Below are 45,991 nucleotides of genomic sequence, written 5' to 3'. Positions count from 1 at the left end.
CGCGGCGAAGATCCAGGGTCTGATGGTGCGAGCCATGAAGTGATCGTCGGGTCGTTCGAACGGCGAGGGTCCGGCCGAGCAGGCCGGACCCCTTGAAGCGCCGCTGGTGCTCAGCGCGGCGTCAGGAGCAGGTGCCTTCCTGCAGCGAAGCCTCCAGGCGCCCCGGAATGGTCGCCGCGAAGCCGGCCTCTTCCACCCCGGCGGCCCGCGCGTAATCCCGCCGCGTGACGGAGTAGGAGCGCGCGCTGTTCGTCGTCAGGCGCCGCGGGGCGGCCGCCTGGTAGGTGAACGCCGTCTGCTGCGGAAGGAGGAGCTCCGCCGCGATCGCGTTCGGGTTGTCCGCGTCGTTGTAGAAGCGCAGCGTCACCGCGTCGGCGCCGTACTCGATCGCGCCCACGATCTCGCGGGTGAAGGCGTCGCTCCGCCGCGTGTAGCTGAGCTGGAAGGCGCCCTCGGGGCTCAGCGTGACCGTCGGCTCCGGCTTCCCGGCCGGCGGCGTCACGTGGACCACGCGCTCCAGGAGGTTGGCCGCCGGGAAGGCCGAGTTGTCGGGAACGAAGCGCAGCGTGCAGACGCGGTAGACCCCCGCGACTTCCACGGGGGTGAGGCGGTTGCCGCCGGTGCCGTCGCCGTCGCACGCCGCGGCGGCAAAGAGGGTGGAGAGCGCCAGGAGCCGGACAACGGAAGAACGCATCGGAGTACCTCCAGAGATCAGTCGAGTGTCAGGTGAGATCGCATGTACCCTCACGGGGTGCGCGGGGTTTCACCGGACCCGAAACATAAGGCGCGGTCACCCGTCCCGCAGCACCACCAGGAACACGTCGTACAGCGCGTGTGTCCATGCCGCGATGCCGAAGCCGCGCAGCAAAAAGAGCGCGCTGAACGCCAGCCCCGCCACGAAGCGGAAGACGAAGCTCTGCAGCTCCAGCGGGTAGGCGTACGGGCCGATGTAGTGGAAGGCGGAGAAGAGGAAGGCCGCCAGCAGCGCCGCCGCGATCCCCGCGTTCTTTTTCCTCATCCCGATGCCGGCGAACAGCAGCGCCAGCCCGCCCACCAGCAGCACGCGGAAGAGAAGCTCCTCGTACAGCCCCGCGCCCAGCGAGAGGACGATCTGGTCGCGCAGCGGGAGCGTGTCTATCCCGCCGTCGGCAGCCATGCGCACGCCGCCCAGCATCCACTGCGTCAGCGTACCCACCACCACGCCGAAGAGGAGGGCGTACCCCGCGCTCTCCGCCAGCATCCCCGCGAAGACGGGCGCGCGCAGCGGCACCCGCTCCCTCCGCCGCTCCAGCGCGATGAGGGCGGCGCCCACCACCAGGATGACGGCCGCGAAAGCCGCCGTCCCCTGCACCCCGCCCGCGGAGAAGGCGGCGCGCAGCAGGACGTCGGCCCCGTTCCTCATCCCCGAGGTGGGCCCGGCGATGCTCCACGCCCCCACCTCGTACAGCAGCAGGAGGGGGAGTACGAAGAGCAGCGAGTAGCTGTGCTTGCGGGTGATCCGAAAGTAGTCGCGCATGGCCCGTACAAGGTAGCGTGGCGAGCGGAACGGCGCATGGCCCTTCCCTTGCGACCCGCGCGGAGCTTATCGTGCCACGCGGCGCCTGTACCTTAACGGCGCGGAGGGGCGATGGGTTTCCCGCGACACGGAGCGATGGGCGTGAGCCGACCGAACAAGATGTGGATGGGGATGGCACTGGTGCCGCTGGTGGCGGGGTGCAGCCTCTTCGGCGGCGGCGATCCGGGGCCGACGCCGCAGGACGTCGCCCGCCTGGCCGCCGAGGACGTGCGCATCCGCCGCGAGGTGGAGGCCCGCCTGGCCGCCGAGCCCTCGGTGGGCCCCGGCCGAGTGCGCGTGACGGTGACGGGCGGCGAGGTGCAGCTGCACGGCTCGGTGGCCGGCTACGGCGCCCTCCGCTGCGCCGTCTCCAACGCCGAGCTCACCACGGGCGTGGTGCTGGTGATCGACTTCCTCGTCCTCCAGCCGGGGGCCTCCACCGCCCGCTGCCTCGCCCCGCGCGTCTTTGCCGCGCCGGCCTAGCCGACGCAAAGCGTGACGCGGCACGCTGTACCGATTACATTGGTGGCTCCCCCGCACAACCCGGAGAGCCCCCAGTGCCCCGCCGTTCCCCCATCAAGCCAGCAATCAAGAAGAACGCCCCTTCGCGCAAGCGCCGCGGCGCCTCCGCCAAGCGCCGCCCCGCGCGGCGCTCGCGCGTGCTCTGGTCGTGGCTGCTGATCGCCGCCGTCGTCTTCGTGGCCGCGAACCCCACGGCGCGGACCATCGCGTGGGAAGCGCTCCTCGCCTCGCGCGCCGTGCTGGAGTCGGCCCAGGCCGCCAAGGCGACGGAGCGTCAGGCCGACGAGTACGCCCGCCGCTACGGCATCGACCCCACGCTGGCCTCGGCGATCCTGAAGGCGGCGCACGCGGAAGGGGTGAAGCCCGACCTCGCCTTCCGCCTGGTGCGCGTGGAGAGCGCCTTTCGGCCGCGCGCGGTGAGCCCGGTCGGCGCGCTGGGCCTCACGCAGCTCATGCCCGCCACCGCGGACGAGATGCAGCCCGGCGTCACGCGAGAGCAGATCTTCGACCGCGACACCAACCTGCGCCTGGGCTTCCGCTACTTCAACCGCCTCCTGCGCGCCTACGACGACGACGTGGAGGCCGCGCTGCACGCCTACAACCGCGGCCCCGGCACCGTCAACCGCATCCGCCGCGCCGGCGGCGACCCCGCCAACGGCTACGCGAAGGCGGTCCTGGGCAGCACGGGAGCCTCCCCCGTCGGCCCCCCGCCCGTGCAGGTCGACACCACCCCCGCCTCCGCCCCCCTCCCGAGCATCGACGGCATCGCGCCCGTCCCCATGCCGAACGGGACGTGAACCGGTAAGCTCCCACGGCTTTGCCCAACGGCGAGAGGACATGCGCCGACTACCGCGCTACCGCTGTGGCAACCAGGGCCCGCCTGGCGCCCAGACGCGGGCGAAGACTTCGCCGACCCGAAGCGTTTCGGTAGGCGAAGCCAGGAACTCGCGGAGGCGGAGGATCACGGGCTCGAGAACCTGCGGCGTCCCATCCAGCTTCCCCTTTCGTACGAACGCAGACCATTGTGCCTGCTTGGCGCGGTCCTGAGCGAACAGGTCGGAGAGCCCGGTCGGAATCCCACCCGGGAGTGCCGTCCCTCGTCTGCCGAACGTGGCCCGGATCGCCTCAGCGAGTGTGAGGCCGTCGAAGGGAAACCGGTCGCTCAGCAGATAGAGGTCGAAGAAGTCCTTGAGCCGAGTATTCGCGATCCCGAGCTCGACGAGCGCCTGGTATTTCTCGGAAACAACGGATTCGCGAGAGTACGCGGCCAGCACCGGCGCCGGCAGCTCGAGCAGGGTAGGGAACTCGATTTCCACCGGCCCCGCGGTAACCACGTCCCCAAATCCGATGTCGACCTGGAGCGGGATCCGGGCGCCGGCAAGATGGGCCGTGAAGGTGACCCGGACACCACCGTATTCCCGGTTCTCACGAATTTCGGTCGCTCGCACCGAATCAACGTCGAAGATCAGCCCGTCTTCTACGTCGACCACGTGCGCGCAGAGCTCACGGAAGACGCTCGCCAAGTGTTCGACGGTTTCGTCTCCGCACCCCAGCAGGTCGAGGTCCCGGGTAGGCCGATTCGGGAGTTCGGTCCATGCCTGAAAGAGCATCGCGCCTTTGAGCACGAACTCGTGCTTGTGTGCGGACCGGCTGAGCCGGTAGAGAAGCCGTTCGAGACCGTAGCGCGTTAGCACCAGGTCGAACGACCGCCCCTGAGCATGCGCGTGGTTGAGCAGCCGCTGCCGAACGGACGCCGCGACATTCCTCCCCTCCCTCTCCGTCAAGCGACCATCTCCAGGTACGGACGCATCACGTTCTTCATCCGCGTCGCGTCGGCCGCGCGCCATAGGTCGTCCATCGTGACGACACGTTTGGCCCATGCATCTCGAAGCGCCTCCAGGGCAACATCGAGACCGATCCTGTTTCGGAACTTGAAGCAATCGGCGACCGTCTTTGCCGGGGAGTAGATCCGCACGCTTACCCTCTCCACATCGTGCTTCTCTACCCCGAATTCCAGCGCCTTCCCTGAGACGCGCACGGTCCGGATCCGAGGATGGTCCACACGCGGCTGCCACGCCTTCTCTGGAATGGCCATCCAGACCTCGAACGGAGCCTGCGTCGTGAGTTCGTGGTAGCGCAGCGCGGAGAGGAGGGACACAATCCCGTTCGGGATCCGCCGAGCGGCTTCAGCGAGCGAGTGGTGCTCGGATGGGCTGTGACCAGCAAGCAGGTACAGGCCGCGCCCGACCCGCTGCAGCGTCCCCTGCTGCACGAGAATCGAGAGGTAGCCCGAATCAAAGCCGTGCTCGGCGAGATCCTTCGGCCGGAGCACCCCTTTGTGTCGGACAAGGTCGAGGACCTGCTGGCGTCGAGTAATCATCGGCAGGGGGTTCGGGAAACCTCGGTAAATGTATACAAGTACCGATGGTTTGCGAAGGGACGCTGACGGTGTCGAAGCGTGACGGCCCGGCTTGATCTCTGCAAATAGCCGCCGTTCAGCAGCATAGGTCATCTGAACCATGCCATGCCCCGCGTGCCCGCCTACCTTCCCCCTCGATCAATGGACACATCAACCGGGAGCGAAACCATGCAACACCTTATCCTTGGCGGAACGGGCACGGTGGGCGGGGCGGTCGCCCGTGAGCTCCTGGCTCGCGGCGAGGACGTAAAGGTCCTCACCCGGTCGGCGGCGAAGGCGGGCTCCCTTCCCGAGGGCGCCGCCGCGGTGGTGGGCGACCTGCGGGACCCGGGGTGCTACCACACCGTCTTCTCCCGCTTCGACACCCTCTTCCTCCTCAACGCCGTCGCGGAAACGGAGCTGCAGGAAGGGCTCGCCGCCGTGAACGAGGCGCGCCGCGCCGGCGCCGCGCGAATCGTCTACCTCTCGGTGCACGACGCGGAGAAGGGGCCGCACATCCCGCACATCGCCGCGAAGATGGCGATCGAGGAAGCGATCCGGCGCAGCGGCATCGCGTACACCATCCTGCGCCCCAACAACTTCTACCAGAACGACTACTGGTTCCGCGAGGCGATCCAGGAGCACGGGATTTACCCGCAGCCCATCGGCGACACCGGGATCTCGCGCGTGGACGTGCGCGACATCGCCGATGCGGCCGCCAACGCGCTCACCCGCTCCGGCTTCGAGAACCGCTGCTACGCGCTGGTCGGCCCTGAGCCGCTCACGGGCACGGAGTGCGCGCGGGCGTACGGCGAGGTCTTCGGCCGCGAGGTGCGCTACGCCGGCAACGACCTCCAGGCCTGGGCGCGCGAAGCCGGTAAGATGCTCCCCGGCTGGATGGTGTACGATTTCGCGCTGATGTACGCGCTCTTCCAGGATCGGGGCCTGCACGCCACCGCCGAGCAGGTCGCCGAAACGGAGCGCATCGTCGGCCACCTCCCGCGCACCTTCGGCGACTTCGTCCAGGAGACCGCCACCCTCTGGACCCGCGAAGCCGTTAGCGTCTGACCGTAGGCCGACGTAGAAAGAAGCCAGCCGGGATCTCCCGGCTGGCTTCTTTCGTTCGCTTCAACCAAAGGCGCGGGAGCCAGGCATCCAAGCTCGCATGGACTCCCCAAAGCCAACCACCCCTCGCCAGGATGCACGACGATCAACGACGAACCGCGGCCCTGCATCGTTCGGTTCGGCGGCTGCAGGCTGCACTCGCGGCTCTGGTGCTCGCGTTCGGCGGGGCCGCGCTCACCGCCTTTCGCCCGTCCCACAACGAGCAGGACGTGATCTGGACGCGCGGCATCATCATCGTGGACAACCCCCTACCGCGCCTGGCTCTTTCCGGACGCCGGCGGCCGCGATCAGCCTCGTCGGCGGCGACGCGACCGGCAATCGCGGCATCCTCACCGGCGGAGACTCGCCGCGCGTCTTCGTGGGCCACACGGCGCGCGGGGCGGCCTGGCAGGTCCCGGCTGGCCCCAGCGGCCTGCGCGTCACCGCCGGCGCGAACTCACGGTCGGTCACCGCCGCCAGCCGTAGTCTCGAACGGGCGTGGCGGCCGCCGGGGGCCCATGCTCCCGGCGGCCTCTTCGTGTTCATCCGATCCAGCCGGGGCAGGCGAGTCGGCCGCCGAGCTCGCGGTCCGCATTGGACCACCGGAGCGACCCGTTCGTGCCCTCATCCAATCCTCTGCAAAAACGCACCGCGCTCACTGGCGCATACCTCCGGCAGGACGTTAAATAGACGAATGCTTGCTGGCAGGCGTCCGGCCTCGCTCCCTCCTGCATTTCCCGCCCCTTCCGCTTCCGCCGTTTCCCGGCGCTGCGTCTTCTTGCCCGTGGAGTGCCGAATGTCGCAGGACGACGCAAGCCGCCTCCTACTCACCCGCCTGGATGCGGCCCTCGCGGCGCGCTACTCGGTGCGGCGCGAGCTGGGCCGCGGAGGGATGGGGACGGTGTTCCAGGCCGAGGACCTGAAGTACGGCCGCCCGGTCGCGCTCAAGGTGCTGCATCCCGAGCTGGCCCACTCCATCGGCGCGCAACGCTTCCTCGCCGAGATCCAGTTGGCCGCGAAGCTGACCCATCCCCACATCGTTACCGTGTACGACAGTGGCGAGGCGGACGGCCTGCTGTACTACGTGATGCCATACGTGGAGGGCGAGTCGCTCCGCGAGCGGCTGGATCGTAGCGGCCCGCTGCCGCCGGACGAGGCCGTGCACATCGCCCTGGAGGCGGCCGACGCGCTCGACTTCGCGCATGCCCGGGGCGTGGTGCATCGCGACATCAAGCCCGAGAACATCCTGCTGGCCCACGGGCACGCCAGCGTTGCGGACTTCGGCGTGGCGCGCGCCGTGTCGACGGCGGCCGAACAGCGCCTGACCGCCACGGGGCTGATCGTGGGCTCCCCGCCGTACATGAGCCCCGAGCAGACCGACCCGGGGGCGCCGGTGGACGGCCGCGCGGACGTCTACAGCCTCGGGTGCGTGCTCCACGAAATGTTGTCCGGAACGCCGCCGTTCGGCAGCAACGGCGTGCAGGCCACCGTCTACCGGCACCTCACCCAGGCGCCGCCGCCGCTGCGCACGCTCCGCGGCGACGTGCCGCCGGCGCTGGAATCGATAGTCCTGCGGGCGCTGGAGAAACAGCCGGCCGACCGCTTCGCCACCGCAGGCGAGATGAGGCGCGCGCTGATCGATCCGGAGGCGGCCGCTTCGAGCCGGCCGTTGCGGGACGAGGCGCCGAGCGTTCCACGGCGGCGGAGCCGGGGCGCCGCGCGGCGGTGGCGAGTGGCCCTGGCGGCGCTGGTGCTGGGGGCGCTTGCCGCCATGGGCGCGGCCGTGTGGCGTGGGACGCGCGCCGAGCGCGTGGATGGCCCCACGGGGATCGCCGTGCTCCCCTTCCAGGGCAGCCCCACCGGAAGCGAAGCGGTGCCCCCCGACCGGTGGCTGGCTAGCTCGCTGGGGCTGCTGCGGGGGCTGCGGGTGGTGGACGGCCGGTCGCTGCTGGGCGGGCAGGACTGGCGGGCGGTTCCCCTGGACGCGGTGCTGGAGAAGGCGGCGAAGGGCGGCGCGCGCTATCTGATTGCCGGCTCGCTGCTGACGGATGGGCGCGAGCGGCGGCTCACGGTGGAGGTGTACGCCAGCGGGGGAGGCGGGCAGATCTACAGCGGCGCCGCCATGGCCGGGGAATCGACCCCGCAGGCGCTCGACCGGATGGCGCTGGAGGTGGTGCGCGTTGTGGCCGAGGCGGAGGACCGCGATCTGGGCGCCTTCGGGGACGCCGCCTCGGAGACGACTTCGCTGGCCGCGCTTACGGAGCTCATCCAGGGACAACGCCACTTCCGGCGAGGCGAGACGGACCAGGCGGTGGCCTCGTTCCGCCGCGCGATCCGGGCGGACTCGTCGTTCGGCCCCGCGTACTACCGCCTGAGCGTCGCGGAGACGTCGGCGCCGCGCTGGAACTACCCGGCCGCGCTGCTGGCGGTGGAGGCGGGGCTGCGCAGGCCCGCCGAAATGGCCCCGCGCTGGGTGGAGCTGCTGAAGGCGCAGCGGCACCTGGTGCGGCGCAGTGTGGACAGCGCGTCCGTCCAGTTCCAGAAGGTAGCGGCCGAGAACCCCGGGCTTCCCGACGCCCTGCTCGGGCTGGGCGAGGTCCTCTTCCACTCCGGCGGCCTGCTGGGGGAACGGGCCACTGTGGCGCTCCCCGTGTTCCTGCGGCTGGACGCCACCGACTCGGCTTACGCGCCGGTCGCGAGCCACATCGTGGACCTGGCCCTTCACACCGGCGACGAGGCGCTCGCGCGGAGGCACCTGCCGCGGGTGAGCGACCCGCACCGCATGCGCGAGACCGCCCTGGCGCTGCGCTTCGGCGGGCCACGCGCGCGGGCCGCGGCGTTCGCCACCCTCCGCGGTGCCGAGGTCCGCACGCTGGCCACCCTGGCCGCCCTGTTCGTGCAGGGCGGCCTCGACCTCCCGCTAGCCGACTCGGTCGCGTCGCTGCTCACGGCCGCGGGACGGCCGCAGGACGAACGGCTCCGCGGCGCGCGCTTCCGGCTGGCGGCGCTGGCGGGGCAGGGGAGATGGCCCGAGGCTGCCGCGATGTGGGACTCGGCATCCGGCCGTCCACCCTTCGACGCGTGGATGGTGAGCGCCTACCTGGCCGGCCTGCCGGCGCGGGACCGCGCCGAGCCCATGTTCCGCTGGGCGTGGGCGGTGGTGGAGCGGGAGCCCCCCAGCTTCGCCCCGCTCACCGGGGGGGAGGCGAAGCGGCTGGAGGGGCAGGACGCGCTGCGGGCGCTGGTGCACCGGGCCACGATCGAAGGCGATTCGGCCGAGGCGGCGCGGCTGCTGCGGATCGTGCGCCGCGCCGCGCCCACCGCCGACGCATCAGACCCGGAGCCGGACGGCCTGGAAGCCTCGCTGCACGCCCGTCTGGCGCTGCTGGCGGGCGACACGGCGCGCGCCGTCGTGAACCTGGAACGGGCGGTGGCGCGCGCCCCCTGGTCCACTTCGTGGTACATGCCGCTGGCCGACCAGGGCCTCCAGCGGCTGCTGCTGGCGCGGCTGCTGGCGGCGCGGGGCGACCGGCGCGGAGCCGAACGGCGCCTGCGGTCGTTTGGCCAGCTGTGGCTGATGGGCGACGCCCTGTACTTCCCCGCGGCCACCCGCGCGCGTGCCGCACTGGAGCGCGGCGTGGCTCGTCCGCGATCGTGAACGCGGGCCCGGCCGGCGGCGAGCGCATGGGCGCCGCCGCCCACGCCCGGCGCGCTGTGCGCCTCCACCTTTCACAGCCGGTGGCGAACCGCGGAGCCTTCCGCATTCGCGTGCCGTATGAGCGTGCCCTCACGAGGGGGGTGCGGGAACCATCAATCTTTGCTGGAGCAGGCACTCATGGCAGATCCAATGATCGAGGTCGAGAGCACCCTGGGCGGGTTCGCGCTGGCGGTGAACGAGTCGAGCTGGCCCCCACTCGCCGGTGACGTGCAGAGGCGCATCGACAGCCTGGCCGTGGACGACGCTACCAAGGAGGTCCTGAGCTTTATGGCGTGCGGGATCACGGAGACGCAGGTACGCATGGAGTGCATGTACCTGTCCGCCATGCCCCACCAGCGGAAGGTGGACCCCGAGCTGGGCGCCCTGATCCAGGAGATCAAGAGGAAGACGCCCTGCATGAACGCTTCCGGGGCGGCGAAGTCGTACGCGGTGGTGGCGAGCCTCTACGCCGTGATCGCCCGCGCGTACGAGGCCGGACTGCGAGGCGAGGGGCTGGTGCCCGCGGACGTTTTCGCGGAAGTCAGGGGAGTGCTGGAGGCGGACGGCGCGTAACGCACCCGGGTACCGGCGGGCGGGCGCGGCGACGCCCGCCGCTGCCCGCGTCCTCCGCGCGCCGCAACCCTCAACACGCCTCTGACGATGCAGCAGGAATTCGAGATCCGGAACCCGCTCGACGCCGCCACGGGCGTGCGCCTCTTCCTGGCGCTTCGCCGCAACACGATCACGGAGTGCGAGATCCGCGGCCTTCCCCCCGAGGCCGCCATCGAGTCGACCGAGATCGGCGCGCACGGCGTGGAGGTCCGCTGGACGGGCGGGCTCCCGGCCGGCTCCCCGCTCAGCGTGGTGCTCGATGTCACCGGCGAGCCCACCTCCGTGGCGCAGGAGCTGTGGCGCGACGCCGAGGGCACGCTGGTGCCCATGCCCGGCCCGCTCGGCGGGCGCGCGGGCCTGCAGCTGGCCAGCGCGGGGTCGGTGCACGACTTCCAGGCGTACGCGATGGCTCTGTTCACGGCGCGCTGCGAGATCGTGGAAGCGAGTCCGGACTGTCGAATGCGCAAATATGGCAAGTTCTTCTGCGACCTGGACCTGAACACCAACCGCGCGCTGATCCAGTCCGCCGGGCTCCCCCAGATCGAGGCGGCCCGCCGCACGGCCATCATCCGGCTGATGGAGCGAATGTTCGGCGCGCGCCTCGACGAGCGCAGGTTGAGCTCGCCGGACGGCCCCGCCACCCTCGGCACGGCGTCGGAGCCGGAGGACGTCCGCCTCGTCTCCAGGGTGATGCTGGACATCTACCGGAAGCACCTCTCCACCCCGGGCGGCGAGCTTGACCCGGAGGAGGTGTGGACGGCGTTCGAGATGTTCGCCAACGGCGAGCTCCGGGTGGAGGTCCAGCGCGGCTTTCCGTGGAATGGCGAGCCGGACGGAGGGCAGATGTTCTGCTTCGCGGAGTTTGCCTTCATGGCCATCGAGATGGGCGTGGACGAGGCGGAATGGCGGCTGGCGCTGCCGAGCCACGTGGCCATCCAGCGGATCTACGCCGCGCGCTACCGCCCCAGGAATGGGCCCTACGACTACGGCGCGTACAAGTCCGGGAACTATCCACACGGGGAGCACGTGGGGCCCAGGCGTAAGGCGGAGCTGCGCGCGCGCTTCCGGGACATGCCGGTGGAGGAGCTGGCGCTCGCGGCGCGCTCCCACCTGGTGTCCACCTTCCCAGACCAGGAGCCGCGCTCGCCCTACCCGCCCTGAGCCGAGCGCAAAATTGGGCTGCCGGGCCCATTCGGGGTGCGCGGGCGGGGAGTAACGTGAAGGCGGATCCGCCACCCCGGCGGACCGCCTTCAACGTTCAGCGCGGGAGCGCCCCTTCGTGATCCGCCGTGCCGGACGTACAGCTGCCGTCGCGCTCGCCGCGGCGTTGGGGGTGGCGGGGTGGTGGGGGATGCGCGCGGAGCCGGATGCGGCCCCCGTGGGGGCGGAGGCGCATGCGGCTCCGTGGGCGGGCGCGCGGATGATGCGGGGCGTGGTGGGCGGCCGCTCGACGGATATCTGGACGCTGCGCTTCGAGGCCGGGGCACCCGGCCGCGTGCGGGTGCTGGGCGAAGGAGGGCGGCGCCTGGCGTGCCAGGTGGAAGACGCGGGCGGCGTGCTGCAGGACACCGCGGAGGGCGCCACCTGCTCGCTACGCTGGAGCCCCGTTCGCGGCGGCAACTACCGCGTGGTGGTCCGCAACCCCAGCCGCGCCGGCGCCGCGTACCGGCTGTCGGTGGAATGAAGGCGCCGCGGCGCGTTCCGCGCTCAGGCCGACCCCGCCAGCTCCTCCGCCACGTCTGCTGCGGACGGCCGCTCCTGGGGCCGGGTGGCCAGGCACCGCTCCACAAGCGCGTCAAGCCCGCTCCCCGCGGCAGCGTAGACCGCGGAGACAGTGGGCGGGGTGGCCGTGGCGCGGATGCGCATCAACGCCGCGCCCGTCGCTTCCCCGTACGGCAGCCGGCCGGTGAGCATCTGGAAGGCGACCACGCCCAGGCTGTAGACATCTGATCGATCGGTGAGCTCCGGATCGCCCCAGAGCTGCTCCGGGCTCACGTAGGCCGGCGAGCCGAGGCGCTCGCCGGGCCGCGTGAGCCGCGGGTCGGCGGCGTCGCGGACCGCCGCGATCCCGAAGTCGATCAGCACCATGCGGTGCGTGTCGCGGTCGTACAGGATGTTGGCGGGCCGCACGTCGCGGTGCACGGTGCCCATGGCATGGGCCGCAGCCAGCCCCGCGGCGATCTGCCCCAGGTACCGCCGCGCCTCGGCCGGATCGAACGCCCCCGCCTGGAGCCGGCTCTCCAGGGAGCCACCGTGGAAGTAGGGCATCACCAGGTAAGGCGCGCCGCACGCCAGGCGGCCGGTGCGGTACACGGGGGCCACGTGAGGGTGGTGGATGGCGGCCGCCGCGATCGCCTCGCGCTCGAAGCGGGCGCGCGCCGTCTCGTCGCGCGCCAGGTGGGGCAGGAGCACCTTGACGGCCACCGCGCGGCGGAGCGCCCGCTCGCGGGCCAGGTACACGCGGGCGACACTCCCCTCGCCGATCGGGCCGCTCACCTCGAAGTCGGCACCCAGCCCCTCCAGCTCGCCCCCGCCAGCCGCGGTGCGTTCCGGACCGGCGGGGGGCGGGGCGTCGTGGGCGGAGGCGCCTGCGCCGGCGCGGGCCCGCGCGTGGCCGAGCACGGAGCGCTCCGGCTCCACGCCCAGCTCCCGGCGCACGCGCTCGGTGAAGTCGGCGGCGAAGCGCACGGCCAGCACCGGCTCGCCGGCATCCGCGAGGGCGTCCACGCAGGCGAGGGCCACGCGCACGCTGTACGCGTCGTGGCGCGCCCGCCGCCGCCACCACTCCGCGCACCCGGCCAGGTCGCCCGCCGCGGCCCGTTCCCCTGCGAGCGCCTCCATGGCGCGGCCCGCCTCCCGCTCGCGGTGGTCGCGCGCCTCCGCCGCCCAGCGTTCGAACTCCGGCGCGTCGCGCACGTAGAAGCCGTCCACGAAGGGCCCGGCGTACAGCTCCACCGCTTGGGCGAAGCGCCCCTCCGCCATCGCCGCGTCGAACGCCGCCACGTCGGCCCACGCCACGCCGGGGTCCAGGTGAAGGGAATCGCCGGCCGTCACGATGGCGTCCTTGCCCAGCGTCCCGCGCAGCACGAACACCGATTCGTTGAGCAGGGCATTCGAGCTGTGCCTGGGCCAGAGGAGCCCGGCGAGCTTTTCGCGCGCCATCCCCCGCGGGCCCGCGGCCGCCAGCGCCGCCAGCAGGGCCAGCCGTCGGGGCTGTGCCGCCACGCTGCGCACCGGCGCCCCCTCGCGCTCCAGCGAAAGGCGTCCCAGGGTGTAGATGCGGACGGTCATCTGCGGGGCTCTTACGGAAAATTGATCGCCGCACCTATCGGCGGACGGAAAGGAGGTTGACCGGCCGGGACCATAGTAGCGCCATCGCGAAAGCCACAGCAATGGAGCCACAATGGTCACCTTTCCCACGCAACAGGCGCCGCCGCCCGCCACCCTTCCCCTTCTCCTGGCGCTCGACGCTCTGGAGCACGGGTTCGCCCTGCTGGACCGCGCCGGAAACGTTCTGCACGCGTCGCCGGCGTTCACCCGCGCGCTGGGCCGGCCGGAGCTGGCGGGGCTCGGCCACGAGGTGGGCCGCTTCAACGCGGCGCTGTGGGGCCACGCCAACGTCCGCGGGCTGGGCGAGCGCGTGGAGCCGCTGGAGATACGCTCGGTGCGCACGGCGGCGGGGGAGTGCCGCCTGCAGGGCGCCTACGTGGGTGCGGATCTGTTCGGCGCCGGGCCCAGCGTGCTGGTGGGCGTCCAGACCCCGCCCGACGATCCGTCCTCGCCCGAGCGCCTGAGCGAGCGCTTCGGGCTCACACGCAGCCAGACGCGGGTGGCGCGGCTTCTGGCCGAGGGGCTGCGAAACGACGAGATCGCCCGGCGGCTCTTCATCAGCGCCCACACCGCCCGGCACCACGTGGAGCAGGTGAAGCGCAAGGTCGGCGGCCACACCCGCGCCGCGCTCGCCGCCCGCATCCTGCAGCCGGACGGCTAGGCGTTCCGGAGCTCGTGCCGGGAAGCGCGAAGGGGCCGCGGACGCACACTGCGTCCGCGGCCTTCGCGCTTCCGCGGGCTCAGGTCCGTGCGGCCCGCTTCCGCCGCGGGGCGGTCGTGCGCGTGGCGGCCAGCGCCTCGCCCTTGGGTGGCGCCAGCGTTACCTGCAGCTTCTCGAGCACGCTGCGGGCATTGCAGGCCAGCGCGTGCTCCTCGGTGGGGTTCGGATCGGTCTCGCCGGCGAAGTGCAGGCCCACCATCACGTCGCGCTCGGCGCCGCCCGCGTCCACCATCCACGCGCTCCCCGAATCGCCGCCGCTGCTGATCTCCCCGTCCGAGGCGGGCTTCTTGGCGTTGGGCTCGATCTCGAAGCCGCCCACCTCCACGTTCCCTGCACCGTAGTCCATGTTCGCCACCACGCCGGTGCGGTGGACCACGCCGTACGTGACGCCGGTGGTGCGGCCGGACTTCACCACGCGGTCGCCGATCTCGGGCTCGGCGATGCGGCGGGGGACCACGCCCAGCTCCAGGATGCGCGGATCTACCTTGCGTCCCACGATGCTGCTGATGGCACAGTCGCCGGCCAGGCCCACGTGGCTGCGAACCAGGCGCCCGGCCGCGTTGGCGCTGGTGTTGGCGTCATCAAAGGGGCCGGGCTGCACCACCAGGTCCCCCACCTTGCCGCCCACTCCGTTCAGCACGTGCCAGTTGCTCAGGATGTAGGGGGTGCCGTTCGCCACATCGTACACGATGGCGCCCAGTGTGCCGGCGGTGCCGCCGATGTGGGAGACGCTGATCCCCGGCTGTACCGGGTCCAGCCGCCGCCGGCGCGTCTGGGCGGGCGTGAGCTGCTCCGCGGCCAGCAGCGCCACCGGTGTGGGCTCCACGATGCGGAACGACGGGGCGTACGAACGCTCCACCACGTCTACCCGCACCTCCGTCCCGTCCTCGGCGGTGATCGTCTCGGGAAGCATGGTGAGCCCCTCGGCCGCCACCATCTCGGGCGCGAGCTTCTTCCCCACGGTGAACTGGATCACCAGCTCTCCGGTGCTCTGGCCGTCCACCTTCCGGTGGCCCACCCCCACCGAGGTGACGTTGGGAAGCTTGAGGTACGCCCGGGCCCGGGTGCGCACCAGCTCGATCAGCTCCTGCTCGCTCTTCGTCTGCATTGCCGTGCTCCTCCAGGTGGACGTTGGCGCCGCGATCTACTTCCCTCCGCCGCCTACCCAGCCCAGTGCCTTGTCCAGGTTCAGGCTCACTCCCCAGATGAAGTTGCCGCGGCCGTAGCGCCGGTCCTCGGCCTCGTTACCGTCGGCGTCCACGCGGTCGTCTTTGGTCCACACCACCCCCGCGAAGGGCGACACGGTCTCGAAGCTCAGCAGGCTGTTCAGGTAAGGGATCGGGTTGTAGCGCAGCCCGGCTGTGGCGCCGACCTGGTCGAAGGGCCGGCGGCTCGCCTGAAGGGTGCCGCCCACCGTAAGGCCGTGCAGCAGCCGCGTCACGACCCCGCCGCTCAGGTCGGCCGGATCGGTGAGGATGTCGCCGAAGCTGTAGTTGAACGCGACAGAAAACGCGGTCGGCGTCTTGCGCGGCTGCAGCGTGTTCGACGCCTCGTCGAACTTGAGCTGGTTGACGTCGGTCGCACTCGCGTGCGCGGCCAGGAAGAGGTGCTCCGCGCCGCCGGTCACCAGCGTCGTCTGCACCGAGTCCGTCTTTGCCCGCTCCGCCGCGGCTGCTCCGGCCGCGGGGCGCTCGAGCGTGGTGGTCACCAGAAGGTTCGCGCGCCGCCGGGTCAGCGTGTAGCTGGCCGTGGTGAGCTGAATCTCTGGGACGAGGGCCTCAGGCGCGGTGGCGATGGCGAGGCCGAGCTTCGCGAGCGTCGCGAAGTCGGCTGACAGCCGGGTGGACCGGGCGTTCTCCTTGAAGTGGATCCGCGCCGTGGTTCGAAGTTCGTGGAACACGAAGACGCGCAGCACCCCGCCGGCGCCCACGGGCCAGCGCGTCGACTTTTCTTCGCCGGCCGCCGCCGCGGCCGCGATAACCGCCTGACGCGCCCCTTCGGCGTTGGCCGACTTCGCATTCTCCAGCGTCTGGAGCAGGCTCGCATTGCGCTTGAACATGTACGTTGCAGCATGGGGATCCTCGGCCCCGGCGGTGGTGAGGTCGACCACGAGGATTCGGGTCGAGTCGCCCCCGGGCGCGGCCTCGCGGGCCTGCTGCGCAGGGTCCTGCGCGGCGGCCGCGACCGGGGCGTAGATGGCGAGGCCCAGCGTCAACCAGATTTTCCATCGCATGGCAGTTCTCCCGGAGGGTAGGAACGGATGATCGCCGGGAGTCTAAGAGACTTGGTGAAAGACCGAATGGGCGGGTTCGCCTATCTTGGCTGGAAGGTGGGTGGGTGCGGACGCGAAGAGGGGATTGGCCGGCCCCGCACCACTCCCCCTAGACTTCAGCACCCGCGCGTGGAGCGGGTCACATCAGAACGCCCCCTCCCGCACGATGCCCTTGCCGAGCGGGACGATGTGGCCCGGCTCGACGGAGGAGTTCTCGGGAAGCGGGACGTCGCCCTTTTCCTTGCCGAGCTTGAAGATGCTCTTCAGGGCTCGGAGTGGCCCGCCTCCCGGGAGCGCGGGCTGCTCGCCGTACCACGCGAACCAGGGGAGGCCGGCGCGGGTGTACTCGGCGGCGGTGGGCGGGACGGTGGGCGGGTTGTCGCCCGTGATCTGCCGCCAGACCAGCGAGTTGGCGATGTGCACGAAGCAGCGGCTCGATGCGCCGAGCTCCCAGTCCGCGGCGCTGTACGGGTCCTCGTAGATCTCCTGGCGCATCCGGCCGCCGGGGGCCAGGCCCATGTCGAAGCTCGGCGCTGCTGACGCAGACACGTAATCCATCATAGCGGGCATCGCGCGTTCGTACTCGGCGCGGCGCCGCTTCACCTGCTCGTACACCGACGCTTTCACGGGATGGGCGGCGAGCTGCAGGCCACCGTGCGCGGCCTCGCCGGTGATCTGCTCCTCGGCGGTGTAGCCGGCGCCGAGCGGCATGGCGACGAACTGGCGGATGATGCCGCGCTCGATGCAGTACCCGTCCAGCCAGGGCTGCGACGGGATGCTGAGGTAGTCCTGGGGGTCGCGGGTGAGGCCGTCCGCCCAGGCCTCGCCGGTGGCCGCGTTGATCTTGCCGGTCGCCACCTTGACCGCGAACGGGTAGCCGTTCGAGGAGTTGAAGCTGAGCCACATCGCCTCGGACTGGTACATGGGGAGCATGACGCCGCCGTGCTCGGCCCACTTGGCGGGGACGCGGCCGGTGAAGTCGTCCACGTGGGCGAGCGGAAAGCGGCCCAGTCCCGGCGGGAGCGGATAGTCGCGGTCGTCGTCGGGGATGCGCAGCGTGCGCTGGAACTCGATGCGCAGCACCGCGTCCTCGTGCACGTCCGGGAAGCGGAAGAGCAGCGCGTCGTTCTGCAGCTCGATCATACGGTCCTCTCAGGCCGGGGTGGACGACTACCAGTCACCGTCGCGGACTTCGCGCACCAGGCGCAGCACGGCGTGGTCGGGCAGATCCCGCAACTCGCGCAGCAGCTCCCCAAAGAGCAGCGGCCGCTTGCGGATGGTGTCCAGCAGGTCGCGCGACACCTTGCCCGCCAGGGCGAGCAGGAGGTCGGGAAGGACGTCGAGCTCGCGCGCCAGGCGGACGATGGTGTCCTCGGAGGGCGGCGCGACCTCGCCCCGCTCCACCTTGCTCAGGTACGACGGCTCCACGCCGATCCGCTCCGCCACCTGGCGGACCGAGTAGCGCCGGTCCGCCTGCCGGAGGGTCTCACGGCGGTCCCGCACGAATGCGCCAAAGCTATCCACGTCACCTCACGAGAATGTGCTCGCATATAGTGTGTACCATTTGGTACACGTTAGTCAAGGGGCATCGCTCGTGCGGAGGGATGCCGCGGCCGACCGCGCGGGTGAGCGGCGCTCATAAATTCCAGTATTTTCAAGGGCTTTGCGCCCCGCTACATTGTCCGCCGAGCCGACCTCGACCACCCGTCCGGAGCCGCCGATGCGAAGCCTTGCCGAGCTGTTCGACCTACGCGGGCGCGTGGCGCTGGTCACGGGCGGCGGGCGCGGGCTGGGCGAGCAGATCGCGACGGGGCTGGCGCAGGCGGGGGCATCGGTGGCGCTGGCGTCGCGCAAGCGGGAGGCGTGCGAGGACGTGGCCCGCGAGCTTGCCGAGACCCACGGCGTGCGCACCATGGCGCTGCGGCTGGACGTGACCTCGGAGGAGGAGGTGCGGGCGGCGGTCGATGAGGCGGAGGTGGAGCTGGGGCTGGTGGACATCCTGGTCAACAACGCGGGGACCTCGTGGGGTTCGCCCGCGGCCGAGATGCCGCTGGAGGCGTGGCACAAGGTGATGGAGACCAACGCCACCGGCGCCTTCCTCTGCTCGCGCGAGGTGGGGCGCCGGCTGATCGAGCGGGCCGCGCCGGGCGCCATCCTCAACATCGCCTCGGTGACGGGGCTGCGCGGCTCGCAGCCCGAGCTGCTGGACGCCGCCGGCTACGCCGCGTCCAAGGGCGCCGTCATCGCCCTCACGCGCGACCTCGCCGTGAAGTGGGCGCGCCACGGCATCCGCGTCAACGCGCTCGCCCCCGGCTTCTTCCCCACGAAGATGACCGCCGGTGTGCTGGAGCAGGCGGGCAAACAGATCTCGCGCGCCGTCCCCCTCGGCCGCGTCGGCGGCGACGACGAGCTGATGGGCGCGGCGCTGTTCTTGTTGTCGGCGGCGGGCGGGTACGTGACGGGGCAGGTGCTGGCGGTGGATGGCGGGATGACGGCATGAAAAGGAAAGTGCTGAGTCCTAAGTGCTAAGTCCTGAGTGAATCGCGGTACCGGACCAGGCACCAGGCACTAGGCACTTAGCACTTAGCACTTAGCACTTAGCACTTAGCACTTCCCCAGGAGCGACTCATGGCCACGATGGTGAACGAGGAGACGGGCGTGCCCGTGCACATGGATGTGGAGGACGGCATCGCCATCATCCGGCTGGACCAGCCGGGGAAGCCGGTCAACGTCATCTCCGCCGCGCTCGTGGAGGCGATGGACGACATCCTCCGCCGCCTGGAAGAGGGGGAGGCGGACGCAAGCGTGAGGGCCGCCGTCATCCTCTCCGAGAAGAGGGGGACGTGGATCGCCGGGGCGGACATCGAGCAGTTCAAGGACTTCCGCACCCCCGCCGCCGCCGAGGCCGCCTCCCGCGCCGGGCAGCGGCTCCTGGACCGGCTGGAGAACCTGCGCGTCCCCGTCGTCGCGGCCATCGACGGGGTGGCGCTGGGGGGCGGGCTGGAGGTGGCGCTCGCCTGCACTTACCGCATCGCCAGCGACTCGCCCAAGACGAAGCTGGGGCTCCCCGAGGTGAACCTGGGGATCGTTCCCGGCGCCGGGGGCACGCAGCGGCTGCCGAGGCTGATCGGGGTGCGCGCCGCGCTCGACCTGATGCTCACGGGCAAGCAGCTCGACGGGCGCCGCGCCCGCAGCGCCGGCATCGTGGACGAGGTGGTCCCCGCCGCCATCCTCCCCGTCGTCGCGCGCCAGGTGGCGAACGACCTCGCCGAAGGCCACAAGGAGCCGCGCGGCGCCGCCCGCCGCAGGTCGCCGCAGTGGCTGGAGAATATTCCCGGGATGCGCCAGCTCATCTTCAGCAAGGCGCGCCAGGGGGTGATGTCCAAGACCAAGGGGCTCTACCCCGCGCCGCTCCGCCTCCTCGAAGTCGTCGAAAAGGGGCTGGACCGCGAGCTGGCGGAGGGGCTGGAGCTGGAGGCGCGCGCGTTCGGCGAGCTGGCGGTGACGCCTGAGGCGCGCTCCCTGGTGCACCTCTTCTTCGCCACCACCGCGGCCAAGAACGATCCGGCGCTGGGCGAGACGGTGAAGCCGAAGAAGGTGGAGCGCATCGCCGTGGTCGGCGCGGGGTTCATGGGCGCGGGGATCGCCGCCGCCTCGGCCGAGAGCGGGATCACGGTGCGCCTCAAGGACGTCAAGCCGGAGGCCGCGGCCAGGGGGCTCAAGACGGCGCGCGACACCCTCATCAAGCGGGCCAAGCGCAAGAAGGCGCGCGGCTTCGAGATCACCGCGCTCACCGACCGCGTGGAGGCGACCACCGAGTATACCGGCTTCCACTCCGCCAACGTGATCGTGGAAGCGGTGTTCGAGGACGTGTCGCTCAAGCACACCGTCGTCCGCGACATCGAGGCGAAGATCGGCGCGGGGACGGTGCTGGGCTCCAACACCTCCACCATCCCGATCGCCACGCTGGCCGAGGCGGCGTCGCGGCCGGAGAACGTGATCGGGCTGCACTTCTTCTCCCCGGTCGAGAAGATGCCGCTGCTGGAGATCATCACCCACAAAGGCACCGCCACCTGGGTGACGGCGACGTCGCACGCCTTCGGCAAGCAGATCGGCAAGACGCCCATCATCGTCAACGACGCGCCGGGCTTCTACGCCAACCGCATCCTCTCGCCCTACATGGCCGAGGCGGCGCTGCTGCTGGAGGAAGGGGTGCGGATGGAGGAGATCGACGCCGCGATGACCACGTGGGGGTACCCCGTGGGCCCCATCACCCTGTACGACGAGGTGGGACTGGACGTGGCGCAGAAGGCGGGGACGATCCTCGCCGCCGCCTTCGCGGACCGCATGCAGACGAGCTCCGTCCTGGACCGCATGGTGGCGGACGGGCGGCAGGGGCGGAAGAACGGCCGCGGCTTCTTCACCTACGGCGAGGACGGCAGGAAGGGTGAGCCGGACGAGTCGGTGTACGCCGTGATCGGCAACCCGGCCGCGAAGACGATCGCGCGCGCCGAGATCCAGGAGCGGCTGGGGCTGATGATGGTGAACGAGGCGTTGCGCACGCTGGAGGAGGGCGTCCTGCGCTCCGCCCGCGACGGCGACGTGGGCGCGGTGCTGGGGATCGGGTTCCCGCCCTTCCGCGGGGGACCGTTCTGGTACGTGGACCAGACCGGCGCGGCGGCCGTGCTGGAGCGGATGCGCGCCCTGGAGGCGAAGCACGGCCACCGGTTCGCTCCGGCGGCGCTGCTGGTGGAGCGGGCGGCCTCGGGCGAGCGCTTCTTCCCCGACGAGAGCTGAGCGCGGTGCCGGCCGCCGCCCCGCTGCAGGTGGCGCCCGGCGTCCACCGCGTATCCGTTCCGCTCCCCTTTCCGCCGCACGAGGTGGCGGCTTGGCTGCTGGAAGACGACGCGGGGCACACGCTGGTGGACACCGGGATCGACACCCCGCCCGCCCGCGGCGCCCTGCGCGCCGGCGCCGACCGGCTGGGCGTAACCCCGGCCACGCTGCGCCACGTGGTGCTCACCCACGCGCACATCGACCACTACGGGCTGGCGGGTCCGGTGCGCGCCTGGAGCGGCGCCCGCGTGTGCATGCACGAGCGCGAGGAGGCCCTCATCCGCGCCTTCGTGGACGACTGGCCGGCCGAACGGGAACGCGCCGCCGAGGAGTTCCTCGCGCACGGCGTCCCGGCCGAGGTGGTCCCCGAGCTGATCGCCGCCACCGGCCGCATCCACGCGCAGTACGAGGACTTCCGCCCGGACGACCTGCTGGCCGGCGAACGCGGCGCGCTTCCCGGTGGCGGCGGGTGGGAGTGGATGCTGACGCCGGGGCACTCGCCGGGGCACGTGAGCGTCTACCATCCCGAGCGGCGCATCCTGATCGCGGGCGACCACGTCCTGCCGCGCATCTCCCCCAACATCGGCGCGGACCGCTACGTCCCCGATCCGCTCTCGGAGTACCTCGCCTCGCTCGCCCGCCTCCGCGACCTGCCGGTCGATCTCGTCCTCCCCTCGCATGGAGAGCCGTTCGCGGAGCTCGCGGCGCGCGTGGGCGACATCATCGCGCATCACCACGCGCGCAACGATCAACTGCTGGCGCTGCTGGATCGCCCCCGCAGCGCCTACGAGCTCTCGCTCCTCCTCTTTCCCGACCTTCCCGCGGACACGCGCCTGCACGCCCTGCGCGAGACGCTGGCGCACCTGGCGTACCTGGAGCGCGCGGCCCGCGTGGTGCGTGAGGGGGAGAATTGGGCCAGCGGTGTGGGCGGCCAGGGTTGGTGACGGGGAGAGGGGCGGGCGCGATAAATCGCGCCCCTACAGAATCTGTGGGACCGGCGAGGAACGAGCGGGGAGAGGGCCAACGGACCGAACACCAAGGAGATCCCATGGAAGACTGGCGCAGCAACCTGCTGGAGTCGTCAGCCGACATCGCGCAGCTCTGGCGCGAGACGCGGCGCATCGCGGTGCTGGGGATCAAGACGGAGGCGCAGTCGGGGCAGCCCGCCTACTACGTCCCCGAGTACCTGCAGCGCGCCGGACTGGAGATCGTCCCGGTGCCGGTCTACTACGCGGACGCCACCGAGATCCTGGGGCAGCCCGTGTACCGAAAGGTGGCGGAGGTGCCGGGCGAGATCGACATGGTGAACGTCTTTCGCCGCTCCCAGGACGTCGGCCCGCACGTGGAGGACATCCTCGCCGCGCGTCCCAAGTCCGTGTGGATGCAGAGCGGCATCCGCAACGAGGAAGCCGCCCGCCGCTTCGCCGAAGCCGGCATCCGCGTGGTGCAGGACCGCTGCGCCATGGTGGAGCACCGCAGGTCGGCGCGTTAGAACAGCAAAACCATCACACAGAGGGCGCAGAGGGGAACTGCAAGCCCCGGAGACCTTCTCTCTGTTGTTCTTTCCGTACCCTCCGTGTCTCTGTGTGAGGCCGCCGTTGCCGTAACACCGGGCGTCGCGGGGCCGGGGCTGAATCGCGCAAGGGGCCGCTTCTCGCGGAAGGGCGCGGTGCACGGGGCATCGGTATCCGCCCCTTGCACTTAGGACTCAGGACTCGGCGCTTCCGGGTTGTGGGGCTTTCCCCTACGCCGCTGTCAGGGTGGCTCCGCGCGCGGCGGCGGGTGCTTGCCGGGCGCGCCGACGAATGCTATATGGGTGCATTCCGAAAAGTGCCCCGCGGGCGAGGGGCCCGTTCGGGAGTGCAGACGACCGCGCGCGAACCGGCGAGCCCGCCGGCTCACGCTCCGTGCGGGCTGGTGTTCTCCGCAAGCAGACCATGAACAGAGCTCTCTCCTTCGCTGGAACCCTGCTTCTCGCCCTGGGCGTGGCATCGTGCCGCGACTACAAGGCGACCGAGGCCGACGGGCCGGATCAGCCGATCGCGTTCTACCACAGCGTGCACGCCGGGCAGAACCAGATGCCCTGCATGTACTGCCACTACAACGCGGACCGGTCGCCGGCGGCGAACATCCCCAGCGTGCAGCTCTGCGTGGGGTGCCACGTGGCGGGAAGCTCGTCGGCGGGGGCGGTGCCCGCGCAGGCGGCGCTCACCTTCCCCACTAAGCAGCGCGACAGCACCTGGAACCGCGAGGCGCTCAAGCTGGTGGACTACTGGAAGCGCGGCGAGGCGATCCCCTGGGTGCGCATCCACGACGTGCCTGACCATGCGCACTTCCCGCACTACGTGCACGTCAACGCCGGGCTCCAGTGCCAGACGTGCCACGGGCCCGTGCAGAACATGAAGAAAGTCTACCAGTACTCGTCGCTGCGCATGGGGTGGTGCATCTCGTGCCACCGCGGCGAGACGCCGCTCTCGGCCGCCGAAGAGGCCGCCGTGCGCCAGCGCTCGTCGTTCGTGCGCAAGGTCGCCACGCTCCGCGCGCAGGGGAACGACGTGCGCGGCCAGCTCGCGACGTATCCCAACCAGCGGGCCTCCACGGACTGCACCGTATGCCACTATTGAGCGCGCACCCCCGGAAGCGACACGACGCCGGCGCGATGGGATCGAGGAGACAGCATGGCTGATGGAATGAAGAGGCGCGACTTCCTCACGGTGGTGGGAGCCACCGGCGCGGGGATGGCGGTCGCCGGGTGCGGCACGGGCGCGGGGAACCAGGAGTACCTCCTGGGGTCGGTGCGCCCCGCCGAGGACGTGGTGCCGGGCGTGCCCACGTGGTACACCACCACCTGCCGCGAATGCCCGGCCGGGTGCGGCCTGCACGTGGAGACGCACGAGGGGCGCGCCACCAAGGTGGAGGGAAACCCCAACCACCCCGTGAACCGCGGCAACACCTGCGGGCGCGGGCAGGCTTCGGTGCAGGGGCTCTACCACCCCGACCGGCACAAGGGCCCGTTCCTGCGCGAGCTCACCGTGGGCGGCCAGCCGCGCGACGTGAACTGGACCGTGGCGCAGAACGAGGTGGCCGAGGCAATCCGCCGCGGCGGCGCGGGCGGCACCGTGCTCCTCACCGGCTCGATGGGTCCCACCATGACCCGCCTGGCCGACGACTTCGCGCGCACCGTGGGCGGGCGCCGCGTGGAGTGGGCGCTGCTGGAAGACGCCCCGCGCGACCTGGTGTTCAGCGACGCGGACGTGCTGGTCTCCTTTGGCGCGGACTTCCTGGAGACGTGGGGCTCGCCGGTGGACTACGCGTACCAGTACGCGGAGATGCACGGCTACCGGAAGGGGCGGGAGCGTGCCGGCAAGTTCATCTGGGTGGGGCCGCACCGCCCCCTCACCGGGATCAACGCGGACCTGTGGCTCCCCGCCAAGCCGGGGACCGAGGTGCTGGTGGCGCAGGCGCTGGCCGGCGGCGCCAACGTGCAGCAGGTGGCGCAGGCGGCGGACATCGAGCCCGCCAAGCTGCAGCGCGCCGTGCAGTGGTGGAACGAGGGTCGCCGCAAGGTGGCGATGGGCCCCGGCGCGGCCGTCAGCGGCCCCAACGCCACGGCGCTGCGCCAGGCGGTTGCCGGCCTCAACGGCCGCCCCGCCGCGGCCCCGACCGCCACCTCCGACCTGCGCCCGGTGCAGCGGCTGATCGCCGACATGAACGCGGGGCGGGTGAAGGTGCTGCTGATCGCGGGCGACTCCAACCCGGCGTACACGCTGCCGGGCGGGCTCGGCTTCGAGGCGGCGCTCAAAAAGGTGCCGACCGTCGTCTCCTTCTCGCCCTTCCCCAACGACACGTCGGCGCTGGCCACGCACGTCCTTCCCGACCACCACTTCCTGGAGGCGTGGGACGACTACGTGGCGCGTCCGGGGGTGTTCGAGCTGGTGCAGCCGGTGATGCGCCCGGTGTTCAACACCAAGCAGACCGGCGACGTGCTGCTGGGGATCGCCTCCATCCTGGGCGTCCCCGCGGGCGGCGCGACCCCGGTGGGGACGTACTTCGACTACCTGCGCGCCGCCTGGGCCGGCCGCGCGCCGACCGTGGACGCCTGGCGCGCCGCGCTCAAGACGGGCGGCTCGTGGGGAAGCCTCCCCTCCGCCGCCATCCCGTCCGTGCAGGGCGTGGTGACGCCGCTGCCGGGCGACCGCGCGCTCCCCGGCGGGCGCGCCGCCTCCAACGTGGGTGGTGAGGCCGCTGCGGGCGTGGGGATCGCTCCCGCGCTCGCCGGTCCGGCCGCGCAGCCCGCCGCGCCCGCCGCCGACGCCGCGGCCGCTCCGGCGCCCGTTGCCGCGGCACCGGCACCGGCCGCCCCCGCCGGCCCGGTGGCGTACCGTCCCGTGCAGTGGGAGGGCGCGGCGGACGGGCTGCACCTGGTGGCGTACCCGTCCATCCGCTTCTTCGACGGCCGCACGGGGAACCGCCCCTGGCTGCTGGAGCTGCCGGACCAGGTCACCAAGGTGCCCTGGGACTCGTGGATCGAGATGCACCCCGAGACCGCCTCGCGCGCCAACCTGGAGCAGGGGACGGTCGTAAAGGTGGAGTCGCCGCACGGCTCGTTCGAGGTGCCGCTGTACGTGTGGCCCGGCGTGCGCCGCGACACCGTCGCCATCCAGATGGGGCTGGGGCAGAGGAACGCCGGCCGCTACAACGAGGGGCGCGGCGTCAACCCCATGCGCCTGCTGGGCGGCCAGATCGATCCGGCCACGGGCGCCATGGCCCCGGCCACGCGCGTCACCGTGACCCCGGCCGGCCGCAGCCTCGGCCGCTGGGAAGGGCTGTTCGAGAACGGCGTCCGCATCCAGCACGACCGCGCCGTGGCGCAGGCCGTGGGGTGGGAGGCGCTCAAGGCGCTGGACGCCAAGGGCGAGGGGTTCATCCCCGGCTCCGAGAAGGTGATCGAGGAGCTGCGCACCTCCGGCGGCTTCGGCCCCGTGGGCCGCACCACCGACCCGGCATCGTACCCGCCCCCCAGCACCGAGTACGGCGAGTACTTCGAGGGCGACACGCGGTGGGGGATGGTCATCGACCTGGACCGCTGCATCGGCTGCGCGGCGTGCACCATCGCCTGCTACGCGGAGAACAACGTCCCCGTGGTGGGCCCCAAGGAGCAGAAGCGCGGGCGCGACCTGAGCTGGCTGCGCATCGAGCGCTACTTCGGCCACGGCAAGGAAGAGGACGAGGCGTACCGCGACACGGGTACGGACGACACCCGCTTCCTTCCCATGCTCTGCCAGCACTGCGGCAGCGCCCCGTGCGAGCCGGTGTGCCCCGTGTACGCGGCGTACCACACGCCGGACGGGCTCAACGGCCAGGTGTACAACCGCTGCGTGGGCACGCGCTACTGCGCCAACAACTGCCCCTGGAAGGTGCGCGTCTTCAACTGGTTCACCTACGAGTTCGCGGAGCCGCTGCACCTGCAGCTCAACCCGGACGTCACGGTGCGCGAGAAGGGCGTGATGGAGAAGTGCACCTTTTGCGTGCAGCGCATCCACGAGAAGGAGCGGCAGGCCAACCAGGAGAACCGCCGCGTCCAGGATGGCGAGGTGGTGCCCGCCTGCGTGCAGGCCTGCCCCACCGAGGTGTTCGCCTTCGGCAACTACCAGGACCCGGAGAGCGCGGTCAGCCGCATCGCCAAGACCAACCGCAGCTACCGGTCGCTGGGCGAGCTTAACACCAAGCCCGCCATCGTCTACCTCAAAAAGGTGACGCTGGAGCCGCCGAGCAACGGCAGCTACCACCAAGACAAGCCGGCGCCGTTCGGGGGCGACGAGCACACCCAGCAGGGCGGCGCGACGTCGGCGCCGCAGGGAGCGCACTGAGATGGCAACCGTGACACGGTCCGTCTTCCACCCTGAAGTCACGGGGTACGAGGAGGTCAACGTCACCGCCGACCGGATGCTCACGCCTCCCGGGAAGGGCTACCTGGCCCTCCTGGGGATGGCGGTGACGATGGTCGGGATGATGGTGATCGCCGAGCTCCACAACATCTGGTACGGCCTGGGGATGAGCGGCCTCACCAACCCGGTGGGGTGGGGCGTGTACATCACCACCTTCGTGTTCTGGGTGGGCATCGGCCACGCGGGAACGCTGATCTCCGCCATCCTGTACCTCTTCCGCGCGGCGTGGCGGCAGTCCGTCTACCGCTTCGCGGAGGCGATGACGGTGTTCGCGGTGCTCACCGCGGCGCTCTTCCCGATCATCCACATCGGGCGCCCCTGGTTCTTCTACTGGCTGCTGCCGCTTCCCAGCCAGCGGCAGCTGTGGCCCAACTTCCGGTCGCCGCTGCTGTGGGACGTGTTCGCCGTCACCACGTACCTCACGGTGTCGTCGGTCTTCTTCTTCATCGGGCTGATCCCGGACATCGCGGCCGCACGCGACTCCGCCACCAACCCGACGCGCAAGAAGGTCTACACCCTGCTGGCGATGGGGTGGCGGGGGACGGACCGCGAGTGGCGCCACTTCACCCGCGCGTACCTCTTCCTGGCCGCGCTGGCCACGCCGCTGGTGCTCTCGGTGCACTCGGTGGTGTCGTGGGACTTCGCCGTATCCATCGTGCCGGGGTGGCACACCACCATCTTCGCCCCGTACTTCGTGGCGGGCGCCATCCTTTCCGGCGTGGCGATGGTGATCACGCTGATGGTGCCGGTGGGGCGCATCTTCCGCCTGGAGAAGTTCTTCACCCCGCTGCACTACGACCGGCTTTCGAAGCTCCTCCTGCTTACCTCGTGCATCGTGGGGTACGCGTACGGGATGGAGTACTTCATGGCGTACTACAGTGGCGAGCTGTTCGAGCGCGACGTCTTCTACGACCGCGTGACGGGTGACTACTGGTGGGCGGGGTGGTCGATGATCACCTTCAACGCCATCATCCCGCAGCTGATCTGGATGAAGAAGATCCGGGCCAGCCAGAACTCCCTCTTCCTCATCTCGATCTTCGTGAACATCGGGATGTGGTGGGAGCGCTTCGTGATCATCGTGCCGTCGCTGGCGCACAGCTACGAGCCGTGGAAGTTCATGAACTACCACCTCACCTGGGTGGAGGCGTTCATCCTCCTGGGGAGCTTCGGGTGGTTCTTCATGTGGTTCCTCCTCTTCCTGCGCTACCTGCCGGGGCTCTCCATCGCGGAGATCAAGGAGGTGCTGCCGCCGCCGATGCGCAATCCGCACGCGGGCGACCACGCGCCGCAGGTGAACCACACGGAAGAGCTGGGCAACGCCACGCCGCTGCCCACCGGGTACTCGGGACTGGAAGAACGCCGATGAGCAAGCTGAAGACGGGCGTCCTGGGGGTCTTCCCCCACCTGGACGCGGCGTGCGACGCCATCCGCAGGCTGCGGCACGAGGGGTACGAGGTGACCACCTACTCGCCCACGCCGCGCCACGAGATCGAGGAAGCGCTGGGGACGCAGGAGTCGCCGGTGAGGCTCTTCACGCTGACGGGCGCCTTCACCGGCACCGCGGCGGGGACGGCGCTGGCCACCTGGACCTCGGTGGACTGGGCGCTGATCGTGGGCGGCAAGGAGATCATCGCGCTCCCCGCCTTCTCGGTGATCATGTTCGAGGTCACGATCCTGCTGGGGGCGCTCTCCACGGTGGCTGGGCTCTTTCTGCTGGCGCGGCTGCCGCACATCGGCCCTCCGGAGGCGCCGCTCTACCACCCGTCGTTCACGGCGGGGAACTTCGGCGTGTTCGCGCACGTCCCCAAGGACCGCTACGATCAGGTCCAGGCCATCTTTACCGAGGCCGGATCCCAGGAGGTGCTCGTTGAGCAACGTTAAGACGGCGGCGTTCGGCGCGCTGGTGCTGGCGCTGGCCGGGTGCACGGACTGGGCGATGTACGACGTGGACAAGGCGTACGACGCCGTGCCGCAGGTCGCCACCATGCGCCGCTCCGTGATTCCGGAGTACCAGGAGGACCCGCGCAACCCGGCCCCCGGCTCGGTGCCCGTGTCCAGCCCCAACGGCGACATCCCGGCGCCGTACCTGAACAGCCAGCTGGACTCGGTGGCGCCCACGCTGCGCAACCCGTTCGCGGGCACCACGCGCAACGACGTGCTGGTTCGCGGCGAGCTGGTCTACACCCGCAACTGCACCGTCTGCCACGGTGCCACCGGCGCCGGCGACGGCCCGGTGGTGGGGGGCGGCAAGTTCCCCTTTGCGCCGCCGGTGAACGGCGGCACGGCGGTGGCCCGCTCGGACGGCTACATCTACGCCATCGTGGAGGCGGGACGCGGGCTGATGCCGCCGTACGGCGAGCGCATCACGCACATGGACCGCTGGGCGGTGGTGGAGTACGTGCGCGCGCTTCAGCGCCGCGCGGGCGCCACGGGCACGGCGCAGCCCAACCCCGGCGGCGCGGTGGCTGCTCCGCCCCCGGCCCAGGTGCAGGGGCAGCTCCCCGCATCGGCGCGCGACTCCGCCGCTCCGCTGAACGCTCCGGCCCCCGCGGCTCAGCCGCAGGGCCCGCGCTGACCCCGCAAGGATACTGACTGATGGCCGGACATTCGAGCTCGATGCCCACGCGCATCCCCTTCCGCACCCTCCCCAAGGCTTCGGGGGCGCTGATGGGCGGGATCGCGGTGGCGCTCCTCCTGGGCGTGGCCGCGGCGGTGATGACGCTGACGGGCGGCCACGAGGGCGCGGAGCGGTTCGCGCAGGCGTTCCACTTCAACTGGATCTTCTGGTCGGGGATGAGCATGGGGATGGTGATGCTCACCGTCGCCCTGCACCTGACCAACGCGCGCTGGTCGTGGTCGCTGCGCCGCTTCGCCCTGGCGGGGGTGGCCTTCCTCCCGGTGAGCTTCGTGCTCTTTGCGGTGGACTGGCTGGGCGCCGACCACCTGTACCACCACTGGATCCACGCGGCGCCGGGCGACCACGTGCTGGAGGCGAAGAGCGGGTACCTGAACCTCCCGTTCATGATCATCCGCGACTACCTGGGGCTTGCCATCCTGTACGGCCTGGCGATCTACTTCGCCATGCTGGCGCTGCGCCCGGACGTGTACGGCGCCGCGCAGACGGACGGGCAGCGCCGCTGGTACGACCGCCTCACGCGCAACTTCCGCGGCGTCCCCGAGGAAGCCGTGCGCTCGCGCGAGACGATGACCAAGGTGGCGGTGTTCCTCGCCTTCGGGTACGCCATCATCTGGGGAATGCTGGGGATCGACCTGGGGATGTCGATGCTGCCGCACTGGTTCAGCACCATGTTCCCGGTGATCTTCTTCATCGACGGCTTCCACGCCGGCATGGCGATGACGGCGCTGATGGTCGTCGTCTTCCGCAAGCGGATCGGGGTGGACGAGTTCATCACCAAGAACCAGTTCCACGACCTGGGCAAGCTGATCTTCGCCTTCGCCGTGTTCTGGATGTACATCAACTGGTCGCAGTACGTGGTGATCTGGTACGGCGGCCTCCCGCACGAGCAGGAGTGGTTCGTCCAGCGCTTCCACGAGCCGTTCGGCACGCTGGTGCGTATCGCGGTGGGGTGCATCTTCGTGGCGCCCTTCCTGGGCCTCCTCACGCGCCCGCCCAAGAAGACCCCCGCCGTGCTCGCGACGTTTGCGGTGGTGATCCTGGTTGGGCACTGGCTGGAGCGCTTTCTCCTCACGGTTCCGTCGCTCTACGAGTCCGGCCACGTAGAGCAGCTCCCGCTCGGCCTGCCGGAGATCGGGATCGCGCTTGGGTTCGGGGCGCTGTGGCTCTTCTGCTACACCTGGTTCCTGCGCACCTTCCCGGTGCTCCCCTCGCCGGCGACGCTCGCGGCGGTGGATACGGGATTCATGGAGATCCCCGGCGAAGGCCACGCGGCCCACGCCTGATCGGATCTTTCGGGTGGATGTGAAAACCGGTCCCGCGGCCCAGTGCCGCGGGACCGGTCTGCGTGGGGGGGGCGGCGCCGGAGCACCGGGGGCTGAAGCCCCCGGCTGGAACCACGGGAAGACCGCTGAAGCGGTCTCGCGGCTTCTGGCGCGGTCCGAAAGGCGAGCGGCGGTGCGGTTTCGGACACAGGCGGGATGAATCGCGCCCCTACGGGCGCGCGCTGCGGAGATCTCGGCGTACGCCCCTCCCCCAGGTAGTTATTGGGGGAGGGGCCGCGAGGCGACGAGCGGGGGTGGGGGCCCCTACCGCCCCGGCGCCACGTTCGAAAGCGCGTACGCCCCCACGAACCCGACCACCTTCTGGCCTCTTGCGTCCGACGAGATGGCGATGTCGCCGTTCTCGAGGCGGGTGGCCCACACGGGCTCGCCGCGCCGCAGCCGGGCAACGGGGCGGCCGCCGAGCTGCAGGTCGGTGTCGGCTACGACCCACTGGCGTTCGGCGCGCTGCTCCACGTACGAGTCGGGGTACTGCACGCGGAGCACCTTGCCCAGCGAGACGCCCACGACCAGGAGCACCAGGACCAGGACGATCGCGCCCAGGATGATGAAGCCACCCTCGTCGCGCGTGCGGGAGGTGCCCAGGCGGTTGGAAAGGGCCGGAGCCCGAAGCGGTTCAGGATTCACTGCTGTTCCGTCGTGCGGCAGGAGTATTTCAAGAGCGAAGCGCGAAAAAGTAGCCCCGCCGCGAAAGGCTCACAAGCTCGCGCGGGGGGTGACGGATGGGGAGGCGGGGATTATCTTCGGGGCTCGAAGAGGTTGTCTCGCACGCGGTACGCATGTCCACCCAGCCCGCGCCTGAGGGCGCATCGATCCTTCCCGCCCCAACGGCGGCCTCCGGCGTCCGGCACATGGCGCTGGGGGCCTTCTGGTTTTCGGTGATGGCGGTGCTGGTGAAGACGGCCGGGAGGAACCTCCCCAGCCAGGAGATCGTGCTGGTGCGCGGGGTGATAACGCTGGTGCTGAGCATCGCCATGGTCATGCGCGCCGGCATTTCGCCGTGGGGCGCGCGGGAACGGCGCGGGCTGCTGGTGCTGCGCGGGATCTTTGGGTTCGCGGCGCTCTCCTTCTTCTACACCTCGCTGGTGCACCTCCCGCTCGCGGAGGCGAACCTCATCCAGTACACCAACCCCGTCTTCACCGCGGTACTGGCGGCGTGGCTGCTGGGGGAGCGGATGGGGCGGCGGGAGGTGGCGTGCGTGGCGGCGAGCCTGGCCGGGGTGGTGCTTGTGGTGCGCCCCGCCGCGCTGCTGGGCGGCGCCGCATCGGTGGTGAGCCCGCACGCGGCGCTGATCGCGCTGGCCGGGGCGATGTGCAGCGCGCTGGCGTACGTCACCATTCGCCGCATCAAGGGCGAGCACCCGCTGGTGATCGTCTTCTACTTCCCCCTGGTGACCGTTCCCGCCACGCTCCCCTTCGCCCTGCCGCAGTGGGTGTGGCCCACGCCGCTGGAGTGGCTGGTGCTGGCCGGGATCGGGATCGCCACGCAGATCGCGCAGGTCAACATGACGCGCGGCCTTCAGCTGGAGCCCGCGGGCCGCGCGACGGCGGTGGCGTATCTGCAGGTGGTGTTCGCGGCGGTGTGGGGAGTCGCTTTCTTTGGAGAGCGGCTGGATGCCTGGATCCTGGCCGGCGCCGGGCTGGTGCTGGCGAGCACCGTGGTGCTGGCCCGTGGCCGGAGGGCGGCGGAGGGGGTGGAGGCGCAACGTGAACTGCAGGGATTGGGGATGAGGGATGGGGGATGAGGGAGCGTCGCTGTCCTCATCCCCCATCCCTTCATCCCCCATCCCTTCCCATCAGCTTCCCACCACCGCCGCCAGCAGCATACCTTCGGCGGCCGCGCCCGAGAGCAGCTGGTCCACGTTCGTCGGGAGCGACTCGGCGACGATGGCGTCGACGATGCGGCGCTCCTCCGCCGGCAGGGGGCCGGGAACGGGGGCGGGGCGCAGCGCGAAGACCAGCGATGCGGCGATGCCGGCGGCGGCGCCCAGCGGCAGCCACGCGCGCACTCGCGGTCGGCGTGCCGGGGTGCGCAGGCGCGCCAGCGGAAGCTCCGCGCGGCTGTTGGCGACGCCGCGGAGGTGCTCCCAGTCCACGTCGTCCATGGGGGGCTGGGGGGTGGCGGAGCGCAGGAGCGCCGCCAGCTCCGGGTCGCGAATAGGCTCGGTGTTCATTCTTCTCTGCTCCGTTCGTAGGGCGCCAGCGCCTGGCGCAGCGCCTTGCGGGCCTCGTGCAGGTGCCAGCGCACGGTGCCGTCCGATATCTCCATGATCTGCGCGATCTCCGGTCCGCTGAACCCTTCCAGCTCGAACAGCTCCACCACGAGCTTCTGGCGCTGCGGAAGCGTGGCCAGGGCGGCGGCGAGGCGCTCGCGAAGCTCCGCGCGCTCCGCCTCGCGCTCGGGCGATGGGCCGGACGACGATGCCGTCTCCGGGATCTCGTCGACCGTGCGGAGTGCGCGTGCCTTGCGGGCGTTGAGCCCGCGGTTCACCAGGATTCGAAAGAACCAGGGCGCGAATGCCCGCCCCGGCTCGAAGCTGTCGATGCGCTGCAGGACGACCATGAAGGTGTCCTGCACCAGGTCCTCGGCGTCTTCCTTCTGCCCCAGCACGCGGAACGCCACCGAGAACGCGCGGTGCATGTAGCGCGTGACGAGGGTGTCGAAGGCGCGCCCGTCGCCCTGGCGGACGCGCTCGACCAGCTCCGCCTCGCCGTCCGGTGCGGCGGGTGCCGCGCCGGTGGCGATTGGGAAGGCCACGGCGGGTCTCGCCGCGCCCGCGCGGATCACGGACGCGAGCTGCCGGTGCCGCCCTGCTGCCCCTCGCCGGACCGGCCGCCGCGCCGGCGGCGACCGTCCTGGCCCTGCACGCGGTCGCCGCGCTTACGCCGCGCCTCCTGCATCAGCTGGCGCGCGCGCTCCTTTTGCTGCGCGTTCAGCACCCCCTGGGCCTCCTCCATCGCCGCGCGGATGTTGGCGCGCATCTGATCCATGGGGGCGCGCATCGCCTGCGGGACCTCGCGGCGGTGGCCCTCGTCGCGCAGGCGGCGCAGGGTGTCGCGGCGCTGCTCGGGGGTCAGCCGCTCCATCTGCGCGCGGCGCTGCGCCTTGAACTGCTCGTGGTGCGCCGCGAGCTGCGCGCGGAGGGGCCGGTTGCGCTCCTCCAGCCTGCGGCCGATCTCCTGCAGCCGCGTCACCTGCGCGTCCGTCAGCTGCAGCTCCTGGCGGTAGGCGAGGAGTCCCTGGAACGCGGGGCGGTGCTGCCTTCCACCCTGCTCCCAGCGCCCGCCGCGGACCGAGTCGGCGCCCGGGCGGCCGTTCTGCTGCGCGGCTGCCGGGGCGGCGGCCAGCAGCCCAAGCGCGACCATGTATCGAACGTAGCTCTTCATTGTCGTGTACCGTAGTGTGCGGAATCGTGCGGACGACTGGCGCCCGAGCCGTGCTGCACGATAATACCACCCGGAGCGGCGAAACGTTGGGAAAGAACAACCACCCTCACACAGAGCCACAGAGGGTACAGCAAGAACAGAAAAGGGTTTCCTCTGCGCCTTGTAGTTCCCTCCGTGTTCTCTGTGTGATGGTTTTCTTCTTTGGGCACCCCGGCAACCCTTCCGCGGAACCCGGCATCCTATGCTGTGGACCCGTGAACGGATCATGGAAGACCTGGAGCTGATCGAGCAAGCAAAGCGGGGCGACGGCGGGGCGGTGCGGGCGCTCTACCAGCGCCATGCACGCCGCGTGTACGCGGTCGTGCGCCGCCTGGCCGGCGACGACACGCTCGCCGAGGACTGGGCGCAGGACGCCTGGCTGCGCGCCATCCGCGCCCTCCCGACCTTTCGGGGCGACTCGGCGTTCACCACCTGGCTCCACCGGATCGCGGTGAACAGCGCCCTCCACGGGCGCAGGTCCAGGGAGCGGCGCAGCGGGCGAGAGGCGCCGCTCGAAGAACAGTCCGCCTCTGTGAGGCCGCAGGGGGAGAACGCCGTCCTTCGGCTGAAGCTGGAGCGGGCGATGGAGAAGCTCCCGGAAGGGATGCGGCGCGTGCTGGTGCTGCACGACGTGGAAGGGTACACGCACGAAGAGATCGCGGAGATGCTGGGGGTGAACCCCGGCACCTGCAAGAGCCAGCTTTTCAAGGCGCGGGCAAGGATGAGGTTGCTGCTGAGCCCCTCGTCCCTCGTCCCCGCGGAAGGAGTGGAGGCATGCAGCACCTGACGCTGGAAGAACTGGCCCGCCTGGTGGACGAAGCGCCCGAGCCGGCCGAGGCCGAGCACCTGCGCGACTGCCTGGTCTGCCGCCGCGAGCGTGACGCCATGCGCGCGCAGACCGCCGCCTTGGCCGAGCTCGCGGACCCGGAGCCGAGGCCCGGCGCCTGGCGTGCCCTGGAGGCGGCGCTGGCCGAGGAGGGGTTGATGCGCCCGGCGCCGGCGCGCGCCTTCCGCACCTGGCAGCCGCTGCTCAGGATCGCGGCGGCGCTCCTGCTCTTCGCCACGGGGGCCGCGGCGGGGCTGTCGCTGCTGCGGCCCGGGACGACGGACCGTGTGGCGCAGGCGCCGGTGCAGCCGTCCAAGGGTGAGGGGCGGGTGCTGGGGGTGGTGCAGCTTCCCCCGGCGAGCGCGGAGTCCCGGGTGGTGGATGCACCGGTGGATCAGGATGCCGCCGTGCGCGCGGCCGAGCCGCCGGTGGCGCGGCTGGTGTCGGCGCGCGGGGGGGATGCGCCGCCCGTCACCCCGAGGCGCCGTGCCCCGGCCCTGACGCCCGAGGCGAAGGCGGCGGCGCGGGAGCTGGACGAGGCGGAGGCCGCGTACGTCGCCGCGCTGCGCAAGTACGCCGAGATCGCGGACCCGGCCAGCGGCGCCGATCCCGAGACCCGCCTCTCGGCCCTGAACACGCTGGTGGAGACCACCGGCCGCGCGCTGGAGCGGGCCCCCGGCGACCCCGTGCTGAACGGATACCACCTGGCGGTGCTGGACGAGCGCGATGCTCTCCGGCGGCAGATCGACCGCGCGTCGCAGAGCGCGTGGTACTGAAACCGAGTCAACCGAAAGAGACCGAGAGATGCGCCTGATCAAGGGATGGATGCCGCTGCTGGCGGCAATGCTGATGGCTCCCGCCGCCCTCGCCGCCCAGCGCGGCGATGCGCCGCGCGGGTGGATGGGCGTGGCGTTCGACTGGGACAGCACCGGTGCCCGCGAGGCCCGCATCGCCGAGGTGGTGGCACGCTCCGCCGCCGAGCGCGCCGGGCTGCGCACGGGCGACGTCGTGGTGCGGGTGAACGGCGCCCCCGCCACCGAGCGCACCATCGAGCGCCTGCGCGAGGAGCTGGAGGTGGGCGACACGGTGCGGCTGCGCATCCGCCGCGGCCGCGCGGAGGAGGAGCGCCGCGTGATCGCCGCCGCGCGCCGCGAGGTGATCGCCCGCACCCTTCCCGGCGAGGTCACCATCCACAATGGCGAAGACCGGGTGACCTTCCGCGTGGACTCGCTGCGCACGCGCCTGGACAGCCTGGGCCGGCGGATGGGCAAGCTGCGCGAACGGGTGCGCACGCGGCACGGCGACAGCGTCGTCGTCTACAGCTTCGACCGTCCCGACGGGCGCCGTGGCGACAGCGTGGTGGTGAACCTGCGCTCGATGGACCGCATGGGGCGCGCGCTGGGGCGGGAGCTGGGGCGTGAGGTCGAGGTCGCCCGGACGCTCCCCTTCTTCCTGGACGTGGGGCGGCGCGCCGTGGCCGGCGCCGAGCTCTCGGAGCTGAACCCGGAGCTGGCCCGCTACTTCCGAGTGGACGACGGCGTGCTGGTGCTGCAGGTGTCGCGCTCCACCCCGGCCGCGCGCGCGGGGCTGCAGGGCGGAGACGTCATCGTACGCGCTGGGGGCCGCACGGTGGGCTCGGTGGCCGACCTGCGCCGTGCCTTCGGCGCCCAGGAGGGCAGCGTGCGGCTGGAGGTGGTGCGCCAGGGCCAGCGCCGCCAGCTGGACGTGGAGTGGAGCGGCGACCGCAGCGAGACCGAGCGGCGCGAGCGGGTGCGCATTCGGGGGGTAGAGGAGCGCCAGCGGAACTGACCGCCTCCGGCGCGGTACAGCGGGGTCCCTCCGGCATCCGGGGGGACCCCGCTTCTCTTTGACGCCCTCGCCGGGCGTGGCGAAGGCGGGGGGAATCGCGTTACTTTGCCAGTCAACCCGTTGCGTTCCCTTTGCATGCGCCTCGTGATGCAGCACACCGTCCGCCCGCTCCTGCGGTGCGCGCTGGTCCTCTTTGCCACACTGTGTATCGCCGTCCCGGCCGCCGCGCAGGCGCCCGACACGGTGCCGCGGATCTACGTGATGACGATGGGCCCCGGCGACCTGGTGTGGGAGCGCTTCGGGCACAACGCCATCTGGGTGCACGACCCGCGCACCGGTGAGGACCTGGCGTACAACTACGGGATGTTCGACTTCGCGCAGGAGAACTTCATCAAGAACTTCATCCAGGGACGGATGGAGTACTGGGTGGCGGCGTTCGACGCCGGCGCCACCATGCGGCACTACGCGTCGTACAACCGGACGGTGGCGGTGCAGGAGCTCAACCTCACGCCCGCCCAGGCGACCGAGCTCGCGCGGCTGCTGGCCGTGAACGAGCTCCCGCAGAACCGCTTCTACCGCTACGACTACTACCGGGACAACTGCTCCACCCGCGTGCGCGACGCCATCGACCGCGTGCTGGGCGGGCGGCTGAAGGCGGCCACGGAGCGCGTTTCCGCCGGCACCACCTACCGCGAGCACACCGAGCGCCTGACCGCCGCCGGCACCGCGGACGTGCCCATCTTCACGGCTCTGATGGGCGGCCTGGGCCCCGCGGCGGACCGGCCGATCTCGCGCTGGGAGGAGATGTTCCTCCCCGGCGCGCTGCACGACCGCCTGGCCGAGCTGCGGGTGCCGGACGCCGCCGGCCGCATGGTGCCGCTGGTGCGCGAGGAGATGCAGGTGGTCCGCTCCACCCGCCCGGCCCCATCGACATCGACGCCCAACTGGCTTCCCGGCTACCTGGCCGCGGGGTTGGTGCTGGGCGGGCTTCTGGCTTTCCTGGCGGCACGCGCGTCGAACGGGCGGGGGGCGCGCTTCGGATTCGCGGCTGTGGCGGGGCTCTGGCTCCTCTTCGCCGGGACGGGCGGGTGGATCCTGGCCGGACTCTGGTCGCTGACCGACCACGGGATCGCGTACCGCAACGAGAACATCCTGCAGCTCTCGCCGCTGGCGCTGCCGCTCGTCCTGCTGCTGCCGGTGCTGGCGTACGGCGCGAGGTGGGCGGCGCGGCCGGCCTGGCTGCTCTCCGCGGCGGTGGCGGGGCTCTCGGTGCTCGGCTTCGTGCTGCAGATCCTTCCCGGGATTGACCAGGCGAACGGGTGGATCATCGCGCTGGCCCTGCCGGTGAACCTGGCGCTGGCGTGGTCTGCCCGCCGCATGGCCGCCGACCTCACCGCGCGCGCCGTCGCGCCCGTCGCCGCAAGCCGCCGCGCCACCGCAACCGCCTGATGGAAGTCCAGATCTTTGGCACCAAAGGGTGCGCCGAGACGCGCAAGGCGCTCCGATTCTTCAAGGAGCGCCGCATCCGCACCCACTTCGTGGACCTGAAGGAGCGCGCCGCATCCGCCGGCGAGCTGAAGCGCTTCGCCCAGAAGTTCGGCCCCGACGCGCTGCTGGATCGCGAGTCGAAGCGCTTCCGGGAGCGCGGCCTGCACGCGGCGCACCTCGCCGAGGCGCGCATCCTCCCGCTCCTCGAGGACGAGCCCGCGCTCCTCGTCACCCCCCTCCTGCGCGCCGGCAACCTCCTCGCCGTCGGTTGGAACGAGCCGCAATGGCGGGAGTGGACGACGACATGAAAGACAACAACAGGGCTCACACAGAGACACAGAGCCACAGAGAGAACTCCGTGCCTTTCCTCTGTGTCTCTGTGTCTCTGTGTGAGATTCTTTCGATGTCCGCCCCGCGCTGGGACGTCGAAGAGGTGGCCGAATGAGGATCGTGGCGGGGAAGTGGGCGGGGCGGCACCTGACCTCGCCCGCGGACCGGCGCGTGCGGCCCACCGCCGAGCACGTGCGCGATGCCTGGCTGCGGCTGCTGGAGCCGGACTTCCCCGGCGCCCGCGTGCTGGACCTCTTTGCGGGAACGGGCGCGCTGGGGCTGGAGGCGATGTCGCGCGGGGCCCGCTCGGCCGACTTCGTGGAGACGCGCCCCGCATCGCTGCACGCGCTCAAGGCCAACGTCGCCGCGCTGCACGTGCGCGAAAAGACAAGGATATTCAAAAAGGACGCGCTCCCCTTCGCGGCGGCGCTCCCCATCGCCCGCTACGACATCGCCTTCGCCGATCCGCCGTACGAGAGCCGCATGCTGGACCGGCTCCTGGAGAGTTGGATGGCGAAGCCCTTCGCCGCTATCCTCACGCTGGAGCACTCCATCAAGCACCTCCTTCCCGAGGGCGGAGAGGAGCACTTCTTCGAAGACACCATGGTCACCATCTACCGCGCCCGCCTGGCCGACCTGCGCCGCGCGGAGGAGGAGGAGGACCGTGGCTGATTTCATTCTGCGTCCCGCCACCCACGACGATGCGGAGCGGTGGCTGGCGCTGGTGGACGCCCTGGCCGACTACGAGAAGCTCGACCGCCCCCGCCCAGACGCCCGCGAGCGTTTGGTGCATGACGCCTTCGGGCCGCCCCCGAACCGCATCCAGGTGTACCTGGCCGAGTCGCCCGCCGGCGAAGCGCTCGCGTACGCCATCACCTGCGAGACGTACTCGTCGTTCCTGGCGCTCCCTACGCTCTACCTGGAGGACCTGTTCGTCCTTCCCGACGCGCGGCGCCACGGGATCGGCAAGGCGTTCTTTCGCTTCCTCGCGGGGGAGGCGCTGGTTCGCGGGTGCGGGCGGATGGAGTGGGTGGTGCTCGACTGGAACGAGCTCGCCATCGAGTTCTACGAAGGCCTCGGCGCGCGCCACATGCGCGAGTGGTACACGTACCGGCTGACGGCGGAGCAGCTCGCGGATATGGCGGAGGTGACGGGGGGGTGATGGTTGGCGTGCGCTACGGGGACCGGAGCACCGGGGGCTGAAGCCCCCGGCTGGAACGACGGGAAGACCACTAAAGTGGTCTCGCGAGCCGTGGCATTCCCCCGTTTTTTGTTATTCTGAATCTGAGACAGAAAGCGGGTCCGGCGCCGTGCGCCGGACCCGCTTCGTATTGCCGGGAAGCACCCGTCAGCTCTGCTCGGGCTTCCAATCGATCGGGATGGTCACCATCACCGGGACGGCTTGCTCGCCGACGCGGGCGGGGCGGAAGCGGAAGCGCTCCACGATGCGCAGGGTCGCGTCCGAGAACTGTGAGTTGGTGGCGGATACGACGCGCACACTTCCGGGCCGCACGCGCCCGTCCGCATCCACGATCAACTCCAGCATCACGCGGCCCGCGACGCCCTGGTCCGCGAGCATGCGCGGATAGAACCGTTCGAAGAGGCGCGACACCTCGCCGCCATTCGCCAGCTCCGGCGTCGCTTCGACCATGTCCGAGGTGTAGACGTATTTCTCGGACGGCGGCGCCGTGGTGGGCTCGGTGTTGCCCGTCGTTGGGGTGGTCGTGGCAGGCGGCGGCCCGATTACGTCGCCGACGGGTCCAATCCCCGTGACGTCCTGCTCGCGAACCGGCTGCTCTTTCGGGTCGGGGTCCGTAATCCCGGCCGGAACCGTCGTGGGCGCCGGCATCTGCACCGTCTCGCCGGGCGTGGGCGGCGGCGGACTATCCGGCTGCTGCGGCTCAACCGGCGCGGGGGGCGGAGGCGCCGGCTTGGCGATGTCCCACTCGTCGATCACCTGGTCTTCGGTTCCCGTCGTGGCGATCGCAGCGGTCGAGCTGGCGATGACGCACACGAGCAGGAGGAGGTGCGCGCCCACGGAGAGGGCGACGATGCGCGGCGAAGAGAGCCGGCGCTTGCGCTTGCGGGTCAGGACTCGGAACATGATGCTCCTCCTGCTGTTGCGTGGCGGGTGATGCTCGGCCCGTTCGCCGGTGCCTCACCTATCGAACGGACCTGCCCCGCCATTTCTGACACGACTCCGCCTCCCCTTCCTCCACCGTCTCCGGCAGGCACCAGTCGACCGGCTCCTGCCCGCTCCGCTCCAGCGCCTCGTTCACCTGCGAGAATGGCTTGCTCCCAAAGAACCCCTTATCTGCCGAGTAGGGCGACGGGTGCACGGAGCGGATGACGGCGTGCTGCGAGCTGTCGATCAGCTCCTCCTTCTTGCCAGCGTACGCGCCCCACAGCACGAATGCAACGGTGTTGTCGCGCTCGTTGACAGCACGGATGATGGCGTCGGTGAAGCGCTCCCATCCGCGGTTCTTGTGCGAGTTGGGCTCGCGGCGCCGCACCGTGAGCACCGCGTTCAGCAGGAGGACGCCCTGCTCGGCCCAGCTCGCCAGGTAGCCGTGCTTTGGGATGGGACACCCGCGGTCGTCGTGGAGTTCCTTGAAGATGTTGGCCAGCGACGGCGGCGGACGCACGCCGGGCCGCACCGAGAACGCGAGCCCGTGCGCCTGACGCGGCCCGTGGTACGGGTCCTGGCCCAGGATCAGCACCTTGACCCGGTCGTACGGCGTAAGCTCCAGCTGCGAGAAGACTTCGTCCGCGGGGGGGAAGACGGTCTGCGTGCGGCGCTCCTCTTCCACGAAGCGGCGCAGCTCGGCGAAGTACGGCTGCTCCACCTCGGCGGCCAGCGCGCGCCGCCACGACGGGGGGATGCGGTCCAGCTCCATCCGGGGGCTCCGGGTGCGGGGTACGTTTCGGCGTCAGCGGCGCGGATGCAAGGCAGGGACCCGGCACGCGCGGCATTCCGGTTGCAGCCTCGCGTTTGCAGGACGCCTGTTTCCACGCGTGGAACCCGGCGGGGGCGGCGCGTGGTAGAACGAGGGAGACCCATCCCAACGGAGGAGCGCCATGATCAAACCCAACGTGAGGGCGTCGTTCGGAAGGCGTGAGGCGGAGCTGCTGCTGTCGCTGGTGGGGCCGGGGGGCGAGGAGCGCCTTCGCGACCAGGGAATGGACGCGCTGATGGACGATCCCCTGGTGCTGCGCGCGCTGGTGCAGCGCGGTCGTCTGAGCCCGGCGCCGGCGCCGCTCTTCTTCTACATCCTGGCCCGCCACGCCCTCCTCCAGCGCGAGATCGTGGACCGGCAGATGGCGGACTACACGGCGGCGCTGCTGCTGGAGTTCGGCACGGCGGGGAAGGCGCACCGGGTGGAGGGCGGGGGGGAGTCGTTCTACTACCTGGCGGACATCGTGGCGGCGCTGGAGCAGGCGCACGGCGAGCGCGAGTTCCTGCTGCGGGTGCACCTGGGGAACTTCGCGCTCTGGCTGGCGGGGGTCTTTCCGGAGTACATCACGCACCGCGTGCAGCGCCGCGGCGCACCGGGGATCGCCTACTACGACGCGATGGGCGCCGCCGGCTTCCGCGCCGCCGCGGCCAGCGACCTCGCCCTCCGCCACGGCGTGGGCGACGTCTTCCTGGGCGTGGCGGACCGCTTCCGCGACGTGCGCTCCGCCCTCAACTCCCTCTCCGACACCGTCTTCTTCCCCACCGCCCCCGACCAGGTGGAGCGCATCCTCCGCCAGGTTACCGACGACTTCAACCGGCGGTACGGATAGGAGTGGCCGGGCGAGTGAACTCGCTGCAACAAGAGCACAAAGTCCGCCTCCGCGGACTCCGGGTCCGATGCCGCGTTTCTCGAGCCGGCTTCAGCCGCCTTCCCGTGGTTCCAGCCGGGGGATTCATCCCCCGGTTTTCGGCGCCCGGCGTTCGCCCCCCGCGTTTACCCGCAATGCCCGTGATTCACCCCCCGGTGTCCGGCTCCGCGCGCACGCAGAGCTCTTCGAGCGAGACGTCGCTGTCGTGGGCCCAGCCGGCGGGGATGGGGCGCAGGCGGCGCTTGGCCTCGTCGGATTCGAAGCAGAGCCAGCCCGTTTCCGAGGGCGGAAAGTAGAGCCGCGCCCGGTTGAGGTCGTGCCGCCGCGTGGGGATCATCCGCCGGTCGTTGTGGAATATCCTGATCTCGCGCAGCCGCCGGACGGCCACGCGGCGGTCCACCGGCGTGGGAACGACGTCCCACACCCTCCAGCGCTTCCCCTGCGAGTCCACGAAGCGTCGGTACGGCATTCGGTCCCGGTCTGTCCGTGTGAGTGGATGAAGGCTGAGAGCGTCCTTTTTCAAGTGTCGGGCCACGGCGCGGGCACGGCTGCTTGACACCGCGGCGGCTGGCGGGGTACACTCGCACCCCATGCCATCCTACGTCCATTCGCCCCACGAGTTCGAGGTCGTCCGCGACCCGATGTGGAACACCATCCGCGTGGACCCCACGGCGCTGCGGATCATCGATGCGCCGGAGTTCCAGCGTCTCCGCTACATCCGCCAGCTCGGCCTGGCGTACCTCGTCTACCCCGGCGCCAACCACACCCGCTTCGACCACGCGCTGGGTGTGTACCACCTGTCGCGCTGGGCGCTGGCCATTCTGGGCGAGCGCGGCGAGCTGCGCGAGGTGGACCCGGTCGACTGCACCCTCGTCCCCTTCGCCGGGCTACTCCACGACATCGGCCACTACCCCTTCTCGCACGCGCTGGAGGAGCTGGACGAGGGGCGCGTTCCCGGCCACCACGAGGCGCTCACCGCGCGCTTCCTGGCCGCGCCGCGCATCCGCGAGGCGCTGGAGGCGCTGGCGCCGGATGCGCCGGCCCGCATCGAGGCGCTCGTCCGTGACCTGTCGCCGTCGCCGCTGCAGGGGCTCGTCAGCGGCTCGCTGGACCTGGACAAGCTCGAGTACCTGCGCCGCGACGCGCGCTTCACCGGCGTGCCGTACGGCGAGGTGGACGTCGACCGCCTCCTGCACGCCCTGACGCTCCTGCGCGATCCGGAGACGGGGAAGCTCCAGATCGGCATCCACGAGAAGGGGCTCTCGGCGCTGGAATCGCTCCTCTTCGCCAAGTACCAGATGTTCCGCAACGTGTACTGGCACCACGCCGTGCGCGCGGCCACGGCGCTGTACAAGCGGCTGGTGCAGGACGCGGTCGATGGCGGTGTGGTGCGTCCCGACGAGCTGGTGGGGCAGAGCGACGAGCGGCTCCTGGCGCTGCTGGAGGTGCGCGCCGGCGTCTCGGACAACCCGGCCGCGCGGCGTGTGGCCGAGCGCTGGATCCCCGGTGTGCGCGAGCGGCGCCTCCCCAAGCGGGCGCTGGAGCTCCCGGGCGAGGCGCTCCGCGGACTCCCCGCCGAGGAGTGGCTGTACGACGACGGCGCCCTCCGACACGCGCTGGAGCTGAGGCTGGCCGAGGAGCTGGAGATCGCGGACGGCGGCGTGTTCGTTGACTATCCCGAAAAGCCGCGCATGCTCGGGCTGGAGCTCCTCCTCCTGCGCCGCGACGGCGCCGTGCAGCGCCTGGAAGACGAGGGGCGCTCCGGCCTGATCGACCTTCCCCGCGTGGCGGACGAGCTGTACTACACGGCGCGCGCCTTCCGCATCTTCACCACGGAGCGGCGCACGGTGTCTGAGAAGTCGATCCTCCCCCTCCTGTCGCTCGATGCCGCCGCGCTGCGCGAGCGTCTGGCCCAGCCGGAGGCCCTCCTGTGACGGAGAACGGGCAGGGCCGCATCCTCATCGTGGAGGACGACCCCGCCGCCGGGCACGTCCTGCGCGCGCTCCTTCGCCAGGTGGGCTACCAGGCGGACGTGGCGGAGGACGGCCCGGCCGCCCTGCGCTCGCTGGACGAGGACGGGAGGCCGGACCTGATCCTCCTCGACTGGATGCTCCCGGGGATGAGCGGCCTGCAGCTCTGCCACCACGTGCGCACGCGCTGGGACGCGCTGCAGCTTCCCATCCTGATGGTGACGGCGCGCACGGACCCGGAGAGCGTCTACGCCGCCTTCGACGCGGGCGCCAACGACTACGTGACGAAGCCCTTCCGCGGCGCCGAGATCCGCGCGCGCATCGCGGCGCACCTGCGCGTCCGCCGTCTGGCGGAGGATCACGTGCGAATGGAGGACCACCTCCGCGAGCGCGACAAGCTCTCCACGCTGGGGCTGCTGGCGGGGGGCGTGGCGCACGACCTGAACAACCCGCTGGCGGTCATCAACGCGCACACGCAGCTCCTCCTCCGCCGCGCGCCCGACGAGGCGAGCGCCGCCGGCCTCCGCGAGATCCTGGACGCGGTCGACCGCTGCCGGCGCATCGTGGGCGACGTGCTGGGCTTCGTGCGCCGCCGGCCGCGCGAGCGGGGGATGGTGGACGTGGGGAGCGTGCTGCGCTCCACCTACGCCCTGCGCGAGCGGCACCTGGTCACCGGCGGCGTCCGTGCGTCGCTGGAGCTTCCGGACGTGGCCCTGCCGGTATTCGGCGACGCGGGGCAGCTCCAGCAGGTCTTCCTGAACCTCCTCATCAACGCGGAGCAGGCGCTGCGTGACGGCGGCCGCACCCTGCGCATCTCCGCCGAGCTGGAGGAGGAGGCGGTGGTGGTCGACTTCTTCAACGACGGCCCCCCGATCCCCGCCGACTCGCTCCCCCACATCTGGGAGCCGTTCTTCACCACCAAGACCGCCGAAGAGGGCACGGGCCTCGGCCTCCCCATCAGCCGCCGCATCGTCCAGGAGCACGGCGGCGAGATCTCGGTAGCGAGCGGGGCCGAGGGGACGACGTTCTCGCTGCGGCTGCCGGTTACGACCGCCCCCTCCCCCCGGCCCCCTCCCCCGCCTGCGGGGGCGCAGGGCGAGTGAGGGGGAGAACTGCCGTGTGGGTCACGCAGACCCGGTAGGGGCGCGATTCATCGCGCCCACCCTCCGCCCCGCTTCGATCATCGCCCTACGTACGGATCTCGTAGAATAAATGGAAGGGCTGGCCCCCTGGTTCAACGTGGATTAATGATCCCCGTGCGAACGCAGGAGCATCAGAGCCACATGCGGCCGAGGCCGCATTCGGACAGGAGACCAGCCCTATGCATCAGATTATCTGGCTCGG

The 45,991-nt window shown here is 71.1% G+C and carries 45 protein-coding genes; 29 read left to right on the top strand and 16 right to left on the bottom strand.

Going from position 1 to position 45,991, the window contains the following annotated elements:
• Window positions 1-121: 121 nt before the first annotated feature.
• Together VF584_19230 and VF584_19225 are read right to left on the bottom strand one after the other, a co-directional pair.
• Complete coding sequence (locus VF584_19230) at window positions 122-694, bottom strand: hypothetical protein (GenBank protein HEX8212317.1); 573 nt, start codon at window positions 692-694, stop codon at window positions 122-124.
• Between the two features lie 96 nt (window positions 695-790).
• Window positions 791-1,516, bottom strand: a complete 726-nt coding sequence (locus VF584_19225; protein HEX8212316.1) for a CPBP family glutamic-type intramembrane protease — start codon at window positions 1,514-1,516, stop codon at window positions 791-793.
• A gap of 141 nt (window positions 1,517-1,657) precedes the next feature.
• Here VF584_19225 and VF584_19220 point away from each other — a divergent pair, with 141 nt between their 5' ends.
• The gene (locus tag VF584_19220) at window positions 1,658-2,038 is read left to right on the top strand and encodes a BON domain-containing protein (GenBank protein HEX8212315.1); all 381 of its coding nucleotides are present in this window, start codon (window positions 1,658-1,660) and stop codon (window positions 2,036-2,038) included.
• A gap of 74 nt (window positions 2,039-2,112) precedes the next feature.
• Window positions 2,113-2,874 carry a transglycosylase SLT domain-containing protein gene (locus tag VF584_19215; protein ID HEX8212314.1) on the top strand — a complete coding sequence of 254 codons (762 nt, stop codon included), beginning with the start codon at window positions 2,113-2,115 and terminating at the stop codon, window positions 2,872-2,874.
• A 57-nt stretch (window positions 2,875-2,931) separates the two neighbouring features.
• Here VF584_19215 and VF584_19210 read toward each other — a convergent pair whose 3' ends face one another.
• Both VF584_19210 and VF584_19205 read right to left on the bottom strand, forming a co-directional pair.
• Window positions 2,932-3,861 (bottom strand): nucleotidyl transferase AbiEii/AbiGii toxin family protein, encoded by a 930-nt coding sequence (locus VF584_19210; protein ID HEX8212313.1) that lies wholly within the window; start codon window positions 3,859-3,861, stop codon window positions 2,932-2,934.
• Window positions 3,858-4,598, bottom strand: coding sequence for a type IV toxin-antitoxin system AbiEi family antitoxin domain-containing protein (locus tag VF584_19205; GenBank protein ID HEX8212312.1), 741 nt, complete (start codon window positions 4,596-4,598; stop codon window positions 3,858-3,860). Before VF584_19205 ends, VF584_19210 begins: the two co-directional genes overlap by 4 nt.
• Before the next feature lie 66 nt (window positions 4,599-4,664).
• On the opposite strand from VF584_19205, the gene VF584_19200 reads away from it, so the two are divergent.
• From VF584_19200 to VF584_19180, 5 genes are all read left to right on the top strand, one after another.
• Complete coding sequence (locus tag VF584_19200) at window positions 4,665-5,543, top strand: NmrA family NAD(P)-binding protein (GenBank protein HEX8212311.1); 879 nt, start codon at window positions 4,665-4,667, stop codon at window positions 5,541-5,543.
• Window positions 5,544-6,375: 832 nt separating this feature from the next.
• Entirely contained in the window at window positions 6,376-9,237 is a 2,862-nt protein-coding gene (locus VF584_19195; GenBank protein HEX8212310.1) for a protein kinase, read from the top strand.
• A gap of 177 nt (window positions 9,238-9,414) precedes the next feature.
• Window positions 9,415-9,849: a hypothetical protein gene (locus VF584_19190; GenBank protein ID HEX8212309.1), complete on the top strand. Its 435-nt coding sequence runs from the start codon at window positions 9,415-9,417 to the stop codon at window positions 9,847-9,849.
• An 87-nt stretch (window positions 9,850-9,936) separates the two neighbouring features.
• The gene (locus tag VF584_19185; GenBank protein HEX8212308.1) at window positions 9,937-11,049 is read left to right on the top strand and encodes a hypothetical protein; all 1,113 of its coding nucleotides are present in this window, start codon (window positions 9,937-9,939) and stop codon (window positions 11,047-11,049) included.
• Between the two features lie 118 nt (window positions 11,050-11,167).
• The gene (locus VF584_19180; protein HEX8212307.1) at window positions 11,168-11,572 is read left to right on the top strand and encodes a hypothetical protein; all 405 of its coding nucleotides are present in this window, start codon (window positions 11,168-11,170) and stop codon (window positions 11,570-11,572) included.
• Window positions 11,573-11,595: 23 nt separating this feature from the next.
• Here the strand turns inward: VF584_19180 and VF584_19175 are convergent, their stop codons facing one another.
• Window positions 11,596-13,179 carry a protein kinase gene (locus VF584_19175; protein ID HEX8212306.1) on the bottom strand — a complete coding sequence of 528 codons (1,584 nt, stop codon included), beginning with the start codon at window positions 13,177-13,179 and terminating at the stop codon, window positions 11,596-11,598.
• Window positions 13,180-13,291: 112 nt separating this feature from the next.
• Between VF584_19175 and VF584_19170 the strand changes: the two genes are divergently transcribed.
• A complete protein-coding gene (locus VF584_19170) occupies window positions 13,292-13,879 on the top strand; it encodes a LuxR C-terminal-related transcriptional regulator (GenBank protein ID HEX8212305.1) in 588 nt (195 codons plus the stop codon).
• Between the two features lie 79 nt (window positions 13,880-13,958).
• Here the strand turns inward: VF584_19170 and VF584_19165 are convergent, their stop codons facing one another.
• The 4 genes from VF584_19165 to VF584_19150 all read right to left on the bottom strand — a co-directional run bounded on the left by VF584_19165 (window position 13,959) and on the right by VF584_19150 (window position 17,735).
• Window positions 13,959-15,047: a hypothetical protein gene (locus VF584_19165; protein ID HEX8212304.1), complete on the bottom strand. Its 1,089-nt coding sequence runs from the start codon at window positions 15,045-15,047 to the stop codon at window positions 13,959-13,961.
• Window positions 15,048-15,083: 36 nt separating this feature from the next.
• The gene (locus tag VF584_19160; GenBank protein ID HEX8212303.1) at window positions 15,084-16,172 is read right to left on the bottom strand and encodes a hypothetical protein; all 1,089 of its coding nucleotides are present in this window, start codon (window positions 16,170-16,172) and stop codon (window positions 15,084-15,086) included.
• Window positions 16,173-16,355: 183 nt separating this feature from the next.
• Window positions 16,356-17,354 (bottom strand): hypothetical protein, encoded by a 999-nt coding sequence (locus VF584_19155; protein HEX8212302.1) that lies wholly within the window; start codon window positions 17,352-17,354, stop codon window positions 16,356-16,358.
• Between the two features lie 27 nt (window positions 17,355-17,381).
• Window positions 17,382-17,735, bottom strand: coding sequence for a helix-turn-helix transcriptional regulator (locus VF584_19150; GenBank protein HEX8212301.1), 354 nt, complete (start codon window positions 17,733-17,735; stop codon window positions 17,382-17,384).
• A 196-nt stretch (window positions 17,736-17,931) separates the two neighbouring features.
• Between VF584_19150 and VF584_19145 the strand changes: the two genes are divergently transcribed.
• From VF584_19145 to VF584_19100, 10 genes are all read left to right on the top strand, one after another.
• Complete coding sequence (locus tag VF584_19145) at window positions 17,932-18,711, top strand: SDR family oxidoreductase (protein HEX8212300.1); 780 nt, start codon at window positions 17,932-17,934, stop codon at window positions 18,709-18,711.
• A gap of 128 nt (window positions 18,712-18,839) precedes the next feature.
• Complete coding sequence (locus VF584_19140; GenBank protein ID HEX8212299.1) at window positions 18,840-21,008, top strand: 3-hydroxyacyl-CoA dehydrogenase NAD-binding domain-containing protein; 2,169 nt, start codon at window positions 18,840-18,842, stop codon at window positions 21,006-21,008.
• Window positions 21,009-21,013: 5 nt separating this feature from the next.
• Window positions 21,014-21,991, top strand: a complete 978-nt coding sequence (locus tag VF584_19135; GenBank protein HEX8212298.1) for an MBL fold metallo-hydrolase — start codon at window positions 21,014-21,016, stop codon at window positions 21,989-21,991.
• A gap of 104 nt (window positions 21,992-22,095) precedes the next feature.
• Window positions 22,096-22,539, top strand: coding sequence for a CoA-binding protein (locus VF584_19130; protein HEX8212297.1), 444 nt, complete (start codon window positions 22,096-22,098; stop codon window positions 22,537-22,539).
• Between the two features lie 445 nt (window positions 22,540-22,984).
• Window positions 22,985-23,671 carry a cytochrome c3 family protein gene (locus VF584_19125; GenBank protein ID HEX8212296.1) on the top strand — a complete coding sequence of 229 codons (687 nt, stop codon included), beginning with the start codon at window positions 22,985-22,987 and terminating at the stop codon, window positions 23,669-23,671.
• Between the two features lie 54 nt (window positions 23,672-23,725).
• Window positions 23,726-26,917 carry a molybdopterin dinucleotide binding domain-containing protein gene (locus tag VF584_19120; GenBank protein ID HEX8212295.1) on the top strand — a complete coding sequence of 1,064 codons (3,192 nt, stop codon included), beginning with the start codon at window positions 23,726-23,728 and terminating at the stop codon, window positions 26,915-26,917.
• Between the two features lies 1 nt (window position 26,918).
• The gene (gene nrfD / locus VF584_19115) at window positions 26,919-28,361 is read left to right on the top strand and encodes an NrfD/PsrC family molybdoenzyme membrane anchor subunit (protein HEX8212294.1); all 1,443 of its coding nucleotides are present in this window, start codon (window positions 26,919-26,921) and stop codon (window positions 28,359-28,361) included.
• Window positions 28,358-28,876, top strand: coding sequence for a DUF3341 domain-containing protein (locus VF584_19110; protein ID HEX8212293.1), 519 nt, complete (start codon window positions 28,358-28,360; stop codon window positions 28,874-28,876). The genes nrfD and VF584_19110 overlap by 4 nt, the downstream gene beginning before the upstream one ends.
• Window positions 28,863-29,570: a cytochrome c gene (locus VF584_19105; protein HEX8212292.1), complete on the top strand. Its 708-nt coding sequence runs from the start codon at window positions 28,863-28,865 to the stop codon at window positions 29,568-29,570. Before VF584_19110 ends, VF584_19105 begins: the two co-directional genes overlap by 14 nt.
• A gap of 20 nt (window positions 29,571-29,590) precedes the next feature.
• Window positions 29,591-30,916: a hypothetical protein gene (locus tag VF584_19100; GenBank protein HEX8212291.1), complete on the top strand. Its 1,326-nt coding sequence runs from the start codon at window positions 29,591-29,593 to the stop codon at window positions 30,914-30,916.
• A gap of 303 nt (window positions 30,917-31,219) precedes the next feature.
• Here VF584_19100 and VF584_19095 read toward each other — a convergent pair whose 3' ends face one another.
• On the bottom strand, window positions 31,220-31,600 hold the full coding sequence (locus VF584_19095) for a hypothetical protein (protein ID HEX8212290.1): 381 nt from the start codon (window positions 31,598-31,600) through the stop codon (window positions 31,220-31,222).
• Between the two features lie 152 nt (window positions 31,601-31,752).
• Between VF584_19095 and VF584_19090 the strand changes: the two genes are divergently transcribed.
• Entirely contained in the window at window positions 31,753-32,718 is a 966-nt protein-coding gene (locus VF584_19090; protein ID HEX8212289.1) for a DMT family transporter, read from the top strand.
• Window positions 32,719-32,769: 51 nt separating this feature from the next.
• On the opposite strand, the gene VF584_19085 is transcribed toward VF584_19090, so the two are convergent.
• Genes VF584_19085 through VF584_19075 form a run of 3 tightly spaced genes read right to left on the bottom strand, consistent with a single transcriptional unit; the run spans window position 32,770 to window position 34,360 of the window.
• Window positions 32,770-33,147, bottom strand: coding sequence for a hypothetical protein (locus VF584_19085; protein ID HEX8212288.1), 378 nt, complete (start codon window positions 33,145-33,147; stop codon window positions 32,770-32,772).
• Window positions 33,144-33,731, bottom strand: coding sequence for a sigma-70 family RNA polymerase sigma factor (locus tag VF584_19080; GenBank protein HEX8212287.1), 588 nt, complete (start codon window positions 33,729-33,731; stop codon window positions 33,144-33,146). Before VF584_19080 ends, VF584_19085 begins: the two co-directional genes overlap by 4 nt.
• A gap of 26 nt (window positions 33,732-33,757) precedes the next feature.
• Entirely contained in the window at window positions 33,758-34,360 is a 603-nt protein-coding gene (locus tag VF584_19075; protein HEX8212286.1) for a hypothetical protein, read from the bottom strand.
• A 265-nt stretch (window positions 34,361-34,625) separates the two neighbouring features.
• On the opposite strand from VF584_19075, the gene VF584_19070 reads away from it, so the two are divergent.
• The 7 genes from VF584_19070 (at window position 34,626) to VF584_19040 (ending at window position 40,014) form a co-directional block, all read left to right on the top strand.
• The gene (locus VF584_19070; GenBank protein ID HEX8212285.1) at window positions 34,626-35,186 is read left to right on the top strand and encodes an RNA polymerase sigma factor; all 561 of its coding nucleotides are present in this window, start codon (window positions 34,626-34,628) and stop codon (window positions 35,184-35,186) included.
• A complete protein-coding gene (locus tag VF584_19065) occupies window positions 35,174-36,001 on the top strand; it encodes a hypothetical protein (GenBank protein ID HEX8212284.1) in 828 nt (275 codons plus the stop codon). The genes VF584_19070 and VF584_19065 overlap by 13 nt, the downstream gene beginning before the upstream one ends.
• 28 nt (window positions 36,002-36,029) lie before the next feature.
• Window positions 36,030-37,034 (top strand): PDZ domain-containing protein, encoded by a 1,005-nt coding sequence (locus tag VF584_19060; GenBank protein HEX8212283.1) that lies wholly within the window; start codon window positions 36,030-36,032, stop codon window positions 37,032-37,034.
• A 147-nt stretch (window positions 37,035-37,181) separates the two neighbouring features.
• Window positions 37,182-38,483: a DUF4105 domain-containing protein gene (locus VF584_19055; GenBank protein HEX8212282.1), complete on the top strand. Its 1,302-nt coding sequence runs from the start codon at window positions 37,182-37,184 to the stop codon at window positions 38,481-38,483.
• Window positions 38,483-38,830: an ArsC/Spx/MgsR family protein gene (locus VF584_19050; protein ID HEX8212281.1), complete on the top strand. Its 348-nt coding sequence runs from the start codon at window positions 38,483-38,485 to the stop codon at window positions 38,828-38,830. Before VF584_19055 ends, VF584_19050 begins: the two co-directional genes overlap by 1 nt.
• A gap of 133 nt (window positions 38,831-38,963) precedes the next feature.
• Window positions 38,964-39,524: an RsmD family RNA methyltransferase gene (locus tag VF584_19045; GenBank protein HEX8212280.1), complete on the top strand. Its 561-nt coding sequence runs from the start codon at window positions 38,964-38,966 to the stop codon at window positions 39,522-39,524.
• Window positions 39,517-40,014, top strand: a complete 498-nt coding sequence (locus VF584_19040) for a GNAT family N-acetyltransferase (protein ID HEX8212279.1) — start codon at window positions 39,517-39,519, stop codon at window positions 40,012-40,014. The genes VF584_19045 and VF584_19040 overlap by 8 nt, the downstream gene beginning before the upstream one ends.
• A gap of 186 nt (window positions 40,015-40,200) precedes the next feature.
• On the opposite strand, the gene VF584_19035 is transcribed toward VF584_19040, so the two are convergent.
• Window positions 40,201-40,956, bottom strand: a complete 756-nt coding sequence (locus tag VF584_19035; GenBank protein ID HEX8212278.1) for a TonB family protein — start codon at window positions 40,954-40,956, stop codon at window positions 40,201-40,203.
• Between the two features lie 58 nt (window positions 40,957-41,014).
• Window positions 41,015-41,749 (bottom strand): uracil-DNA glycosylase, encoded by a 735-nt coding sequence (locus tag VF584_19030; protein HEX8212277.1) that lies wholly within the window; start codon window positions 41,747-41,749, stop codon window positions 41,015-41,017.
• A gap of 181 nt (window positions 41,750-41,930) precedes the next feature.
• Between VF584_19030 and VF584_19025 the strand changes: the two genes are divergently transcribed.
• Complete coding sequence (locus tag VF584_19025; protein ID HEX8212276.1) at window positions 41,931-42,638, top strand: hypothetical protein; 708 nt, start codon at window positions 41,931-41,933, stop codon at window positions 42,636-42,638.
• A 184-nt stretch (window positions 42,639-42,822) separates the two neighbouring features.
• Here the strand turns inward: VF584_19025 and VF584_19020 are convergent, their stop codons facing one another.
• Window positions 42,823-43,146, bottom strand: a complete 324-nt coding sequence (locus VF584_19020) for a hypothetical protein (protein ID HEX8212275.1) — start codon at window positions 43,144-43,146, stop codon at window positions 42,823-42,825.
• A gap of 121 nt (window positions 43,147-43,267) precedes the next feature.
• Between VF584_19020 and VF584_19015 the strand changes: the two genes are divergently transcribed.
• Together VF584_19015 and VF584_19010 are read left to right on the top strand one after the other, a co-directional pair.
• Window positions 43,268-44,611, top strand: coding sequence for an HD domain-containing protein (locus VF584_19015; GenBank protein ID HEX8212274.1), 1,344 nt, complete (start codon window positions 43,268-43,270; stop codon window positions 44,609-44,611).
• Window positions 44,608-45,750, top strand: coding sequence for a response regulator (locus VF584_19010; GenBank protein ID HEX8212273.1), 1,143 nt, complete (start codon window positions 44,608-44,610; stop codon window positions 45,748-45,750). Before VF584_19015 ends, VF584_19010 begins: the two co-directional genes overlap by 4 nt.
• Window positions 45,751-45,991 lie beyond the last annotated feature (241 nt).

The organism is Longimicrobium sp. (assembly GCA_036389135.1).
GTDB lineage: Bacteria > Gemmatimonadota > Gemmatimonadetes > Longimicrobiales > Longimicrobiaceae > Longimicrobium.
Note: the sequence above shows the minus strand (reverse complement) of the source record. Positions and strands in the feature narration are given on the sequence as shown.

Excerpts from the sequence above, each read along its gene's own strand:
- VF584_19200 (HEX8212311.1), top strand. The coding sequence starts at position 4,665 with ATGCAACACCTTATCCTTGGCGGAACGGGCACGGTGGGCGGGGCGGTC.
- VF584_19175 (HEX8212306.1), bottom strand. The coding sequence starts at position 13,179 with ATGACCGTCCGCATCTACACCCTGGGACGCCTTTCGCTGGAGCGCGAG.
- VF584_19170 (HEX8212305.1), top strand. The coding sequence starts at position 13,292 with ATGGTCACCTTTCCCACGCAACAGGCGCCGCCGCCCGCCACCCTTCCC.
- VF584_19015 (HEX8212274.1), top strand. The coding sequence starts at position 43,268 with ATGCCATCCTACGTCCATTCGCCCCACGAGTTCGAGGTCGTCCGCGAC.
- VF584_19225 (HEX8212316.1), bottom strand. The coding sequence starts at position 1,516 with ATGCGCGACTACTTTCGGATCACCCGCAAGCACAGCTACTCGCTGCTC.
- VF584_19140 (HEX8212299.1), top strand. The coding sequence starts at position 18,840 with ATGGCCACGATGGTGAACGAGGAGACGGGCGTGCCCGTGCACATGGAT.
- VF584_19190 (HEX8212309.1), top strand. The coding sequence starts at position 9,415 with ATGGCAGATCCAATGATCGAGGTCGAGAGCACCCTGGGCGGGTTCGCG.
- VF584_19130 (HEX8212297.1), top strand. The coding sequence starts at position 22,096 with ATGGAAGACTGGCGCAGCAACCTGCTGGAGTCGTCAGCCGACATCGCG.
- VF584_19125 (HEX8212296.1), top strand. The coding sequence starts at position 22,985 with ATGAACAGAGCTCTCTCCTTCGCTGGAACCCTGCTTCTCGCCCTGGGC.
- VF584_19050 (HEX8212281.1), top strand. The coding sequence starts at position 38,483 with ATGGAAGTCCAGATCTTTGGCACCAAAGGGTGCGCCGAGACGCGCAAG.
- VF584_19025 (HEX8212276.1), top strand. The coding sequence starts at position 41,931 with ATGATCAAACCCAACGTGAGGGCGTCGTTCGGAAGGCGTGAGGCGGAG.
- VF584_19035 (HEX8212278.1), bottom strand. The coding sequence starts at position 40,956 with ATGTTCCGAGTCCTGACCCGCAAGCGCAAGCGCCGGCTCTCTTCGCCG.
- VF584_19075 (HEX8212286.1), bottom strand. The coding sequence starts at position 34,360 with ATGAAGAGCTACGTTCGATACATGGTCGCGCTTGGGCTGCTGGCCGCC.
- VF584_19045 (HEX8212280.1), top strand. The coding sequence starts at position 38,964 with ATGAGGATCGTGGCGGGGAAGTGGGCGGGGCGGCACCTGACCTCGCCC.
- VF584_19195 (HEX8212310.1), top strand. The coding sequence starts at position 6,376 with ATGTCGCAGGACGACGCAAGCCGCCTCCTACTCACCCGCCTGGATGCG.
- VF584_19160 (HEX8212303.1), bottom strand. The coding sequence starts at position 16,172 with ATGCGATGGAAAATCTGGTTGACGCTGGGCCTCGCCATCTACGCCCCG.
- VF584_19020 (HEX8212275.1), bottom strand. The coding sequence starts at position 43,146 with ATGCCGTACCGACGCTTCGTGGACTCGCAGGGGAAGCGCTGGAGGGTG.
- VF584_19030 (HEX8212277.1), bottom strand. The coding sequence starts at position 41,749 with ATGGAGCTGGACCGCATCCCCCCGTCGTGGCGGCGCGCGCTGGCCGCC.
- VF584_19145 (HEX8212300.1), top strand. The coding sequence starts at position 17,932 with ATGCGAAGCCTTGCCGAGCTGTTCGACCTACGCGGGCGCGTGGCGCTG.
- nrfD (HEX8212294.1), top strand. The coding sequence starts at position 26,919 with ATGGCAACCGTGACACGGTCCGTCTTCCACCCTGAAGTCACGGGGTAC.
- VF584_19120 (HEX8212295.1), top strand. The coding sequence starts at position 23,726 with ATGGCTGATGGAATGAAGAGGCGCGACTTCCTCACGGTGGTGGGAGCC.
- VF584_19090 (HEX8212289.1), top strand. The coding sequence starts at position 31,753 with ATGTCCACCCAGCCCGCGCCTGAGGGCGCATCGATCCTTCCCGCCCCA.
- VF584_19155 (HEX8212302.1), bottom strand. The coding sequence starts at position 17,354 with ATGATCGAGCTGCAGAACGACGCGCTGCTCTTCCGCTTCCCGGACGTG.
- VF584_19070 (HEX8212285.1), top strand. The coding sequence starts at position 34,626 with ATGGAAGACCTGGAGCTGATCGAGCAAGCAAAGCGGGGCGACGGCGGG.
- VF584_19065 (HEX8212284.1), top strand. The coding sequence starts at position 35,174 with ATGCAGCACCTGACGCTGGAAGAACTGGCCCGCCTGGTGGACGAAGCG.
- VF584_19110 (HEX8212293.1), top strand. The coding sequence starts at position 28,358 with ATGAGCAAGCTGAAGACGGGCGTCCTGGGGGTCTTCCCCCACCTGGAC.
- VF584_19060 (HEX8212283.1), top strand. The coding sequence starts at position 36,030 with ATGCGCCTGATCAAGGGATGGATGCCGCTGCTGGCGGCAATGCTGATG.
- VF584_19230 (HEX8212317.1), bottom strand. The coding sequence starts at position 694 with ATGCGTTCTTCCGTTGTCCGGCTCCTGGCGCTCTCCACCCTCTTTGCC.
- VF584_19185 (HEX8212308.1), top strand. The coding sequence starts at position 9,937 with ATGCAGCAGGAATTCGAGATCCGGAACCCGCTCGACGCCGCCACGGGC.
- VF584_19085 (HEX8212288.1), bottom strand. The coding sequence starts at position 33,147 with ATGAACACCGAGCCTATTCGCGACCCGGAGCTGGCGGCGCTCCTGCGC.
- VF584_19165 (HEX8212304.1), bottom strand. The coding sequence starts at position 15,047 with ATGCAGACGAAGAGCGAGCAGGAGCTGATCGAGCTGGTGCGCACCCGG.
- VF584_19205 (HEX8212312.1), bottom strand. The coding sequence starts at position 4,598 with ATGGTTCAGATGACCTATGCTGCTGAACGGCGGCTATTTGCAGAGATC.
- VF584_19100 (HEX8212291.1), top strand. The coding sequence starts at position 29,591 with ATGGCCGGACATTCGAGCTCGATGCCCACGCGCATCCCCTTCCGCACC.
- VF584_19055 (HEX8212282.1), top strand. The coding sequence starts at position 37,182 with ATGCAGCACACCGTCCGCCCGCTCCTGCGGTGCGCGCTGGTCCTCTTT.